Annotated in this window: 49 protein-coding genes and 1 pseudogene (1 of these 50 running past the window's edge); 11 read left to right on the top strand and 39 right to left on the bottom strand. The window is 62.9% G+C overall.

Going from position 1 to position 57671, the window contains the following annotated elements; translation table 11 throughout:
* The 21 genes from LPW29_RS06805 to prmB all read right to left on the bottom strand — a co-directional run.
* Nucleotides 1–300 carry the 5' portion of a L,D-transpeptidase gene (locus LPW29_RS06805; RefSeq protein ID WP_238627398.1) on the bottom strand. 252 nt of this gene lie to the left of the window's left edge, so the window shows 300 of its 552 coding nt (coding positions 1–300); its start codon is at nucleotides 298–300; its stop codon lies off the left edge, out of view.
* Nucleotides 301–412: 112 nt separating this feature from the next.
* Nucleotides 413–1921 carry an amidophosphoribosyltransferase gene (purF, locus tag LPW29_RS06800; protein ID WP_238627387.1) on the bottom strand — a complete coding sequence of 503 codons (1509 nt, stop codon included), beginning with the start codon at nucleotides 1919–1921 and terminating at the stop codon, nucleotides 413–415.
* Nucleotides 1922–1971: 50 nt separating this feature from the next.
* On the bottom strand, nucleotides 1972–2466 hold the full coding sequence (locus tag LPW29_RS06795) for a CvpA family protein (RefSeq protein ID WP_090254142.1): 495 nt from the start codon (nucleotides 2464–2466) through the stop codon (nucleotides 1972–1974).
* Nucleotides 2467–2549: 83 nt separating this feature from the next.
* Complete coding sequence (locus LPW29_RS06790) at nucleotides 2550–3134, bottom strand: SPOR domain-containing protein (RefSeq protein WP_238627386.1); 585 nt, start codon at nucleotides 3132–3134, stop codon at nucleotides 2550–2552.
* 91 nt (nucleotides 3135–3225) lie between these two features.
* Nucleotides 3226–3696 carry a Dps family protein gene (locus LPW29_RS06785; RefSeq protein WP_090254139.1) on the bottom strand — a complete coding sequence of 157 codons (471 nt, stop codon included), beginning with the start codon at nucleotides 3694–3696 and terminating at the stop codon, nucleotides 3226–3228.
* Nucleotides 3697–3778: 82 nt separating this feature from the next.
* Nucleotides 3779–5092 carry a bifunctional tetrahydrofolate synthase/dihydrofolate synthase gene (gene folC, locus LPW29_RS06780; RefSeq protein WP_090254138.1) on the bottom strand — a complete coding sequence of 438 codons (1314 nt, stop codon included), beginning with the start codon at nucleotides 5090–5092 and terminating at the stop codon, nucleotides 3779–3781.
* Nucleotides 5089–6075 carry an acetyl-CoA carboxylase, carboxyltransferase subunit beta gene (gene accD, locus LPW29_RS06775; protein WP_090254136.1) on the bottom strand — a complete coding sequence of 329 codons (987 nt, stop codon included), beginning with the start codon at nucleotides 6073–6075 and terminating at the stop codon, nucleotides 5089–5091. The genes folC and accD overlap by 4 nt, the downstream gene beginning before the upstream one ends.
* Nucleotides 6076–6148: 73 nt before the next feature.
* Nucleotides 6149–6964, bottom strand: a complete 816-nt coding sequence (gene trpA, locus LPW29_RS06770; protein ID WP_090254135.1) for a tryptophan synthase subunit alpha — start codon at nucleotides 6962–6964, stop codon at nucleotides 6149–6151.
* Nucleotides 6961–8181: a tryptophan synthase subunit beta gene (gene trpB / locus LPW29_RS06765; RefSeq protein WP_238627385.1), complete on the bottom strand. Its 1221-nt coding sequence runs from the start codon at nucleotides 8179–8181 to the stop codon at nucleotides 6961–6963. The genes trpA and trpB overlap by 4 nt, the downstream gene beginning before the upstream one ends.
* Complete coding sequence (locus LPW29_RS06760; protein WP_238627384.1) at nucleotides 8156–8800, bottom strand: phosphoribosylanthranilate isomerase; 645 nt, start codon at nucleotides 8798–8800, stop codon at nucleotides 8156–8158. The genes trpB and LPW29_RS06760 overlap by 26 nt, the downstream gene beginning before the upstream one ends.
* A 110-nt stretch (nucleotides 8801–8910) precedes the next feature.
* Nucleotides 8911–9705, bottom strand: coding sequence for a tRNA pseudouridine(38-40) synthase TruA (truA, locus tag LPW29_RS06755; protein ID WP_090254130.1), 795 nt, complete (start codon nucleotides 9703–9705; stop codon nucleotides 8911–8913).
* 41 nt (nucleotides 9706–9746) lie between these two features.
* Nucleotides 9747–10346: a hypothetical protein gene (locus LPW29_RS06750; protein ID WP_338018681.1), complete on the bottom strand. Its 600-nt coding sequence runs from the start codon at nucleotides 10344–10346 to the stop codon at nucleotides 9747–9749.
* Nucleotides 10347–10530: 184 nt separating this feature from the next.
* Nucleotides 10531–13419 carry a FimV/HubP family polar landmark protein gene (locus LPW29_RS06745; protein ID WP_238627383.1) on the bottom strand — a complete coding sequence of 963 codons (2889 nt, stop codon included), beginning with the start codon at nucleotides 13417–13419 and terminating at the stop codon, nucleotides 10531–10533.
* 132 nt (nucleotides 13420–13551) lie between these two features.
* Nucleotides 13552–14574 (bottom strand): aspartate-semialdehyde dehydrogenase, encoded by a 1023-nt coding sequence (locus LPW29_RS06740; RefSeq protein WP_090254124.1) that lies wholly within the window; start codon nucleotides 14572–14574, stop codon nucleotides 13552–13554.
* Between the two features lie 54 nt (nucleotides 14575–14628).
* Nucleotides 14629–15708 (bottom strand): 3-isopropylmalate dehydrogenase, encoded by a 1080-nt coding sequence (leuB, locus tag LPW29_RS06735; protein ID WP_238627382.1) that lies wholly within the window; start codon nucleotides 15706–15708, stop codon nucleotides 14629–14631.
* Between the two features lie 96 nt (nucleotides 15709–15804).
* Nucleotides 15805–16446: a 3-isopropylmalate dehydratase small subunit gene (gene leuD / locus LPW29_RS06730; protein ID WP_090254120.1), complete on the bottom strand. Its 642-nt coding sequence runs from the start codon at nucleotides 16444–16446 to the stop codon at nucleotides 15805–15807.
* Between the two features lie 13 nt (nucleotides 16447–16459).
* Nucleotides 16460–17866, bottom strand: coding sequence for a 3-isopropylmalate dehydratase large subunit (gene leuC, locus LPW29_RS06725; protein ID WP_238627381.1), 1407 nt, complete (start codon nucleotides 17864–17866; stop codon nucleotides 16460–16462).
* 80 nt (nucleotides 17867–17946) lie between these two features.
* On the bottom strand, nucleotides 17947–19128 hold the full coding sequence (locus LPW29_RS06720) for an MFS transporter (protein WP_090254114.1): 1182 nt from the start codon (nucleotides 19126–19128) through the stop codon (nucleotides 17947–17949).
* Between the two features lie 136 nt (nucleotides 19129–19264).
* Complete coding sequence (aroC, locus tag LPW29_RS06715) at nucleotides 19265–20329, bottom strand: chorismate synthase (RefSeq protein WP_238627380.1); 1065 nt, start codon at nucleotides 20327–20329, stop codon at nucleotides 19265–19267.
* A gap of 79 nt (nucleotides 20330–20408) precedes the next feature.
* On the bottom strand, nucleotides 20409–21797 hold the full coding sequence (gene hemN / locus LPW29_RS06710) for an oxygen-independent coproporphyrinogen III oxidase (protein WP_238627379.1): 1389 nt from the start codon (nucleotides 21795–21797) through the stop codon (nucleotides 20409–20411).
* A 161-nt stretch (nucleotides 21798–21958) separates the two neighbouring features.
* Nucleotides 21959–22858 (bottom strand): 50S ribosomal protein L3 N(5)-glutamine methyltransferase, encoded by a 900-nt coding sequence (gene prmB, locus LPW29_RS06705; protein WP_238627378.1) that lies wholly within the window; start codon nucleotides 22856–22858, stop codon nucleotides 21959–21961.
* Nucleotides 22859–22900: 42 nt separating this feature from the next.
* Between prmB and asd the strand changes: the two genes are divergently transcribed.
* Entirely contained in the window at nucleotides 22901–23794 is an 894-nt protein-coding gene (asd, locus tag LPW29_RS06700) for an archaetidylserine decarboxylase (RefSeq protein WP_238627377.1), read from the top strand.
* Here asd and epmA read toward each other — a convergent pair.
* Together epmA and efp are read right to left on the bottom strand one after the other, a co-directional pair.
* Nucleotides 23791–24741, bottom strand: a complete 951-nt coding sequence (gene epmA, locus LPW29_RS06695) for an EF-P lysine aminoacylase EpmA (RefSeq protein WP_090254106.1) — start codon at nucleotides 24739–24741, stop codon at nucleotides 23791–23793. The two genes, asd and epmA, sit on opposite strands and share 4 nt — an antisense overlap.
* Complete coding sequence (gene efp / locus LPW29_RS06690) at nucleotides 24738–25301, bottom strand: elongation factor P (RefSeq protein WP_025281169.1); 564 nt, start codon at nucleotides 25299–25301, stop codon at nucleotides 24738–24740. The genes epmA and efp overlap by 4 nt, the downstream gene beginning before the upstream one ends.
* Before the next feature lie 154 nt (nucleotides 25302–25455).
* Between efp and epmB the strand changes: the two genes are divergently transcribed.
* The 3 genes from epmB (at nucleotide 25456) to LPW29_RS06675 (ending at nucleotide 30593) form a co-directional block, all read left to right on the top strand.
* Nucleotides 25456–26463 (top strand): EF-P beta-lysylation protein EpmB, encoded by a 1008-nt coding sequence (gene epmB / locus LPW29_RS06685; protein ID WP_238627376.1) that lies wholly within the window; start codon nucleotides 25456–25458, stop codon nucleotides 26461–26463.
* Nucleotides 26464–26605: 142 nt separating this feature from the next.
* Entirely contained in the window at nucleotides 26606–28381 is a 1776-nt protein-coding gene (locus tag LPW29_RS06680; RefSeq protein WP_238627375.1) for a hypothetical protein, read from the top strand.
* A gap of 115 nt (nucleotides 28382–28496) precedes the next feature.
* The gene (locus LPW29_RS06675) at nucleotides 28497–30593 is read left to right on the top strand and encodes an EAL domain-containing response regulator (RefSeq protein ID WP_238627374.1); all 2097 of its coding nucleotides are present in this window, start codon (nucleotides 28497–28499) and stop codon (nucleotides 30591–30593) included.
* A 54-nt stretch (nucleotides 30594–30647) separates the two neighbouring features.
* Here LPW29_RS06675 and htpX read toward each other — a convergent pair whose 3' ends face one another.
* The 10 genes from htpX to LPW29_RS06620 form a co-directional block, all read right to left on the bottom strand.
* Complete coding sequence (gene htpX / locus LPW29_RS06670) at nucleotides 30648–31538, bottom strand: protease HtpX (RefSeq protein WP_090254100.1); 891 nt, start codon at nucleotides 31536–31538, stop codon at nucleotides 30648–30650.
* Between the two features lie 183 nt (nucleotides 31539–31721).
* Nucleotides 31722–33968 carry a DNA topoisomerase IV subunit A gene (gene parC, locus LPW29_RS06665; RefSeq protein ID WP_238627373.1) on the bottom strand — a complete coding sequence of 749 codons (2247 nt, stop codon included), beginning with the start codon at nucleotides 33966–33968 and terminating at the stop codon, nucleotides 31722–31724.
* Nucleotides 33969–33981: 13 nt separating this feature from the next.
* Nucleotides 33982–34215: a hypothetical protein gene (locus tag LPW29_RS06660; protein WP_143050467.1), complete on the bottom strand. Its 234-nt coding sequence runs from the start codon at nucleotides 34213–34215 to the stop codon at nucleotides 33982–33984.
* A 342-nt stretch (nucleotides 34216–34557) separates the two neighbouring features.
* Nucleotides 34558–36453 (bottom strand): DNA topoisomerase IV subunit B, encoded by a 1896-nt coding sequence (gene parE / locus LPW29_RS06655; RefSeq protein ID WP_238627372.1) that lies wholly within the window; start codon nucleotides 36451–36453, stop codon nucleotides 34558–34560.
* Between the two features lie 119 nt (nucleotides 36454–36572).
* Complete coding sequence (gene trxA, locus LPW29_RS06650; RefSeq protein WP_238627371.1) at nucleotides 36573–37436, bottom strand: thioredoxin; 864 nt, start codon at nucleotides 37434–37436, stop codon at nucleotides 36573–36575.
* A 115-nt stretch (nucleotides 37437–37551) separates the two neighbouring features.
* Entirely contained in the window at nucleotides 37552–38286 is a 735-nt protein-coding gene (locus LPW29_RS06645; protein ID WP_238627370.1) for a DsbC family protein, read from the bottom strand.
* A gap of 108 nt (nucleotides 38287–38394) precedes the next feature.
* A complete protein-coding gene (xerD, locus tag LPW29_RS06640) occupies nucleotides 38395–39291 on the bottom strand; it encodes a site-specific tyrosine recombinase XerD (protein WP_238627369.1) in 897 nt (298 codons plus the stop codon).
* Nucleotides 39288–40169 carry a slipin family protein gene (locus LPW29_RS06635; RefSeq protein ID WP_238627368.1) on the bottom strand — a complete coding sequence of 294 codons (882 nt, stop codon included), beginning with the start codon at nucleotides 40167–40169 and terminating at the stop codon, nucleotides 39288–39290. Before LPW29_RS06635 ends, xerD begins: the two co-directional genes overlap by 4 nt.
* Entirely contained in the window at nucleotides 40166–41647 is a 1482-nt protein-coding gene (locus LPW29_RS06630; protein ID WP_238627367.1) for an NfeD family protein, read from the bottom strand. Before LPW29_RS06630 ends, LPW29_RS06635 begins: the two co-directional genes overlap by 4 nt.
* Before the next feature lie 82 nt (nucleotides 41648–41729).
* Nucleotides 41730–42113 carry a PilZ domain-containing protein gene (locus tag LPW29_RS06620; protein WP_255705692.1) on the bottom strand — a complete coding sequence of 128 codons (384 nt, stop codon included), beginning with the start codon at nucleotides 42111–42113 and terminating at the stop codon, nucleotides 41730–41732.
* 150 nt (nucleotides 42114–42263) lie between these two features.
* Here LPW29_RS06620 and LPW29_RS06615 point away from each other — a divergent pair, with 150 nt between their 5' ends.
* Nucleotides 42264–42785, top strand: a complete 522-nt coding sequence (locus tag LPW29_RS06615) for an RDD family protein (protein ID WP_090254084.1) — start codon at nucleotides 42264–42266, stop codon at nucleotides 42783–42785.
* Here LPW29_RS06615 and lptG read toward each other — a convergent pair.
* Nucleotides 42782–43843, bottom strand: coding sequence for an LPS export ABC transporter permease LptG (gene lptG / locus LPW29_RS06610; protein ID WP_238627366.1), 1062 nt, complete (start codon nucleotides 43841–43843; stop codon nucleotides 42782–42784). The genes LPW29_RS06615 and lptG overlap by 4 nt on opposite strands.
* Nucleotides 43840–44949 carry an LPS export ABC transporter permease LptF gene (gene lptF, locus LPW29_RS06605; RefSeq protein WP_090254080.1) on the bottom strand — a complete coding sequence of 370 codons (1110 nt, stop codon included), beginning with the start codon at nucleotides 44947–44949 and terminating at the stop codon, nucleotides 43840–43842. The genes lptG and lptF overlap by 4 nt, the downstream gene beginning before the upstream one ends.
* 159 nt (nucleotides 44950–45108) lie before the next feature.
* Between lptF and LPW29_RS06600 the strand changes: the two genes are divergently transcribed.
* The 6 genes from LPW29_RS06600 to LPW29_RS06575 all read left to right on the top strand — a co-directional run bounded on the left by LPW29_RS06600 (nucleotide 45109) and on the right by LPW29_RS06575 (nucleotide 53606).
* Entirely contained in the window at nucleotides 45109–46602 is a 1494-nt protein-coding gene (locus LPW29_RS06600; protein ID WP_238627365.1) for a leucyl aminopeptidase, read from the top strand.
* A gap of 159 nt (nucleotides 46603–46761) precedes the next feature.
* Nucleotides 46762–47181 (top strand): DNA polymerase III subunit chi, encoded by a 420-nt coding sequence (locus LPW29_RS06595; RefSeq protein WP_238627364.1) that lies wholly within the window; start codon nucleotides 46762–46764, stop codon nucleotides 47179–47181.
* A gap of 63 nt (nucleotides 47182–47244) precedes the next feature.
* Nucleotides 47245–50007 carry a valine--tRNA ligase gene (locus tag LPW29_RS06590; RefSeq protein WP_238627363.1) on the top strand — a complete coding sequence of 921 codons (2763 nt, stop codon included), beginning with the start codon at nucleotides 47245–47247 and terminating at the stop codon, nucleotides 50005–50007.
* 269 nt (nucleotides 50008–50276) lie between these two features.
* Nucleotides 50277–50579 carry a N(2)-fixation sustaining protein CowN gene (gene cowN, locus LPW29_RS06585; RefSeq protein WP_090254072.1) on the top strand — a complete coding sequence of 101 codons (303 nt, stop codon included), beginning with the start codon at nucleotides 50277–50279 and terminating at the stop codon, nucleotides 50577–50579.
* A gap of 119 nt (nucleotides 50580–50698) precedes the next feature.
* The gene (locus tag LPW29_RS06580) at nucleotides 50699–51943 is read left to right on the top strand and encodes an EAL and HDOD domain-containing protein (protein WP_238627362.1); all 1245 of its coding nucleotides are present in this window, start codon (nucleotides 50699–50701) and stop codon (nucleotides 51941–51943) included.
* Nucleotides 51944–52145: 202 nt separating this feature from the next.
* Complete coding sequence (locus LPW29_RS06575; RefSeq protein ID WP_238627361.1) at nucleotides 52146–53606, top strand: OmpP1/FadL family transporter; 1461 nt, start codon at nucleotides 52146–52148, stop codon at nucleotides 53604–53606.
* Between the two features lie 31 nt (nucleotides 53607–53637).
* Here the strand turns inward: LPW29_RS06575 and hsdR are convergent.
* The 4 genes and pseudogenes from hsdR to LPW29_RS06550 form a co-directional block, all read right to left on the bottom strand.
* Nucleotides 53638–56066 (bottom strand): annotated as a pseudogene (hsdR, locus tag LPW29_RS15630) (EcoAI/FtnUII family type I restriction enzme subunit R).
* Nucleotides 56063–57067 (bottom strand): RhuM family protein, encoded by a 1005-nt coding sequence (rhuM, locus tag LPW29_RS06560; RefSeq protein WP_238627358.1) that lies wholly within the window; start codon nucleotides 57065–57067, stop codon nucleotides 56063–56065. The pseudogene hsdR and the gene rhuM overlap by 4 nt, the downstream one beginning before the upstream one ends.
* Entirely contained in the window at nucleotides 57064–57291 is a 228-nt protein-coding gene (locus LPW29_RS06555; protein WP_238627357.1) for a restriction endonuclease subunit S, read from the bottom strand. The genes rhuM and LPW29_RS06555 overlap by 4 nt, the downstream gene beginning before the upstream one ends.
* A 20-nt stretch (nucleotides 57292–57311) precedes the next feature.
* Nucleotides 57312–57530 (bottom strand): hypothetical protein, encoded by a 219-nt coding sequence (locus tag LPW29_RS06550; protein WP_238627356.1) that lies wholly within the window; start codon nucleotides 57528–57530, stop codon nucleotides 57312–57314.
* Between the last annotated feature and the right edge of the window lie 141 nt (nucleotides 57531–57671).

The following is a 57671-nucleotide window of genomic DNA, read 5'->3' as shown; positions in this document are numbered from 1 at the left end:
GGTGACAATCGGCGTGATCTGACCCGTGTTCTCGCGGGCCCGGAACACCGTGCCCCTGGGCGCGCCGTCGCCAAACTTGCTGTGGATCCGATGCACGCCCAGTGGGGTGCGCAGGCTGCCATCCTCATTGCCAATGCCAAAGCGGGAGGTGGAAATCGGATATTCCCGCTGAACCTCTCCCTGCCGGATCAGGTAGAGCCGCTGTTCATCAATGCGCACCACGGCGACCGGATCGGCCACGAAGAATTCGGGGAAATCCGACTGCAGTCGCTTGAGGACAGGTTGATACCACGGCGCCATCTCATGCTCCCTATCGAAGGTTTCCACATACCAGCCCGCGCCCGCCATCGGGCCAAAGGCAAGCAGACACAGAGCCAGGATGGCCATGATGCGGAGGCGATTCAACACGGCATCAGGCGTTGTTATACAGATCCAGGTTGGCGTATTCGCGTTCCTTTTTCTTCTTGGCCAGATCATTGCGACGCGCTTCCAGATGGGCCAGGTAATCACGACTGACCTGGGTGACATATTCCCCTGTGAACACCGAACAATCAAAATTTTCCAGACGCGGATTGCCCTTGCGCACGGCGCCCACCAGATCTTCCAGATCCTGATAGATCAGACGGTCGGCGGCCACCGCCTCACAGACCTCGTCCTCGCTGCGCCCATGAGCAATGAGTTCCTGTGCGGCCGGCATGTCGATGCCATACACGTTGGGATACCGTACCGGCGGCGCGGCGGAGGCAAAGTAGACCTTACGGGCCCCGGACTCCCGGGCCATCATGACGATCTCGCGGGAGGTGGTGCCACGCACGATGGAGTCATCCACCAGCAGCACATTCTTGCCCTTGAACTCCAGGCCGATGGCATTGAGTTTCTGGCGTACCGACTTACGTCGCTGGGTCTGACCCGGCATGATGAAGGTGCGGCCGATGTAGCGGTTCTTGATGAAGCCTTCCCGATACTTCACGTTCAGTTCATGGGCCATCTCGATGGCTACGGTGCGCCCGGTGTCCGGTATGGGGATGATCACATCGATGTCGTGGTCCGGCCATTCCCGCAGGATCTTCTTGCCCAGTCGCGTTCCCATGCGCATGCGTGCCCGATGCACGACCACATCGTCGATGACCGAGTCGGGGCGGGCAAAATACACATACTCGAAGATGCAGGGTGAAAGTGTGGCCTGCTCGGCGCAATGACGGGTGTGTACCGTACCATCCATCTCGATGTAGACCGCTTCCCCCGGATCCAGATCTCGCACCAGGTCAAAACCCAGGGTGTCCAGGGCCACGCTTTCCGAGGCCACCATGTATTCGGGTCCTTCCGGGGTTTCCCGCCGCCCGAATACGACCGGACGGATACCATGGGGATCCCTGAAGCCCAGCACCCCCCGACCTGCCACCATGGCCACCACGGCATAGGCCCCCTGGCAGCGACGATGCACGCCTCGCACGGCGTTGAAGATCTCATCCTGAGTCACCGCCAGGCCATCATGACGAATCAGCTCCTGGGCCAGCACGTTCAGCAGGATTTCGGAATCCGACTCGGTATTGATATGGCGTCGATCCTCAAGGAAGAGTTCGCGCTTGAGGTCACTGGCGTTGGTGAGGTTGCCGTTGTGCCCCAGGGTGATGCCGTACGGGGAGTTCACGTAAAATGGCTGGGCCTCGGCAGATGACGCGCTGCCGGCGGTGGGGTAACGCACATGACCAATCCCCATAGTGCCGGTCAGGTTGCGCATATGCTGCTCATGGAAGACATCCCTGACCAAGCCGTTGTCCTTGCGCAAATGCAGGTGGCCTTCCAGGTCACAGGTCACGATGCCGGCCGCATCCTGCCCCCGGTGCTGCAATACCAACAGGGCGTCGTACAGCGCCTGATTGACAGGGCTGCGACCGACGATTCCGACGATTCCGCACATGGGAAGGCCTCTTGAAGATTCAAAAAGAGCGGGGGAACCCGATCCGGGGGTCAATCCCCAAAGGAGAAGTTCTCTGCGATATCCTGGGGCAGGAAGTCACGCATCCACAGCGCGATACGTTCAAATTGGGGTAATAGCTGGCTTTCCTGCCACCAGGGTTCCTGGGGCACGACGGTCAGGCCCGCCATCAGCACCACCACGGCCACGATGGCCACGCCACGCGCCAGGCCGAAAACGGCGCCGATGCTTCGATCCGTGCCGGACAAACCGGTCTTTTTTACCAACTGGCCCGCCAGCATATTCACCACCCCACCCATGATCAGGGTGAGAATGAAGAGGATGGCAAAGGCGATCCCCACCAACAACGTCGGATCTTCGATTCCCAGGGGGAGGTATTCGGATAAAGGTGCCGAGTAGGTCAGCGACACCAGGAAAGCCAGCACCCAGGTGGCCACCGAAATGGCCTCCTTGATGAACCCCCGAAACAGGCTGATCACCGCCGAGATGGCGATGATGGCCACGATAACCAAATCGATCCAGATCATTGTCGTAATGATTGCAGAAGCATGACCGGGATTTTAACAAAGATCGACGGCACGAATGGCCCTTTGCCCGAAAAATAACCCGGTCACGGATGGGTGACAACGATGCCCGCCAGCGCCTGCTCCTGCTGGAGCCGCGTTTTGAGGCCCTGGGCAGCTCGCCGCTCCAGTTCCGGGCCCACCTTCACACGAAAGAGCGATCGCCCTTCCGCCTCAGTGCGTTCCACGAAGGCCGGGAATCCGGCCTGTCTGAGGCGCTCCGTCTCGGCCCGGGCGTTGGATTCCTGACTGAAACTGCCCACCTGCACCACCCAGCCACCGGACACTGGCGTGCTGCCAGGCTGGGGACGGGCTGACGGGCGGGATTCCGTCGTCGATGCCTCCGGCTGCGACGCGGCATTATCCGGCAAGGGACGTGCCTGAGGCTCACGCACCGAGTCGGGCGCCGGGGCCTGAAGCATCCTCGGCGTGGACACCTCGGGTGCCACGGTGCCAGCGCTGCGGGGCGCCGCGGCAGACGGGCGGTCAAACACCGGCTCCGGGGGTATGGCCCGTTTGGCATCCAGACGGGCCTCTCGTCCGGCGCCATCCAGCAGCATGGGCAGGAAGATCACAGCCAGGGCCACCAGCACGGTAGCGCCCAACAGGCGTTGTTTCAGGGGTGCTTCCACGGGTTGGCCATCATCTCACAAGCCCTGGGCCGGCACCCTGTCCTTCAGGCAAGGGAGCCGGCCCGTGGGCGCTGCCGCCAGAAACGGCGTGTTACTGGTTCAGGGCCCGCAACATCCAGGCGGTCTTTTCATGAACCCGCATGCGATCCGACACCAACGCGGCGGTGGATTCGTCGTCGGCCGCTTGCGCCACCTTGAGCACCTCACGGCAGCATTTGACCACCTTCTCGTGACTGTCGGTGAGGATGTCCACCATTTCCCGACCCGCAGGCACGTTCTCCACCTCTTCGATGGAACTCAGGGAGGCCAACTGCTTGTAGGTGCCTGGTGCCACCACATCCAGGGTGCGGATACGCTCGGCAATATCATCCACGGCGGTTGCCAGCTCTGTGTAGTGTTCCTCGAACATCAGATGCAGTTCGCGGAACTGCGGCCCCACCACGTTCCAGTGGAAGTTGTGGGTCTGCAGGTACAGGGTGTAGGAGTCAGCCAGCAGGCGCTTGAGGCCCTCGGCAATGCTGAGTCTGTCCTGTTCGTTGATACCGATATCGATCTTGCTCACTGCGTTGTGCTCCTTCGTTCTGCTTAATGGACGGACAAAATGGGTGAGTCGAGCACCCTCACACCCAAGAGGTATGGGCGATTCAGGCGCTCTTCAAGGTCGTATCGACCCAGGGGAACGGTGCCTGTAGCACTGCGGCCACGGTATGAAAGGACCCGAACACGATAATGCGGTCCGCCGGCCCCGCCTGCAACAGGGCAGCCTGACAGGCCTCCACAACGCTGGACGCGATATGCACCGGGGCCTCACCCTCCAGGTGGGCGGCCAACGCTTCAGGTGCCAAGGCCCGGGGCAGGTCCAGCGCCCCCAGATACCAGGCGTCCATCAGTGGCCTCAAGGGCTCCAGGATCCCCGGAACATCCTTGTCGGCCATGACCGCCATCACCGCCAGGGTGCGACCCTCCACAGGCGCATCCGCCAAGTGTGCCCCCAGGGTACAGGCACCCTGGGGATTGTGGGCCACATCCACCCATACTGCCGGCGCCTGCCGGAGGCACTGATACCGCCCCATCAGTTGCGCCTGGGCGATCCCCTCGCGCACCGCCTGCTCGGTCAGGGGGACCTGATCCTCCAGCAGCAAGGCGGCGGTGAGGGCCGTAGCTGCATTACCACGCTGAATCGAACCGGCCAGGCCCGGTGGCGGCAGCGACGGCAGCGTCATTCCCATACCGTGATAATCCCACACCCCATCGTCGCTCACGGGGCCCACGTGAAAGTCGCTCCCGGCCAGGGCCAGGGGGGTGTTCAGGTTCGCCGCATGCTCCAGCAGGCGAGACGGGGGGTTCATATCACCACAGACCGCCGGCTGTTCGCTACGAAAGATACCTGCCTTCTCAAAACCGATGGCTTCCCTGTCCTCCCCGAGCCAGCTTTGATGATCGATACCCACCGAGGTCACCACGGCCACATGGGCATCCAGGATATTCACCGCATCCAGGCGACCACCCAGCCCCACTTCCAGCAGGATCACATCCATGGCCTGGCGGCGGAAAAGCCACAGGGCAGCGAGGGTGCCAAACTCGAAGTAGCTCAGACTGATCGTATCCCGAGCCCGATCGACGGCAGCAAAGGCCTCGCACAGAAGCCCATCCTCCACGGGAACCCCTGCCAGACGGATGCGCTCGTTGTAGCGCAATAAATGGGGAGAGGTGTAAACGCCCACACGATAACCCGCCGCCCGGTAGATGGCCTCCAGGAACGCCACGGTGGATCCCTTACCATTGGTGCCCCCCACGGTGATCACCGGGGCGGAAGCAGGCCGCAGCCCCATCAGGTCCGCTACGCGCCCTACCCGGTCCAGCCCCAGATCAATGGGACGGATATGAAACCGCTCCTGCCAGTCCAGCCAGTCTGCCAGGCTATCAAAACGCGGCGGGGGTACGTCGGTTTCGCTCATGAACTGGCCGGCCCCTGTCCCGCCTTCTCCGGCTCCAGGGAGGCATCGCCCAGACCCTCGGGGGGTTGCTGAGCCGCCTGCTCTGAAACCGGTTCCTCGTCGAAGGCCTCGGCCTCGGGGAGCGGCTGGCCGGGCCGGTGTGTCAGCAGGCAAAGGAGCGATGACAGACGGTTACGCATCTCACGTCGGTCAATGATCATGTCGATGGCACCGTGTTCCAGCAGGAACTCGGAGCGCTGAAAGCCTTCCGGCAGGGTTTCGCGTACCGTCTGCTTGATCACCCGCGGACCGGCAAAACCGATCAGGGCTCCGGGTTCCGCGGCGTTGATGTCCCCAAGCATGGCCAGACTGGCGGACACACCCCCCATGGTGGGATCCGTCATCACCGAGACGTAGGGCAAACCTGCCGCGCGCAACCGCGCCAGGGCGGCACTGGTCTTGGACATCTGCATCAGCGAAAACAGGGCCTCCTGCATGCGCGCCCCGCCACTGGCCGAAAAACACACCATGGGAATGCCTTGCTCCACAGCGGTGTTCACACCGCGCACAAAGCGCTCGCCCACCACCGAGCCCATGGATCCCCCCATGAAATTGAAGTTGAAGGCCGCGGCCACCACGGGCACGTCCCGTACCGTACCCTGCATGACCACCAGGGCATCCTTCTCGCCCGTGGTCTTCTGGGCCGCCTGGAGACGATCCTTGTAGCGCTTGCTGTCACGGAAGCGCAGCATGTCCACGGGCTCGATCTGGGCACCGATTTCCTCGCGCTCGCCGGCGTCCAGGAAGGTCTCCAGGCGACGTCGCGCATTCATGCGCATGTGGAAGCCACACTTGGGGCAGACATCCAGGCTGCGCTCCACCTCAGGGCGGTACAAGGTCGCCGAACAGCCATCGCAGCGCAGCCAAAGGCCCTCGGGTACGGCACGCTTGTTGGTGGCCTCGGTGCGGATCCGGGAAGGGACGAGTTTTTCAAACCAGCTCATGGGCGTTGGTCATCCTGTTGGATCAATGATCGGCACGGTTGCGTGGCGACCGTGAAGACAATGGCGTGTTCCATCAGGCCTGCTGGGAGGCATCCATGGCCTGGCGCATCTCTCCCAGCAGGCTTGCCACGGCGGCACGACCCGCCGGCAGATCCTGGGTGTTGGCGGCCAGCAACTTGACCAGGGCACTGCCCACCACCACGGCGTCGGCCACACGGGCCACACAGGCAGCGGTGGAGGCATCACTGATACCAAAGCCCACGCCCACCGGCAGATCCGTGTGCTGGCGGATCAAAGAGAGCTTCTCCGCCACTGCGTCCACATCCAGGCTCGCAGCCCCGGTCACCCCCTTGAGGGATACATAGTAGACAAAACCGGAGGCCGCTCCGCAAATGGCTTTGATACGGGCCTCGTGACTGGTGGGCGCCAGCAGAAAGATGGGGTCGATGCCGTTCGCGGACAGGGTCTGCACCAGATCGCCGCCCTCCTCGGGGGGTAGATCCACGGTCAGCAGGCCATCCACGCCGGCCTCGGCCGCCTCTCGGGCAAAGGTCTCATAGCCCATGATTTCCACGGGATTGAGGTAGCCCATCAACACCACCGGCGTGGTGGTATTGTCACGGCGGAACTCACGCACCATGCCGAGCACGCCGCGCAGGCTCACATGGTGCTTCAAGGCCCGCTCGCAAGCCTGCTGGATCACCGGGCCGTCGGCCATGGGATCGGAGAACGGCACTCCCAGCTCGAGGATGTCGGCACCGGCCTCTACCAGCTCATGCATCAGCGGCACGGTGTTGGCAGGCTCCGGATCACCGGCAGTCACGTAAGGGATCAAGGCCTTGCGGCCCTGGGACCTGAGAGATTCGAAACGGGCGGCAATGCGGCTCACAGTTCGATGCCCTCCATGCGGGCCACGGTATTGATGTCCTTGTCACCACGACCGGACAGGTTGACGATGATCCCGCCATCGGCGCGAACCTGGGGCGCCAGCTTGATCACCTGAGCAATGGCATGGCTGGTTTCCAGGGCCGGGATGATGCCCTCGGTGCGCGTCAGGCGGTGGAAGGCAGACAAGGCCTCATCATCCGTGACGGAGACGTATTGCACCCGTCCGACATCCTTGAGCCAGGCATGCTCCGGACCTACACCGGGATAATCCAGACCGGCCGATACCGAATGGGTTTCGGTGATCTGACCGTCGACATCCTCCATCAGGTAGGTGCGATTGCCATGCAGCACGCCCGGTTTGCCAGCACACAGGGGGGCGGAGTGACGACCCGTCTCGATACCGTCTCCCGCCGCCTCGACCCCGTACATGGCCACATCGGTATCATTCAGGAAGGGGTGGAACAGACCGATGGCGTTGGAGCCACCCCCTACGCAGGCCACCAGGGCATCGGGCAGTTCGCCGGTGGCCTCGAGATACTGGGCCCGGGCCTCGCGACCAATCACCGACTGGAAATCCCTCACCATGGCCGGATAGGGGTGCGGACCGGCCACGGTGCCAATGATGTAGAAGGTATTGTCGACGTTGGTCACCCAGTCGCGCATGGCCTCGTTGAGGGCATCCTTGAGGGTGCGTGAACCGGAGGACACGGGCACCACCCTGGCCCCCAGCAGGCGCATGCGATACACGTTGGGCGACTGGCGCTGGATGTCATCAGCGCCCATGTAGACCACGCATTCCAGCCCCAGGCGCGCCGCCACGGTCGCCGTGGCCACACCGTGCTGTCCGGCACCCGTCTCGGCAATGATGCGGGTCTTGCCCATGCGCTTGGCCAGTAGTGCCTGGCCGATGGTGTTGTTCACCTTGTGGGCGCCGGTGTGGTTCAGGTCCTCGCGCTTGAGGTAGACCCGGGCGCCACCCAGTTCACGGGTGAGCCGTTCTGCCAGATACAGGGGGCTTGGGCGACCCACGTATTGAGCCAGATCGCGATCCAGTTCAGCCAGGAACTCCGGGTCCTTGAGATAACGTTGATAGGCCTCCCGGAGTTCTTCCAGGGGCTCCATCAGGGTCTCGGAGACAAACTGGCCACCATAGGGCCCAAAATGCCCACGGGCATCCGGGAAGGCGCGCCAGTCAGGCGTCTGTTGGGGTTTGCTCACGGTCGACACGTCGTACCTCGCTGATGAATCGGATCATGCGTCGGGCATCCTTCACGCCCGGTGACGACTCCACGCCACTGCTCACATCCACGGCCCAGGGACGGGTTTGTCTGACCGCCTCGGCCACGTTGTCCGGATGCAGCCCGCCGGCCAGCACCAATGACCGTTGGGTTCCCGTGGGCCATCGGCCCCAATCGAAAGCCTGCCCGGTGCCACCGGCCTGCCCCGCGCCATGACTGTCCAGCAAAAAACCCTGGGCTCCGACATAACGCCCCATGAAGGCATCCGGCGTCTCGGGCCCGGCCATGGGGACCGCCTTGAGATAGGTGCAGCCAAAGGACTCGCAATAATCCGGCGGTTCGCTGCCATGAAACTGCAGTACATCCAGGGGCACATGGGCCATCACCTGTCGCACCTGTTCGGCATCTGCATCCATGAACAATCCCACTCGCGTCACGAAGGGGGGAACGGCCCGCGCCACAGTCAATGCCCGCGCCGCATCGATGGCCCGAGGGCTGCGATCGTAAAAGACCAGACCGATGGCATCGCAGCCGGCCTGGGCCGCCGCCCGGGCATCCTCGGCGCAGGTAATGCCACAGATCTTGATACGGGTACGCATGACTGCCTGGGTTGCTGAACAGGACCCACAAGGTTACCAGAAATCCTGTCCCGGGATCAGCCGTGGCCACGGAGGGATCGCCTGGGACAGGCATATGACCATGACCGCGCTCAGGCGTACTCAGGGACGATGGCAGGCGGATGCAGGTCGAAGTGATCTTCGTAACCCACCTGCACCAGATAAAGACCATCCGGCGGGGCCGTGACGCTCGCCTGGGAGCGGTCGCGCGCCGCCAGCACCTCAGCGATCCAGTCGGGCGGATACTCTCCTCGACCGATGGCCATCAAGACCCCGGCGATATTGCGCACCATGTGGTGCAGGAAGGCATTGGCACGAATATCCATATGGATGAAATCGCCGCGCCGATGCACCGACACCTCCTGTACCGTGCGTATGGGTGTGCGGGCCTGGCATCCCTTCGCACGAAAACTGGAGAAATCCTGCTCACCCAGCAAGTGCGGCACGGCCTCAGCCATCAGGGCTGCATCCAGAGGTCTGTGAATCCACGTGACCCTTCGGCGCAGGATGGCGGGACGGGTCAGGCGATTGAGAAAGATGTAGCGATAACGACGCCACCGCGCCGAGAAACGGGCATGAAAGTCCGCAGGCATGGGCCGCACCCATTGAAAGCTCAGTTCCGGGGATAAATGGCTGTTACCCCCCAGCAGCCAGGCTCGCGGATCGCGCACCGCCCGGGTGTCGAAATGGATGATCTGCCCCGTGGCGTGTACACCTGCATCCGTGCGTCCGGCACAGGTGACGTGGATGGGCTCGTCCGCCACCCGGGAGAGGGCTTTTTCTACCTGGGCCTGCAGGGTGCGGGCCTCTCTTTGGGTCTGCCAGCCACGAAATCCAGAGCCATCATATTCGATGCCTATGGCCAGGCGCTGCAAGGTCTCAGTCATGGGTCACCGTGGTCAAGAAAAATCAGAGCCATCCGCTCGCATCAAGGTCCGGCGGCCAGCAAGACCAGGGGCAGGATCACCAGAGCCATGCCGAGCCAGTCCCGCCATCCTGGTGCCGCCATGGGGGTCAGATGAATGGGTTCCAGCGGCGCTTGATGCGCCTGGTTGAGCACTCCCTGGAAAAGACCGGCAGCACGCTCGCCCAAACCTTGCAATCGCGCACCCAGACTCCGTGGTGCCCCCTGAACACTGCCCCGTGCCTCCCGGGCCAGCAGTCCGACATGGGGCAGGGCCTCCAGGGTCAGCACCAACCGCACCGCAAATCGCTCTCGCGGAAACCCCAGGAGAGCCAGGGGCCGGGTGAGCCAGAGCAGACCCTTTACCAGCTCATCCCGCCGGGTCGTCTCCAGTAACCAGACCACCGCACCCACGGCCAGTACCAGGACCAAACTGCGCTGCAGCCCCAGCACCAGCCCCTCCCGGCTGGGCAATAGCTCTCCGGCCAGGGGAAGCAGTGGCGTCCCGGGAGTGAACCAGCCAAACACCAGAATGATGGATACAAAAAACCACTTGAGCCGCCCCACCATGGTCACGAAACGGTCAATTCCTTGCCCACCCAGGTACCAAAGACCAAGCGCCACCCAAACACATCCACCGGCCAGTACCGCCGGAACGGCTCGGGCGACGCAGAGGATGAACAGGATAACGCCGAGTATCTTGATGGCTGGATGCATGAATCACAATGAAAAACACCCGCCGGTTGTTCAGTGCCAACCGGCGGGTATTCTCCCAGGGGCTGAAAAGAGGTGCCGGATCGCCGGCGGCTTACTGAATCTGACGCATCAGCTCCTCTGCCTCGCGTCGCTGCCCTTCGTCGCCGTCACTGACCACTTCCTCCAGTGTGGCACGGGCCCCCTCAGCATCACCCATCTCGATGTAGGCTCGGGCCAGATCCAGCTTGGTGCTGATCTCGTCGCCCAGGCTGAAGTCTTCATCCTCGGCACTGCCCAGTTCATCCATGGTGCGAGCAGCATCATCCGCATCAAAGGTGTCATCCAGATCGAAATTCAGGTCGTCGGCATCCAGTTGCAGGGGCGAGTCCTGGTCATCCGTACCATCGGTCGTTGAATGCCCGACATCACCGTCCCGCGCCTGGGGTTCATCCAGCTCCGGGAAGGGCTCATCCATCTGCAGCGTGGCAGTATCATCCGCCACACCGGACGGCGGCCGCTTCGGCTCATCAGCCCCGGTATCCGCTCCCTGGTCCAACCCCGCCCCGGGCACACCTTCACCCAGGTCCTTGGCCCACTCCTCGTCCAGGAAGCCACTGTCGTCCAGGTCAAACTCCAGCGTGGCATCATCGGCATCCGAGCCCGAGGTGCGAGCAGGGACTTCAGGCGTGTCCGGGGTGGGCGAGGCCGTCCGTGACGGAGGCGGCACCCGAGTGGGCGCCTCGTCTGAAACCTCCTTGCTGGCACCGGTGGGCGCATCCCCCCCAATGTCCTCGGGAAGATCCAGATCCAGATCCCCGATACCGGAGACTTGCGTGTAATCCCCAGCGTCCTCCCCGTCTCCCAGACCCATATCGTCCAGGTCATCGCGAATCTCGAAGTCCACTTCGGAGAGCGACCCTTCCAGCTCCGCGGTATCCAGGTCGAAGTCACTGGTATCGGGGCGCTCGGGGGCGGCCTGGCCCGACGTGGCCACACCGCGGAACAAGGGATTGTCAGGGCTGATCTCCTGCCCCATGAGCACCACGCGATCCCATAGCTTGCTGGGACGTTCACCCAGGGACTGGCGCATGTCCGCCGCCACCCCCTCAAAGGCTTCCCGATTCTTGCCGGCGAAATAGGCCTCGGCCAGCTTGAAACGATAATCCAGGCGGTCCGGATCCTGTTTCACGGCATTCTCCAGCAGGTCTTCCGCCTGCTGGTAGAGCCCGTAGGCCAGATACACATCCGCCTCGGCCACCGTATCATCGTTTGAGACCTCATCCCGATGGCGTGGCCCTCCATCATCCACTGCTTCAGCGGTGGCGCCACCGGGAACGGTGAATTCCATGGTATCCGTCAGTTCAGCAGCATCCCCCATGGGCCTCTTCGGCGAAGGCAACTGGGTCTCCATGGTGTCCATCATTGCCGTGGACATATCCTCACCGGAGTCCGGCTCAACACCGAAGGCAGGACGCCCCTGACCGGCTTCATCCCGGGCCGTGCCAGTGGCGCCCGCCGCCGCAGCGCCACCCGCTGCCGCAGCAGCCAGCCCCTGACCCGATGCGCCCGCTTCGCCCTTGAGGGTGGCATCCGCCACCGGGGCAGCGGCCTCTTCGCCATCGTCCTGGTCACGCAAGCGACGAATCATCAACCAGAGCAGGGCGAGAATCAGCAAGAGGCCAAAGCCCGCCCCCATGAGCAGCGCCGGGTTATTCAACAACTGGGTCAGCGCGGTGGGCCGCGGTTCCGATTCAGCGGGTGCAGGGGGCGCCGGGGTGGCCTCGGGCGCTGGGCTCACATCCGGAACTGAATCCGACGGAGGCACCACCGACTCGGGAGCTGTTGGCAGGGGCTGGGTGGGCAAGGCCGGAGGCAGGTAGTCCGGCTCGCGACCCTCCATACGGGCCAGTTGATTCTGCAGGTTCGCCAACTGCTGATTGGTGAGGGTCAGCAGGCGGGTCTGCCTTTCCAGCAAGCCTTCCAGTTCCTCTACCCGGTTACGCAGCTCATCCGCCTCCTGGCGGCGGGACTCGGTGGTTTCCCGCAACAGGGCCAGTTCCTGCTGCAGGCGTTGGGCCTCATCATCGGTGGCGACATCGCCCACGATCTCCAGGCGGGCATCATCCCCCGCCGATGCGTCCGGCGCCGGTTCCGCGGAGGTTTCGGGAGTCGCCTCACCGGATGGCGACGCGGGCTCATCGGTGACAGCCACCTGGGGTTCAGGCTGTTCGGTGGCTCGCTCCCGGTATTCCCTCCATAGCCGGTTCTGGCGCATCACCTCCTGACGCGCTTCGCCAGGCGCCAGGCGAGTGATTTCATCACGCTCCGGCACGCGCAGCACCTGGCCGCTGCGCAGGTTATTGATATTGTTCTCCTCGAAGGCCTCGGGGTTGGCCCTGAGCAGGGCCAGCATCATCTGTTCGACGCTCACAGCTGTATTGGGACGCAGCCGCTCCCCCAGTTGCCACAGGGTGTCGCCCCGACTGACCCGATAAGTGGAGGGGCCGGTATCGCGGGGCGCTTCGGCGCGCGTCACGCCCGGTGGCGAAGTTTCGCGCCCGGGGGCCGGTGCCGAGGGGGCCGGGGTGGGCTGGCGCGTCTGTTCAAAGCGCGTGGGCGGATCCAGGAGGATAGTGTATTCGCGCACCAGGCGGCCGCTGGGCCAGCTGGCCTCAATAAGGAAGTTGAGGAAGGGTTCGCGGATGGGGTTGCGGGAGGTCACCCGGATGACATGGCGACCGTCACGGGTCGTCATCGGCTCGAAATCGAGTTCGGTCAGCCGGTGGTCACGGTCGATGCCCATGCGCGTGAACAGTGCGTCGGGGGCCAGTCGCACCACCAGATCGTCCACCTCGCCCGGCTCCACCGAGACCAGTTCGATCTCCGCCCGGAGGGGTTGGTTGAGCGCGGATCGGGGCTCGATTTCCCCCAGCCCCAGTCCCAGGCTCGCCCCCGGAACGATCAGGGCCCATACGGCGGTTCCCAAAGCCACTCTGCGCACAGCATCATCCCCTCTTTAACACGACCGGGGACCGTCCTGTTCATCCGGCCCGGCCGCCGTTCCCCCGGTTGAGCCTCCACGTGCAGCGGCCCGGGCGCTGCACCCGGTCCGCTGACTCAGGACAGGCTCGCGTTATAGGTAATCTTTTATCAAAACTTCGGCGATTTGGATACTGTTGAGGGCGGCACCCTTGCGCACGTTATCCGCAACCACCCACATATTCAGACCCCTGGGATGGGAGATATCCTCGCGGATGCGGCCCACAAAGACCGGATCCCGATTGGCCCCCTCGGTGACCGCGGTGGGGTAACCGCCATCGGCACGCTCGTCCAGCACTTCCACGCCCGGCGCGTTTGCCAGCAGTTCGCGCGCCTTCTCGGCACTGATCTTGTCCCGGGTCTCGATATGCACGGCCTCGGAATGACCGTAGAACACCGGCACACGCACGGTGGTGGGATTCACCTGAATCGAGTCGTCCTCGAAGATCTTGCGGGTCTCCCAGACCATCTTCATCTCTTCCTTGGTGTAGCCATTCTCCAGGAAGACATCGATGTGCGGCAGGCAATTGAAGGCGATCTGCTTGGGATACACCTGGCATTCCACCGGTTGGCCGTTGAGCAGGCGTGCCGACTGACCGGCCAGTTCCTCGATGGCCTCCTTGCCGGTGCCTGACACCGCCTGGTAAGTGGCCACGTTGATGCGCTCGATACCCACGGCGTCGTGCAGGGGCTTGAGCGCCACCAGCATCTGAATGGTGGAGCAATTGGGGTTGGCGATGATGCCCCGATGGGTGTGCTGGGCCACGGCATGAGGGTTCACCTCCGGCACCACCAGCGGAATATCGTCGTCATAGCGGAACTGAGAGGTGTTGTCGATCACCACACAGCCGGCCGCAGCCGCCTTGGGCGCATATTCCTTGGAGACGGAGGCGCCGGGCGAGAACAGACCGATCTGCACCTTGGAGAAATCGAACTCGGCCAGGTCCTGCACCACCAGTTGACGGTCACCGAAACTTACCCGGGAACCAGCAGAACGGCTGCTGGCCACCGCATACACCTGCCCGACGGGGAAATTCCGTTCGGCCAGGATGGACAGCATGGTCTCGCCAACGGCGCCAGTCGCGCCGACAACGGCCACATCATAGGTTTTGCTCATCTTTGTAAATCCTTGGATCAAATACTGATTGATGGGTGCGTGGGTGACAAGGGATCAGTCGGACAGGGCGGCCACCACCGCCTGCCCCATCGTCTGGGTGTCCACCTTGTCGCAACCTTGAGTCCAGATATCCGGCGTGCGCAGGCCATCATCCAGCACCCGACCCACAGCCGCCTCGACACGGGCTGCCTGGACCTCTTCACTGAGACTGTAGCGCAGCATCATGGCCACCGACAGCAGCGTAGCCAGCGGATTGGCCAGGCCCTGCCCGGCAATATCGGGAGCCGAGCCATGAATGGGCTCGTACAGACCCTTTCCATGGGCATCCAGGGAGGCGGAAGGCAGCATGCCGATGGAGCCGGTGAGCATGGCGGCCGCGTCGGAGAGGATGTCGCCGAACATGTTCTCGGTGACGATCACGTCGAACTGCTTGGGCGCGCGCACCAACTGCATGGCGGCATTGTCCACATACATGTGGGACAGCGCCACATCCGGGTAATCCTTGGCCACCCGCTCCACCACTTCGCGCCACAGTTGTGAGACCTCCAGCACATTGGCCTTGTCCACGGAACACAGGCGCCGATCCCGCTTCATGGCGATATCAAAGCCACTGCGGGCGATGCGTTCAATCTCCGGCTCGGAATAGATGATGGTGTTATAGCCTTGGCGCACGCCATCCTCGCGGGTATCGATGCCCCGAGGCTTGCCAAAATAGGCTCCACCGGTGAGTTCCCGCAGGATCATGATGTCCAGGCCACCGACAATCTCCGGCTTGAGGGCGGAGGCCGAAGCCAATTGCGGGTAGAGGATGGCCGGGCGCAGGTTGGAGAAGAGTTCCAGCTGTGCACGGATGGCCAACAGGCCGCGCTCAGGGCGCTTCTCCCAGGGCAGTTCGTCATAGCGAGGGCCACCCACGGCACCCAGCAGCAATCCATCGGCCTCACGGGCCAGCTTCAGGGTCTGTTCCGGCAGGGGCTCACCGGCAGCATCGTAGCCGGCGCCACCAATGGGGGCCTTTTCCAGCTCGGCATCCAGACCGAAGCGCTCGCGCAGGGCGTTGAGCAGGCGGGTCGCCTCGGTAACGATCTCGGGGCCGATGCCATCACCGGGCATGACAAGGATTTTATGGGTCATGGGATACTCGGAATTACAACAGGAGTTGATTGAACACTGGGCCAGCCGGAGCCGCCCTCCAGGGCAGGCGGCCCCTCGACGTGCGTGAATCGTTTATCAGGCCGGAAACAACCAGGGCGCCTCGGCACCGCGCTTTTGTTCGTAGGCCCGGATGTCATCGGCATGTTGCAGGGTGAGACCGATATCATCCAGCCCATTGAGCAGACAATGGCGCCGGAAGGGATCCACCTGAAAGGAGAAGCGCTCACCCGAAGGGGTCTCCACGGTCTGGGCCTCCAGGTCCACGGTCAACTGATAGCCGGGCTCGGCCAGCACCTCATTGAAGAGTTGATCGACGATGGCCTCGTCCAGCACCAGCGGCAGGAGTCCGTTCTTGAAACTGTTGCTGAAGAAGATATCCGCATAGCTCGGGGCGATCACGGCCCGAAAACCATAATCGGTCAAGGCCCACACCGCGTGCTCGCGGGAGGAACCGCAGCCGAAATTCTTGCGGGCCAGGAGCACCTGTGCGCCCTGATAGCGGGGATCGTTCAGCACGAAGTCCGGGTTCTGGCGACGCTGACTGTGATCCATCCCCGGCTCGCCCGGGTCGAGATAACGCCAGTCATCGAACAGCGTGGGACCAAAGCCCGTGCGCTTGACGGATTTCAGATACTGCTTGGGGATGATGGCGTCGGTGTCCACATTGGAGCGGTCCAGCGGCGCCACCTTGGCGGTCAGTCTTTGAAATTTTTCCATGGGGTCACCTCATTCAGTTCATGTCGCGGACATCGACGAAATGCCCGGCCACCGCAGCGGCGGCCGCCATGGCGGGGCTCACCAGGTGGGTGCGCCCACCCAGGCCCTGGCGACCCTCGAAATTGCGATTGGAGGTGGAGGCGCAACGTTCACCGGGCTCCAGGCGGTCGGCGTTCATGGCCAGACACATGGAGCAACCCGGGTCGCGCCATTCGAAGCCGGCCTCCAGGAACACCTTGTCCAGGCCTTCCTGTTCCGCCTGCTGCTTCACCAGGCCCGAGCCCGGCACCACCATGGCCAGTTTGACGTTCTCGGCCACCCGACGCCCCTTGACCACCTGGGCTGCAGCGCGGATGTCTTCCAGACGACCGTTGGTGCAGGAACCGATGAACACCTTGTCCACCTGGATATCGGTCACGGGCATGCCGGCCTGCAGGCCCATGTATTCCAGCGCCCGTTCCATGCCCCGGGTCTTGACTGCGTCGCCGGCCAGGGCCGGGTCGGGCACCCGACCGCCGATCGGGGCCACCATCTCCGGAGAGGTCCCCCAGCTCACCTGGGGCTGGATGCCGGCGGCATCGATGTGCACCACGTGGTCAAACTTCGCATCCGGATCGGATTTCAGCTCCCGCCAGGCAGCCACGGCCTGCTCCCAGTGTTCGCCACGGGGGGCATAGGGGCGATCCTTCACATAATCGATGGTGGTCTGGTCCACGGCCACCATGCCGGCCCGGGCTCCCGCCTCAATGGCCATGTTGCATACGGTCATGCGCCCCTCCATGGACAGATCACGAATGGCTTCGCCACCAAACTCGATGGCGCAACCCGTGCCACCGGCAGTACCGATCTCGCCGATGATGGCCAGCACGATGTCCTTGGCGGTGACACCGGGCCCCACCTTGCCGTCCACGGAGACCAGCATGTTCTTCATCTTCTTCTGCAGCAGACACTGGGTGGCCAGCACGTGCTCCACTTCCGAGGTGCCGATACCCACGGACAGGGCCCCGAAGGCCCCATGGGTAGAAGTATGGGAGTCACCGCAAACCACGGTCATGCCGGGCAATGTGGCGCCCTGCTCCGGACCAATCACATGCACGATGCCCTGACGCACGTCGCTCATGGGGAAGAAGGTGATGCCCAGGCTTGTGACGTTGTCCTGAAGCGTTTCCACCTGGATGCGGGAGACGGGATCGGCGATGCCCCGGTCCCGGTCCGTGGTGGGCACATTGTGATCCGGCACGGCCAGCACCGTATTGGTGCGCCAGGGCTGACGTCCAGCCAGACGCAGGCCTTCGAAGGCCTGGGGCGACGTCACCTCATGTACCAGATGCCGGTCGATGTAAAGCAGAGCCGTGTCATCGTCCTCGCGGCGTACCACGTGGGCATCCCAGAGTTTGTCGTAGAGTGTCTTTCCGGTCATGAATGAATACCTCGATTGCCTCTGGCAAGGGGACAGAGGCCGGGATTGAATAATCGCTGCCTTATCTTATCAGACCACGGCTAAAACCCGTTCGTCCGGGAGGTGGGGGATGATATCAGTGCAGACTGGCGCGAGCCGCTTCCCAGCAGGGCTGCCACAAACCCCGTGGTTGCCAGTCCCGAGGCCATCACATACACCCACAAGGGACCCAGGCCATCCCAGATGTAACCACTGGCCAGGGCTCCCATGGCGCCTCCCAGACCAAAGCTGAGGGAGGAATACAGGGCCTGACCCCGACCCTGCTGACGCCCGACGAAGAACTGGTGGATCAGTGAGATGGCTGCCGCGTGGTACAGGCCATAGCTGGCCGCGTGCATGCATTGAATGACCACCAGCAGCGGCAGGCTGTCCACGAAACCCGCCAACAGCCCCCAGCGCACCGCGGTAATCAGCAGAGCCAGAGCGAGCAGACGCCAGGCGCCAAAACGCGGCAGCCAGCGATGCATCATCAGGAATACACCCACCTCCGCCAGCACCCCAAGTGCCCAGAGATAACCGGCCACCGTGCGGGTGTAGCCATGCTCCTCCAGATACAGGGTAAAGAACGCATAATAGGGGCCGTGACTGGCCTGCATCATGAAACAGGCCACCAAAAGCAGGATCACCGCCGGGATCTTCAGGGTGGTCCACAGGGTTTCCGGCTCGGGCCCGGAATGGTCTACCCCCCCATCTCGCACCCGCAGGGTGCTGAGCCACAGGGCGCCCAGCAGTGTCAGAACGATCCAGGGCAACCAGGACACACCCACAGTCTCGAATACCGCCCCCAGGCTGCCTACGGAGAGCACGAAGCCGATGGAACCCCAGAGCCGGATGCGGCTGTAGGCGTGGGTGCTCTTGCCCAGGTGATTCATGGTGGTGGCTTCGAACTGGGGCAGCGCGGCGTTCCAGAAGAAGCTGAACAGGGCCATGGTGACCGCCACCCACCAGTAGCCGGAGTGAAACAGCAAACCGGCAAAGCAGATCATGGCCATACCGGCAGCAATGCGCACCACCAGCGTGCGTTTGCCGGTGTGGTCCGCCAGCCAGCCCCAGACATTGGGGGCGATGATCTTGGTGGCCAGGATGATGGCCATGAGTTCGCCGATCTGCCCAGCGCCAAAGCCCTGCTCCTTCAGGTACAGGCCCCAGTAGGGCATGAAGGCGCCGATGCTGGCGAAATAGAAAAAATAGAAGCTGGAGAGTTTCCAGTACGAAGCAGGCATGGTGTTTCCGGAATCAAGGCGGTTGGGGCGAGGGCGGCGAACAGGGCGTCGTGCCCGCCGCTCCCCTCATCCCCGGCCCTTCTCCCCTGAGGGGAGAAGGGAGGTCGCTGTTGATCAGAGGGGGCAACTGGAACCCCTAACGCCCCCCCACCTGCCCCCGATGCCGCAGCGCATGATCCATCAGCACGATAGCCAGCATGGCCTCGGCGATGGGGGTGGCGCGGATGCCCACGCAGGGATCGTGGCGCCCGGTGGTGATCACCTCCACTGGCTCGCCATGCACATCCAGGGATCGTCCCGGCAAGCGGATGCTCGAGGTGGGCTTCAAGGCCATGCTCACGCGGATGTCCTGACCCGAGGAGATCCCGCCCAGCACACCGCCGGCATGGTTGGAGACAAATCCTTCCGAGGTCATCTCATCCCGGTGTTCGGTGCCTTTTTGCTCCACACAGGCAAAACCATCACCCACCTCCACCGCCTTGACCGCATTGATGCCCATCATGGCATGGGCAATGTCCGCGTCCAGACGGTCGAACACGGGCTCGCCCCAACCGGCTGGCAGCCCCGAGGCCTCCACGTTGATGCGGGCACCGATGGAATCCCCCTCCTTGCGAAGGGCATCCATATAGGCCTCCAGCTCCGGCACCTTGGCGGCATCGGGACAGAAGAAGGGGTTGGTGTCCACCACGGACCAGTCCACGGTCTCGATACGGATCGGCCCCAGCTGCGCCAGATAACCCCGCACCTGCACCCCGAAGTGCTCACGCAGATACTTCTTGGCAATGCCACCGGCGGCCACCCGCATGGCGGTCTCCCGGGCCGAACTGCGACCCCCGCCCCGGTAATCCCGCAGGCCATATTTCTTGAAGTAGGTGTAATCCGCATGACCGGGCCGGAAGCGCTCGGCGATCTCCGAATAGTCCTTGGAGCGCTGGTCTGCGTTCTCGATCAAAAGCCCAATCGGCGTCCCGGTGGTCACACCCTCAAAGATGCCGGAGAGGATCTTCACCTGATCCGGCTCCCTGCGCTGGGTGGTATGCCGGGAAGTCCCCGGACGACGCCGATCCAGGTCCCCCTGCAGATCGGCCTCGCTCAATGACAAACCGGGCGGACAGCCATCGACGACACAACCGATGGCAGGGCCGTGGCTCTCGCCAAAGCTGGTCACAGTAAACAGCTTGCCTATGGTGTTTCCGGACATGGATGCTCGGGCCCCGTGGGATGGACCCTCCCCCGCCAGGCGGGAGAGGGTTTGGGGTAAGGGCAGAGGGGCGGCGGGATCAGATCACGCGGGAGAAGCGCTGTTCCGTGGCCTCACGCAGATAACGGTCAAAGGTCATGCAGATGTTACGGATCAGCAGACGACCGGCGGGCTGCACGGTGATGGCGCTGCCGGAGATCTTGATCAGACCATCATCTTCCATGCCCTTGAGCTCCTTGAGTTCACGGGCGAAGTAATCCCTGAACTTGATGCCGTGCACCTTTTCCACGTCCTCGAAGGCCAGTTCGAAGTGGCAGATCAGACGGGTGATCACATCGCGGCGCAGCACATCGTCGGCGTCCAGCTCCACCCCGCGGAAGACGGCCAGCCTGCCCTCATCGATGCACTGGAAGTACTTTTCCAGGTCATGATGGTTCTGGCTGTAGCTGTTACCCACCACGCCCACACTGGTGGAACCCAGGCCCACCAGGTCACAGTTGGAGTGGGTGGAATACCCCTGGAAGTTACGGTAGAGGGTGTGGTCCCGCTGGGCCACCGCCAGTTCATCGTCAGGCTTGGCGAAGTGGTCCATACCGATGTACACGTAACCGGCCTCCGTGAGTTGCTGGATGGTCTGCTGCAGCATGGCCAGCTTCTCCCCGGGACTGGGCAGAGCTTCCTCATCGATGCGGCGCTGGGGCTTGAAGCGATCCGGCAGATGGGCATAGTTGAACACCGAGATCCGGGCCGGATCCACCTTGATGATCTTGTCGATGGTATCGCCGAAGGTCTTGCGATCCTGATGGGGCAGGCCGTAGATCAGGTCCACGCTGGTGGAACGGAAGCCCAGGCTTCTGGCCTCTTCCAGCACGCCCAGCACCAGCGACTCGCTCTGCACGCGGTTCACGGACTTTTGCACTCGCTCGTCAAAGTCCTGCACACCCAGACTGATGCGGTTGAAGCCCAGCTTGCGCAGCAGGCCCAGGGTGCTGTCGTCCACTTCCCGCGGGTCGATCTCGATGGAGTACTCGCCGGTGTCGTCATCCAGCAAACCAAAGTGCTCGGCCGTCTTGCCCATGAGTTCGGTCATCTCGTCGTGGGAGATGAAGGTGGGCGTGCCACCACCCCAGTGCAGCTGGGTCACCGGCCGGGACTTGTCGAACAGCGCCCCCTGCATGGCCATTTCCTTGTACAGACGATCCAGATAGGGCTTGGCCTTGGTGCGATCCTTGGTGACCACCTTGTTGCAGGCGCAGTAGAAGCACACCGTATCGCAGAAGGGGATGTGGAAGTACAGCGACAGCGGTCGCCCGCTGGCATTGGTTTCCTTGGCCATCTCCGCGTAGCGCTCCGCCCCGAAGCCTTCGTGGAACTGTACCGCCGTGGGATAGGACGTGTAGCGGGGACCCGCCGTGTTATAACGGTTGATCAGGTCCAGATCGAAATCGATGGTCTGCGACAAGCTCATGGCGGCTAGGTACCCGGGGATAGAGTGTTGATCATGTATTGTAACCGTTCATCATAAACATGCCGAACTCGATTGGCACGCCCAACCGGTCATTTGCGTGACTTGTGCCATGTGGGAGCCATGCGGGATCCACTGGTGCACCCCGCCGGACAGGCCTCACCTCAGAGCGACTGCACCTGCTCGGCAGTGAGCAGGAAGACCCCCTGCCCCCCGTGCTCGAACTCCAGCCAGGTGAACGGCACATCCGGCAGGCGGGCCTCCAGGGCCGGGGCGCTATTCCCCACCTCCACCACCAGGATGCCACCGGCATTCAGGTGCCGACCGGCGTCTTTCAGGATACGCAGCGTGGCTTCCAGGCCATCGGGACCGGACGAAAGTCCCAGTTCCGGTTCATGGCGAAATTCCGGGGTCAGCGCCGCCATGTCAGCAGCGTCCACATAGGGCGGATTACTCACGATGATGTCGTAACACCGCGACCCAAGCCCCGCCATCAGGTCCGACTCCAGGGCCTCCACGCGATCCTCGAGCCCATGCAGCCGGATATTCTCCCGGGCCACGGCCAGGGCATCCGGGGACACATCACTCAGATCCACCCGGGCATCCGGGAACACATGGGCGCAGGCGATGCCAATGCAGCCGCTGCCGGTGCACAGGTCCAGCACCCGCCCCACCCGGCCGGGGTCGACCCAGGGCGCAAACCCCTGACCGATCAGCTCTGCCAGGGGCGAACGCGGTACCAGCACCCGCTCGTCCACCTTGAATTCCATCCCCATGAAAAAGGCCCGGCCGGTGAGGTAGGCAGCCGGCTTGCGGGTCTCCACCCGCTGGTGCAACAGAGCTGCCACCTGGCGACGTTCCTCCCGGGTAAGGCGACAATCCAGCCAGGCACCCGAGAGGTCATGGGGGAGATGCAGGGCGTGGAAGACCAGCCAGGCGGCCTCGTCCAGGGCATTGTCGGTGCCATGACCGAAGGTGAGACCGGCGGCCGTGAACCGGCTCATGCCGAAGCGGATGTAATCACGCACCGTGACCAGGTCGTCGGTGTCAAAGGAGATGTCCATGAGATTCATGCGGGTGATGGAGGGCTGTGGGATAATACTCCCATGAGCGATCAAGAGGCCAACTGGCAGGACTGGCTCAAAGCCCTGCCCCTGTATCTGCTGCCCCACCACGCCCTCTCGCGGGGGGTGTACCGATTATCACGCTGGGAGACCCGCCTGAAGGACCCGGTGGCACGCTGGTTCATTCGTCAATACGGGCTCAACATGGCCGAGGCCCTGGATCCGGAGCCCGCCCACTACGCCAGTTTCAATGCCCTGTTCACCCGGGCCCTGCATCCTGACGCCCGCCCCCTGGACACGCATCCGGATGCCCTGCTCAGCCCTGCGGATAGCCGTGTCAGCCAGTTTGGCCGCCTGCGCGACGGGCGCATGATCCAGGCCAAGGGACATGACTATTCGGCTCAGGAACTCCTGGGAGGCTGCCCGGAGCGAGCGGCGCCGTTCATGAATGGGAATTTCATCACCCAGTACCTGTCCCCCAGCGACTATCACCGGGTACACATGCCCTGGGATGGCGTGCTTCGGGAAACCGTCTACGTGCCCGGCCGGCTGTTCTCGGTGGCCCCCTTCACCACCCGCACCATTCCGCGGCTGTTCGCCCGCAACGAGCGCCTGGTCTGCCTCTTCGACACCGACATGGGCCCCTTGGCCATGGTGCTGGTGGGGGCCATCAATGTGGCCTCCATCGAGACTGTCTGGTCCGGTGAGGTCACGCCCCGCCTACCACGGAAGCTGGAAGTGAAGGACCACCGATCCGAAACGGTGAGTCTGTCCCGGGGCGATGAGATGGGCCGTTTCAACCTGGGCTCAACTGTCATCCTGCTGCTGCCGGAGGGCGCCGTCGAGTGGTCTGATGAACTGACCGGTGGACGCAAGCTGAAGATGGGTGAGGCCCTGGGCTGGATGAAGCCAGTGGGCATGCAGTCGAATCCCTAGGCCCGCTCCCAGTCGAAGGCGAGCACATCGCGGAGAGTCTCCACGCCAAACAGACACATCGCCAGACGATCCACCCCCAGGGCCACACCGGCACAGTCCGGCAAACCGGCCTCCAGGGCCTCGATCAGCCGCTCATCCAGCGGCACCGGTGACAGGCCCTGCTGCGCCCGACGATCCCGATCCGCCTGGAAACGGCGACGCTGCTCCGCCGCATCCCCCAGTTCGTGAAAGCCGTTGGCCAGCTCCATGGCCCCCCAATACACCTCAAAACGCTCGGCCAAGGGGGGCTCTCCGGGGCGCACCCGCGCCAGGGCCGCCTGACTGGCCGGATAGTCGTGAACAAGGGTCAGGGTGTTCGCCGGAAAGGCCTCACAGACCACCATGGACATCAGCAGATCCAGCCAGCCATCCCGATCCAGGCTGCCCTGCACATCCAGCCCCAGGGACCGGGCGCGGCGGGATAATTCCATCTCCCCCGCCTGGAACGGATCCACGCCAGCGTGGCGGAGCATGGCCTCGCGGTAGGTCAGCACCTGCGCGGGGGCCGCGAGCCGGTCGCCGGCCACCTGGCGGATCAGGGCTTCCACCTCGGCCATCAGCGCATGATGGTCAAAGCCTACCCGGTACCACTCCAGCAGGGTGAATTCCGGGTTGTGACGGCGCCCTGCCTCCTCCCCCCGGAACACACGGGCGATCTGGTAGATATCCCCGCTTCCCGCCGCCAGCAGCCGTTTCATGGGAAATTCGGGAGAGCTATGGAGCCAGCGCCGGCCGCCCCCCATAGGTACCGAGAGGCTCTGGATGGCAGGGTCGGTGGCGCCGGCGGTGGACAGGTACGGGGTTTCCACCTCCAGCACCCCACGGCAGGCGAAGAAGGCGCGGATGTCTGCCAGCAGACGTGCCCGTTGGCGTAACCGCTCCAGCGCGGCAGCCGGCGCCCAGGTCATGCCCGCGACACGTACTCGCCGCTACGGGTATCCACGCGGATCACATCGCCCTCGTTGACGAACAAAGGCACCTTGACCACCGCGCCGGTCTCCAGGGTGGCCGGCTTGGTGCCGCCGGTGGCGGTATCGCCGCGGATGCCCGGGTCGCACTGGGTAATGGTGAGTTCCACGAAGTTGGGCGGTGCCACCGACAACGGGGAATTGTTCCACAGGGTCACCACACAGGTGTCCTGTTCCTTGAGCCACTTCATGGCATCCGCCACGGCGGTCTCCCCAGCAGCGTACTGCTCGAAGTTATCGGGCACCATGAAATGCCAGAACTCGCCATCGTTATAGAGGTACTGCATCTCCGTGTCCATGACGTCGGCGGCTTCCACCGACTCGCCGGACTTGAAGGTCTTGTCCAGTACCCGGCCGGTCTTGAGATTGCGGATCTTTACGCGGCTGAAGGCCTGCCCCTTGCCAGGCTTGACGAACTCGTTCTCCACGATGGTACAGGGGTCGCCGTCCATCAGGATCTTGAGCCCGCTCTTGAATTCATTGGTGCTGTAGGTTGCCATACTCGAAGCTCTCCGGGTCGAGCCCCTCGGGCTCGCATTGGGGTAAGGGAAAACCGTGGATGCCGGACGCATCCGGGGCGAAACTGGCACCGGGCCCGGGAAACGCGGCAAAATGGCCGACTGTCCCGTGTCCGCCCCCTGGGTAAAGCCGCCAATGATAACGCGATTGACTGCCGACCGTCAGGCTTGCGCCTGGCAGACGGCACTGGCCCAAGCCATCACCGATCCCGAGGTTTTGATCCGACGCCTGGACCTGGATGCAGGATTGCTGCCCACGGCCCGGATGACGGCGCAGCAGTTTCGCCTGAAGGTGCCGGAGAGCTACGTGGCCCGCATGCAGTCGGGCAACCCGAACGACCCCCTGCTGCGCCAGGTATTGCCCATGGGAAACGAGCTTCAGCAAGCGCCCGGGTTCGTGAAAGACCCGGTGGGGGACCTTGATGCCATGGCCGCCCCGGGCGTCATCCAGAAATACGCGGGCCGGGCCTTGCTGATCGCCACCGGGGCCTGCGCCATTCACTGCCGTTACTGCTTTCGCCGCCATTACCCCTATGGGCAGGCCTCGGCCGGGCGCAACCACTGGCCACACACACTGGCCTGGCTGCGCGCGCGGCCGGACATCCATGAGGTCATTCTCAGCGGCGGCGACCCGCTGATGCTGACCGACGGGGAACTGGCGGCCATGGCAAGGGATCTTGCCCGAATCAACCACCTGCGCACCCTGCGGCTGCACACCCGGCTACCGGTGATCCTTCCCGAACGCATTGGCGCGGATCTCATTCAATGGATTGCTGATACCCGTCTGCGAGTGGTGATGGTGATCCACGCCAACCACGCCCAGGAACTCGACCCGTCCACCCGTAACGCCTTCGCGGCCCTGGCTCAGGCCGGTGTGCGAATTTTCAATCAGGCCGTTCTCTTGCGTGGCGTCAATGACAACGTCGCTGCCCTGCGTGATCTTGGCGAGGCCCTGTTCGACTCGGGCGTGCAGCCTTATTACCTGCACCTGCTGGACCCGGTGTGCGGGGCCACGCATTTCGCGGTGGAAGATGTCGTTGCCGTTGAACTCATGCAGGCATTGGCGGCCGATCAGCCCGGCTATCTGCTGCCCCGGCTGGTCCGGGAAATCCCTGGGGCCGCCGGCAAGTCCCCGGTGATCTGATCCCACTCATATCCCCCCATACGAACCCTACCCCACACACTTATTTGTAAATATTCTCGACGTGCGCTATAAAATAAGTGAACTACGTCACACTTTTTAATGTCTCTGTATGCACTCAAGAGACACGCTGGAGCACGCCGCCATGCTGGTCGGGACCCCATCAATGCACCTGGACACCGAGCCATTCCCCACGCAGCCACGCAAGGTCAAGCGCTGGCTCAAGAGCCTGCCCCTGGCCAACATCGGCGAAACCACCCGACTGTTTTACCAGGGCCTGACGGCATTCAACCGGTCGCAGGTCTCCCCCTACGACCGCCTGGAAATCCTCGAACTGCTGCGCCCGACCCGTAAACTGATCGGTGATCAGCTGGCCCGACACTTCATCAGTCGCGCCCTGCCGCTACCCGCCCGCAGCCAGCGCATTGCGAACATCAACACCGACCTTCTTCACGAGGTCGCCACCGGCTACCTCAAGGTGGTACAGGCGGGCAGTTCCGGCACGAATGCTCTGGCCCCGCGCCACCTGGCCCTGGCCATTCATCGGGCCATGCGCGCCCTGGCGGAAAGCCACTTTCACGCCGGGCGTCTGTACCAACCCACGCCCGAGGGGTTGTGGGAACAGGCCCACTGGCTCTACCACCTGGCTGAACAAAAACAACTCGCCACACAGGAGATCAAGGACCTCCACCTGAACGTTCAGCGGCGTTGCACGGTGGCGCAAACCTACAAACAGATGAGCCTCTACAGCCTGGCGGAACCGCTCACCCTGCATCAGGGGGATGCCGACGCGGTGGCCCGCTATCTGGAGAAAGCCGCTGATGCCTGTGCCATCACCACATCCCCGGTGGCGGACAATGCCGGCTACCTCTACGTGGTGGCCCCAGGCGCTGATGAGCCACCGACCCATATTCATCAGTCCGAGGCCAGCCGGCATGAAACCGTGCGTTACCTCAACCTGCTCCCGTTGATCCGTCAGATACGGGAAGGGATGCGCAGCAACAGTCAGGATACCCTCGGCCCGCTCCACACAGACACCGCATCCCGCGTCCTTCAGGCGTGGACCAACAGCGCCCGACGTCGCTTCAGCCGAATGTCACGCGATGGCCACATTGACGTCCTGCTGGGCATCAATGCCATCCACTCTGTGATCCACGAGGCCGTGAACCCTGAACTCCGTCCACTCGGGCAGGAGCAAGAGCGGGACATGGCCTTTGAGGAACTGTCCCTGGAAAGAATGTCTGACGACCAGGGCGAGGGCATTACCGTGCGCTACCTGGCAGACCTGCCCCAGGATGTGAGTTCCAGCGTCTGGGACGCCATTGCCAAGGGCAATCTGGTGACTGACCGCACCACGGCAGACCATTCAGCGCCGCCGCCCACCCAGGAGAACACCCCCACACCCAGTCCCTGGGAGATCCTCGACGCCAGCGCCGGTGGCTTCCGGCTGGGCTGGCGGGGCAACATAAGCGTGCGCGTGCAGGTGGGTGAGCTCATCGCCCTGCGGGACTCCGCCTCGGGACGCGGACAGTGGCGCCCGGGCATGGTCCGCTGGATACGCAATCACAGCGATTCCAGCCTGGAAGTGGGCGTCAAGATGCTGGCCCCCAAGGCCATACCAGTGGAGATCAGCCCGGTACGGCATGGTCGCCCCCTGGGGCGCCCTGTCCCGGGCCTGCTGCTGCCGCGGGTCAAGGTACTGGAACAGCGTGCCACCCTGATCTGCCGGGCTGGCCTGTTCGAGACGAACGAACGGGCGGCCGTCACCCTGGCAGGCCGCACCCGTGAGATCATCCTCTCTGCCATCGAAACCCAGTCCAGTCTGTTCACTCAATTCCAATTCCACCCGGCACCGTCCAGAGGGGACGCCGACCACGAAACGACAGACCGGGAAGAGGCACTCTGGCCAGACATCCTCTAGCGTATCCAGCCCGCTCGTTGGTGACCGCTCCGGCATTGTCTGTATAATCGCCGGACAGCATGGGGGATCGGCGTAACCGTCGATCATGTTTCCCGCCCGAGCAGGCCCGGATCGCATGGAAAATATCATCCGCCTTCTGATCATCGATGATGATCTCAACGACGCCGAGATGATGGTCAGCACCCTCAAGTCCGCCGGATTTGCGGTCAGACCGGAACGCGCGGAAGACGAGGAAGAACTCCACGAAAAACTCCGCAGCCACACCCCGGACGTGATCATCTGCACCCTGAACCACCCCAGCCTGACCCTGGAGAAGGTGGTGGAGGCCAACAAGAGCATGGGTCGCCATGCCCCCATCGTGGCCGTGGCCACGTCCCCGGATGTGGACGTGGTGGACTGCATGGAAATGGGCGCCCACGATATGGTGCAGAAAAACCGCCTGGACCACCTGCGTTACGTGGTCACACGAGCCGCCGAGTTCCAGCGGCAATGGCGCCGCCTGAAGACCTACGAATCTGGTCTCAGGGACACGGAAAGACGCTGCAAGACCCTCCTGGACAGCTCCCGTGACGCCATTGCCTACGTCCATGAGGGCATGCACACCTACGCCAACACCTCTTACCTGGAGTTGTTCGGCTACTCTCACCTGGACGACATCGAGGGTATTCCCCTCATGGACATGGTCTCTCGGGAAAACCAGCAGGCACTCAAGGACTTCCTGCGCGCCTATGAGCGCAACCGGGGGCAGGACCAGGATACCTCCGACCCCAAGCCCCTGGATCTGCAGATCCGCACCGCAGGCGGTGAATCCCTGGCTGTGCAGATGGAATTCAGCCCCGCCACCATCGAGGGCGAGCCCTGCACCCAGATCCTCATCCGTAACCGCACCAGCAACACCCGGGAGCTGGAAAAGCAGCTCAACTACCTGGCCCAGCGAGACCTCATTACCGGCCTGTACAATCGCCAGTATTTCATGGAGCGCTTGCAGGATGCCTTTAGCAAGGCCACCCAGGGCAACGGCAACGCCTCACTGATCGAACTTCGTATCGACCGCTTTTCCAGCATCCGCGATACGGTGGGGGTGGCCGGCGGTGATCTGGTGCTGGGAGATATCGGCAAGCTGCTGGAGGAAGTCTGTGCGGAGGATGATATCGTTGCGCGCTTCGACGGCGAGGCCTTCGCCATTCTTACCCGGCAATGGGAAAGCGAGACGCTGGAGCGCTTCACCCATGGCATCCTGGAAACCATCGCCAATCACATCTGCGATGTGGAGGGCCGCTCCCTGACCTGCACCGCCTCCATGGGTGTGGCCCAGATAGATGAAAATGCCCCCGATATGAATGAGTTGCTCTCCCGTGCCCAAAAGGCCTGTCAGCAGGCCGCCCGGGAAGGTAACGGCCACCACGTGGTCATCTATCGCCCCAAGGAACGGGAGATGACCCAAAAGCAACTGGACGAGACCTGGACCGCCCGCATCAGCGAGGCGATCCGGGACAACCGCCTCCATCTTCTGTATCAGCCCGTGGTGAGTCTGCACGGCGAGAGCGGCGAGCGTTACGAGGTGTTCATGCGGCTGCTGGATGAGAATGGTGAAGCCATCAGCCCTGCCCATTTCATGCCCAGCGCCGAGCGCACTGACATGGCCAAGGCCCTGGACCGCTGGGTGATCAACCATGCAGTACAGCGCTTGGCGGCACAACGCAAGGACGGCCACGAGACCCTCTTTTTCATCAAGATCACCGCCGGCTCACTTCACGATCCGGGCATGCTGCCCTGGATCATGGAGCGCCTCAAGGAATACCGCATTCCCGCAGAATGCGTGGTGTTTGAGCTCAAGGAGAATACGGTGGTGGCCTATCTGAAACAGGCCAAGGAATTTGCCAAAGCGCTCAAGAGTGTCCACTGCCAACTGGCTCTGGAAGACTTCGGCAACGGCCTGAATCCCTTCCAGGTGCTTAACCACTTCCCGGCGGACTACCTCAAGGTGGATGCCTCATTCACCAGGAATCTGCACAGCAGCGAAGAAAACCAGAAGGCCATGCGCCAGATCACGGACACGGCCCACTCACAGAACCGCCTGATCCTCGCCCAGCAGGTGGAAGACGCCAACAGCCTGTCCATCCTGTGGGGGTTGGGGATCAATTACATCCAGGGCAACTTCCTGCAGCCGCCCTCTGAAAACCTGGAATACGACTTCTCGACCATGGGTTAAAGCCCCCTCCCCGCTAAGGAGAGGGGGTTGGAGTGAGGGGCGAACGCGCCGATCTCAGCGCCCGGACTTCAGCGCCATGATCCGCTCTTCCAGGGGCGGATGCGTCATGAACAGGCGTTTGAGGCCCTGGGTCACACCACCGCCCCGAATACCGAACGCCTGCATCTGATCCGGCATCTGCGACGGCTGACCCTGGGCGGCACGCAGACGTTCCAGGGCCGAGATCATCTTGTCCCGACTGGAAAGACTGGCACCACCGGTGTCGGCGCGGAACTCCCGTTGGCGGGAGAACCACATCACGATGATGGAGGCCAGGATGGCCAGGACGATCTCCGCAACGATGGTGGCAATCCAGAAGGCAGGCCCGTGGCCCTCTTCGTTCTTGAACACCACCCGATCCACGAAATGTCCGATCACCCGAGCCAGGAAGATCACGAAGGTGTTCACCACCCCCTGGATCAGGGCCAGCGTCACCATGTCACCATTGGCCACGTGACTCACTTCGTGACCCAAAACGGCTTCCACCTCATCCTGTCCCATGTTCTGCATCAGGCCTGTGCTCACCGCAACGAGCGCGTTATTCTTGCTCATGCCGGTGGCAAAGGCGTTGGGGTCGGGGGAGTCGAAAACACCCACCTCGGGCATGCCGATCCCGGCCTGCTTGGCCTGACGACGCACGGTATCCACCAGCCACTGTTCGGTAGGGTTGCCGGGCTGTTCAATCACCTTGACACCCATGGTCTTCTTGGCCATCCATTTGGAGATGGCCAGGGAGATGAACGAGCCACCGAAACCAAACACCAGCGCGAAGATCAGCAGGGCATTCAGATTCAGGCCAGTGCCTGACTCATCCAGGATCTGTTCCACGCCCAGAATCCGCAGGGTGATACTGAGCACCACGATAATGGCCAGGTTAGTGGCCAGGAAAAGGGCGATACGCTTCATGTTCTCTCCGTCAATGAGAAGATTGCCGATTCTAACCGGCTTATTAGATGGGGTTTCCAGTTAAAAATTCAAGCGCGCCCCACAAGCAGGAAAAGAGGAAAAGGGGACAGCCCCCTTTTTCTCAGCTACCAGGCGGGAAAAGGGTCAAAGAGGAAAGAGAAAAAGGGGTCTGTCCCCTTTTCCTCAATTAGGCCTGAGGATGTCCACTTTCTGGAAGCCTCGGGGCAGCTTGGTGCCGCGTCGGCCGCGTTCTCCCAGGTATTCCCGCCATTCATCCGGCTTGAGGGTCTTGAACTTCTTGCCGGCCACCACGGTGAGGCTGTCACCGGCGTCCAATAGGGTCAGGTCTGCCAGGAACTCCTCACCGGCCTTGAGGCGGGCAGCGGGGACGTTGATGATCTTGTTGCCCTTGCCCCGGGGCATGCAGGGCAGCTCCGAGAGGGGGAGAAGCAACAGATAACCGTCGGTGGTGGCCGCCGCCAGATACTGGTGCTGAGGGTCGCGCACCCGCATGGGGTGACGCACGCTGGCCCCCTGGGGCACGGTGATCACCGCCTTGCCAGCGCGATTACGGGAGATCATATCCTCCAGGCGGCAGATGAAGCCGTAGCCGTGATCGGTGGACATCAGATACAGGTCCTCTCCTGCCCCCATCATCACCCCCACGAAGCGCGCCCCATCGGGTGGCGACAGCCGCCCCGAGATCGGCTCACCCTGCCCTCGAGCTGATGGCAGGGTATGCGCGGCCAGGGCGTAGGTGCGCCCCGTGGAATCCAGGAATACGGCCTGCTGGTTGCTTCGCCCCTGTGTATCGGATTGATAGGCATCGCCAGACTTGTAATTCAGCCCCTGGGCATCCACCTCATGCCCCTTGGCGGCGCGCACCCATCCCATCTTCGATAGCACCACCGTGAGGGGTTCGGCGGGGACCAGAGCAGACTCATCCAGGGCCTGGGCCGCAGCACGCTGAACGATGGGCGAGCGGCGATCATCGCCGAATTTCTCTGCATCCGCTTCGATCTCGTCACGCACCAGACCACGCAGCCTGGCATCGGCACCCAGTACCGACTGCAGATGATCCCGCTCCTGCTCCAGCTCATCCTGCTCGCCGCGGATCTTCATCTCCTCCAGGCGGGCCAGGTGGCGCAGCTTGAGTTCCAGGATGGCCTCAGCCTGGATGTCCGTGAGACCAAAGCGCTCCATGAGCACAGGCTTGGGCGCGTCATGCTCACGGATGATACGGATCACCTCATCGATATTCAGGTAGGCGATCAGCAGGCCTTCCAGGACGTGCAGACGCTTGAGCACCTTGTCCAGACGCCACTGCAGGCGACGGCGCACCGTCTCGGCCCTGAATTCCAGCCACTCGGCCAGCAGCACCGGCAGACTTTTCACCTGGGGCCGGCCATCCAGACCAATCAGGTTCAGATTGACCCGGTAACTGCGCTCCAGGTCGGTGGTGGCGAACAGGTGGGCCATCAGGCCCTCCAGATCCACACGGTTGGAGCGGGGTGTGATCACCAGACGGGTGGGATGCTCATGGTCCGACTCGTCCCGCAGGTCTTCCACCATGGGCAGTTTCTTGGCATTCATCTGCCCTGCGATCTGCTCAAGCACCTTGGCCCCGGACACCTGGAATGGCAGTGCCGTGACGATGATGTCACCATTCTCCCGCTCAAAGCGGGCACGCATGCGCAGGCTGCCATGACCGGTGCGATACAGGGCCATGAGTTCCTGGCGTGGTGTAATGATCTCTGCCTCGGTGGGGAAATCCGGACCCTGAATGTGCTCGCAGATCTGCTCCAGCCCGGCATCCGGGTTTTCCAGCAGGCAGATGCAGGCACGCGCCACCTCACGAAGATTGTGGGGTGGGATGTCGGTGGCCATCCCCACGGCAATTCCCGAGCCGCCATTCAACAGGACGTTGGGCAATCGGGCCGGCAGCACCTTGGGTTCTTCCATGGTGCCATCGAAGTTGGGTACCCAATCCGCCGTGCCCTGCCCCAGCTCCGAGAGGAGCAACTGGGCGTAGGGGGACAGGCGCGCCTCAGTGTAGCGCATGGCGGCAAAGGACTTGGGATCATCCGGGGAGCCCCAGTTGCCCTGCCCGTCCACAAACGGATAACGGGATGAGAAAGGCTGCGCCAGCAGCACCATGGCCTCATAACAGGCGGAATCCCCATGGGGATGGTACTTGCCGAGCACATCGCCCACGGTACGGGCGGACTTCTTGTGTTTGGACAGAGCCGACAGGCCCAGCTCACTCATGGCATAGATCAGCCGCCGCTGCACGGGCTTGAGGCCATCGCCCACGTGGGGCAGTGCACGATCCAGGATGACGTACATGGAATAGTCCAGGTACGCCTTTTCCGTAAAGGTGCGCAGCGGCTGCTGTTCAACGCCGTCCAGGTTCAGTTCGAGATGGCTCATGGATCAGCGGAACTCAGTCATCGGTTTTGGCATCCCGCATGTAGATCCAGCCCATGGGCGCCATCATCAGATACCCGCCAACAATCATGACCACAGCGTAGCCGGGAAAACGCCACTCAGGCGGATAGAAGCTGCCCACGCCGCCGGAGGCCAGCTCCAGAATACCGGTCATGGCGATGATGATGCCCGCGAAGCTGAGCAGGATCAGCCCCAGGCGCGTTCCGAATCCAACCATTGGTTTTGCCACGTGTATACCTGTCGATTCCTGAAGTTAAGCCCCTCTCCTCGTTCGAGGAAAGGGGGTTGGAATGAGGGAAAAACCCCGGCACAGTGCCCGCCGTGCCCCTCATCCCCGCCCTTCTCCCCGCGGGGGAGAAGGGAGTTTAACCCCTCATCTCCGAACACATTCTCACCTCAGGTAAGAAGGGAGTTCAGCCCCTCATCTCCGAACACATTCTCACCGCAGGTAAGAAGAGAGTTCAGCCCCTCATCTCCGAACACATTCTCACCGCAGGTAAGAAGGGAGTTCAGCCCCTCTCCCCTCCGGGGAGAGGGGTTGGGGTGAGGGGAGAGGGGCTTCTGGCCCCGCTCAATCCACTTCTGCCAGATGTCCCTTGGACTCCAGCCAGCCTCGGCGGTCGGAGGCGCGCTTCTTGGCCAGCAGCATGTCCAGCAGGGCGAGGGTGTCATCGCCGGCCTCAAGCGTCAGTTGGACCAGCCGGCGGGTATCCGGGGCCATGGTGGTCTCGCGCAGCTGCAACGGGTTCATCTCGCCCAACCCCTTGAACCGCGTCACTGCCACCTTGCCCTTCTTCTTCTCGGCCGCAATGCGCTGCAGGATGCCCTGTTTCTCGTCCTCGTCCAGGGCGTAGAAGATCTCCTTGCCCACATCCACCCGGAACAGCGGCGGCATGGCCACGTACACCCGCCCCTGCTCCACCAACGGCCGGAAATGCCGCACGAACAGGGCACACAACAGTGTCGCAATGTGCAGGCCATCGGAGTCCGCGTCCGCCAGGATGCAGATCTTGCCGTAACGCAGATCCTTGAGATCTTCGGCGCCTGGATTCACGCCAATGGCCACGGTGATGTCGTGGATCTCCTGGGAGGCAAGTATCTGGTCCGGATCCACCTCCCAGGCATTCAGGATCTTGCCCCGTAGGGGCATGATGGCCTGGAACTCCCGGTCCCGGGCCTGCTTGGCGGAGCCACCGGCGGAATCCCCTTCCACCAGGAACAGCTCGGTGCGACCCAGATCCTGGGCGGCGCAGTCGGCCAGTTTGCCTGGCAGGGTGGGCCCCTGGGTGACCTTCTTGCGGACCACCTTCTTGCCGGCCCGCATGCGCTTCTGGGCGCTGTTGATGGCCAGCTCGGCGATGCGCTCCCCGGCTCCCGGGTGTTGATTCAGCCAGAGGCTGAAGCTGTCCTTGACCACGCCGGAGATAAACGGAGCCGCCTCGCGGGACGACAAACGTTCCTTGGTCTGGCCGGCAAACTGGGGCTCAAGCATCTTGAAGGAGAGGATATAGGCCACATTCTCCCAGACGTCTTCCGGGGCCAGTTTCACGCCCCGGGGCACCAGGTTGCGGAATTCGCAGAATTCGCGCACTGCCTCGGTCAGGCCGGTGCGCAGACCATTCACATGGGTGCCCCCCTGGGCCGTGGGGATGAGATTGACATAGCTCTCGGCCACGCCCTCGCCCCCCTCAGGCAACCACACCACCGCCCAGTCCACCGCATCGGTCTCGCCGCTGACGCTCCCCATGAAGGGCTCATCGGGCACTTGCTCGGCGCCGTCCAGGGATTCCACCAGGTAATCCCGCAGGCCCGCCTCGTAGCACCAGTCGCAGCGCTCGCCGGTGATCTCGTCGAAGAAGGACACCGCAAGCCCAGGGCACAACACGGCCTTGGCCCGCAGGATGTGCTTGAGACGGGGCACGGAAAACCGGGGGGTATCAAAATACTGGCCGTTGGGCCAGAAGCGCAGGCAGGTGCCGGTATTGCGCTTGCCCACCTCGCCCACCACCTTCAGGTCGTTGACCTTGTGGCCGTCGGCAAAGCGCATGTGGTGTTCCTTGCCGTCACGCCGGATGGTGACTTCCAGCCTTTCCGACAGGGCATTCACCACCGACACGCCCACACCATGCAGACCACCCGAGAAGCGGTAGCTCTTATTGGAAAACTTGCCGCCGGCATGCAGCGTGCCCAGGATCACCTCCACCCCAGGGCGTTTTTCCTTGGGATGCAGGTCCACGGGCATGCCGCGACCGTTATCGGTGACCGATACGGAACCATCCGCGTGCAGGATCACGTCCATGCGATTGGCGTGACCCGCGATGGCCTCGTCCACGGAGTTGTCGATCACCTCCTGGGCCATGTGGTTGGGCCGGGAGGTATCGGTGTACATCCCGGGGCGCTTGCGCACCGGGTCGAGTCCGGAGAGGACTTCGATATCGGATGAGGTATAGGAAGATGAGGCGCTCATGCGCGTGCAATCGTCGTCTGCCAGGGCGCGGGTACTGTATGGGACATCATCGTGGGTGGCAAGTCCGGCACCCGGCCGCCTCCCCTGACCCGGGATGGAAACAGTGGTTCAAGCCCGGCTCAGAACATCAGCGCCATCATCTTGCGACGATAGTCATTCACCAGCGGATGCCGGGCTCCCAGCAACTCGAACGCCGCCAGCAGCCCCTTGTGGCCCGCATCCTCGCCATACTGGCGATGTTTTTTCATGAGTTGCATGAGCATGGCCAGACCCGGCTCGTATTCGCCTTCCAGAAGCCTCGCGGCCCCCACCCGGTGCAGTGCCTCCGGGTCGTCCGGGTGCTCGTCCAGGCGGGCCTCCAGGGCGGGGAGCTCTGCCAGATCGCCGCGCGCCCGGGCCAGCCGAAGCTCAGCGTCCACGCGCCGACCCGCATCCTCCTGGTGAAGATGCACGGGCACCGTTTTCATCACGGCCTCTGCCTCATCCACGCGGCCCAGCATCAGCAGGGCACGCGCCTGATCGATCTTGAGCGCCTCATCCTCCGGGTTGGCCTCGCGTGCAATCTCCAGTTGGGCCAGGGCGGCGTTGGCATCCCCCGCTTTCAGCGCTTCCCGTGCAGCCCCACGTGCCTCGGAACCCGGCCCGGGCAGGTGCTTCTCCAGCAACTGACGGATCGTGGACTCCGGCTGTACCCCCATGAACTGATCCACCGGTTCGCCATCTCGGAAGACCAATACGGTTGGGAGGCTGCGCACGCCATATTGAAGGGCCAGTTCCTGCTGCTGGTCGCTGTTCACCTTGGCGAGCACAAACCCACCGGCATATTCCTCGACCAGCTTGGCCAGGATGGGCATGAGCATCTGGCAGGGCTGACACCAATCCGCCCAGAAATCCACCAGTACCGGGCGCTGTTGCGAACCCTCGATGACGACGTCGTGAAAGTTGTCCTGGGTGACATCAATGATGGTCGGGGAAGTGCTCATGAGTGGACCTTGTACTGAACTTGTCTTGTACCAAATGGGTGTACCCCCAGCGGAGGGCCAGCGGATGCCTTTTTATTCTCGGGGCAAATATTCAGGTTTCAAGTCATCGGCGGGATCAACGACCATCGGACACATGCTGGATCAGCTGAACAATCTCACCCGCCGGACGGTAACCGGGAATCATGTCGCCACTCTCCAACACAATGGCCGGCGTGCCATTCACGCCCATCATCTGCCCCGCCCGCAGGTGTTCACGCACCGGCGTTTCACACGCATCCCGGTTGATGGAGTCACCGGACTTGGCCTGATCCATCGCCTGAGCGCGATCATCGGCACACCAGATGGACACCATCTTCTCGTAGGTCTCGGAGCCTTCACCAGCGCGGGGGAACATCAGGTAACGCACGGTCACACCCTGCTCATTCAGATCGGCCACCTCATCGTGCAAACGTCGGCAGTAGGGGCAGTCCACATCGGTGAAGACAGTGATGGCATGACGGGCCTCACCCTCGGCCGGAAAAACCACCATGCTGTCTTCGCTCAGGTCTTTCAGGATTTCCTGACGCCCCTGGGAACGGGCCGATGCGGTGAGATTCTGGCGTGTGTCCAGTTCCACCATCTCCCCCTCCAGCACGTAACGGCCATCCCCGCTCATATAGAAGATCTGCGCACCAAAGCGCACTTCGTACAGGTTCTCGATGGGGGTTTCACTCACGTTGCTGACCTGGGCGTTAGGCGCCAGGGTTTCGATGCGCTCGCGCAACTCGCGGGGAACATCGGCGTCGGCATGGGAAAGGCCCGGCAGGGCCAGCAGGACGATCATGACAAGGACAATGCGGTAGCTGGGCATGGTTCAACTCTTGGAATGTAGTAGGCCGCGGTCGCGGTGTCACCGGACTGAAACGCGGGTCATATTACTAGGGGCGCTGATCAAAAGACCATCCCGGAAGGCTTGGGTTCAGCCCCGGGGATGATGCGTCGCATGCAACGTCTTGAGCCGCTCCCGGGCCACGTGGGTGTAGATCTGCGTGGTGGAGAGGCTGGAATGCCCCAGCAGCATCTGTACGACCCGCAGATCGGCACCATGGTTGAGCAGGTGTGTGGCAAAGGCGTGTCGCAGGGTGTGAGGCGACAGAGGCTTGTGAATGCCCGCTGTCTGGGCATGACGGCGGATCATGTACCAGAAGGCCTGGCGAGTCATCCCCGCCCCACGGCGAGTCACGAACAGGGCCTCGGACTGTCCATGCCCCTGCATCAACCCCGGGCGGGATTCGGCCAGGTAACGCTCCAGCCAGTCCAGGGCCTCCTCCCCCAGGGGCACCAGGCGCTCCTTGCCCCCCTTGCCCTGGGTGCGTACCACACCATGGTTCAGACTCACCTGCCCGAGCCGCAAGCCCACCAACTCCGAGACACGCAGCCCCGTGGCATACAGCAGTTCCAGCATGGCCCGGTCACGCAGGCCCGTGGTGTCCTCCGTGTCCGGCGCCGCCAGGAGGGCATCCACTTCTGCCTCCGTGAGGCTATCCGGCAGGGGGCGACCCAGTCGCGGTGCGTCGATACGTACCGTGGGATCCTCACGGATCTGCCCGACTTGCAGCAAGTACCCATAGAAACGCCGCAGGGTGGAGAGCAGACGCGCCATGCTTCGGGGCCGAGCCCCCTGCTCGAGGCGCTGCGCCAGGTAAGCCAGCAACAGATACCGGTCCGCCCCAGCCAGATCCCCCCCCTGCCCGTCCAACCAGCGCTCCAGACCGGACAGGTCCGAACGATAGGCGGCCAGGGTATGCTCGCTCAGGCCATGCTCCATCCACATCGCGTCGAGAAACCGGTCGATCACCGGCAACGCCTGGGTCATTTATCATCCTTGGGGCGGCGCGGCAGCGTCGTGTCCTCCGCCGGTCCTTCATCGGCAGCAACGGTGGTCTGGGCAGCCTCTTCCAACGTCTTGGCCGGCCGGGAAGACTTGCCGGCGCCCCCCTGGGGGCTGGAATCATCGCTCCCCATGAAGGCCTTGAGCATGTCGAAGGGGAACGGGAAGACGATGGTGGAGGCATTATCCGTGGCCATGTCGCTCATGGTTTGCAGATAGCGCAATTGCAGCGCCTGAGGGTTGCCCGACATGATGTCAGCTGCCTCGGTGAGCTTGACCGCCGCCTGCAATTCACCCTGGGCGTGGATGACCTTGGCTCGCCGTTCACGTTCTGCCTCGGCCTGGCGGGCAATGGCGCGAATCATGCTCTCGTTGAGATCCACGTGCTTGATCTCCACATTGGCCACCTTGATGCCCCAGCTATCAGTCTGCTGGTCCAGGATGGTCTGAATATCGTCATTGAGCTTGTCCCGCTCCGAGAGCATCTCATCCAGGTCGTGCTTTCCCAACACCGAACGCAGGGTGGTCTGGGCCAGCTGACTGGTGGCGTTATTGAAGTCCTCCACCTGGATGATCGCCTTTTCCGGATCCACCACCCGGAAATAAAGCACCGCGTTGACCCGTACCGTCACGTTGTCCTGGGAGATGACGTCCTGGCTGGGCACATCCAGGGTGATCACGCGCAGATCCACGCGAACCATCTGTTGAATCCCGGGGATGACGATGATCAGGCCGGGGCCCTTCACCGCCTGGAAGCGCCCCAGAAAGAAGATCACGCCACGTTCATACTCAGGCAGGATCCGTATCGACAGGATCAGCAGGCCCAGAATCAGGGCCAGTGGGGCCAGAAGGGCTGTTATCATGTTGCAACTCCTGTTGAAGTTTCTTGATCAGAAACGGGCTCGACGGTCAGCGTCAGGCCGTTCATGCCGGTCACGCGGACCGCATCGCCCTTGGTGATGGGCACCTGAGACTGGGCCAACCAGGATTCGCTGTGCAGCCAGACCCGACCGGATCCCTTGGTGAAATCCTTCAAGGCCTCTCCCCGGGCCCCGATCAACTCCTCTCGACCAGTGGTCACCTGCCTGCCGCGCAATTTCATCAGTTTGCTGAGCACCCAGATGAAGAACACTGCGGACACCAGGGCCGTGCCACCAATCAGGGGGATGGAGATATGCAGGTTGGTCCCGTCCACCAGGATGATGGAGCCGACCACGAAAGCGGCGACACCTCCGATACCCAGTATTCCGAAGCTGGGCAGAAAAGCCTCGGCAATCATGAAGCCAATCCCCAGAACGATCAGCGCCAGACCCGCATAGTTGATGGGCAGAACCTGAAAGGCATACAGGGCCAGGACCAGACTGATGGCCCCCACCACCCCCGGGAAAATGCTGCCTGGATTGGCCAGTTCGAAGATGATGCCGTAAATGCCCACCAGCATGAGGATGTAGGCAATGTTCGGGTTGGTGATCACCGACAACAGGCGGGTTCGCCAGTCGGGTTCGATTTCCACCAGTTCCAGGTTTTCGGTATTGAGTTCCCGCTCACCCACGTCCATCTTCACCGTGCGACCATGAATCTGCCCCAGCAGGTCCCGAATATCCTCCGCCACCACATCGATCACGTTCTTTTCCAGGGCATCGGTGGCGGTCAGGTTCACGGCCTCGCGCACCGCCGCCTCGGCCCAGTCGGCGTTGCGCCCGCGCAACTCGGCCAAACCCCGGATGTAGGCCACGGCATCCTCCAGCACCTTGCGTTCCATGGCGGTCGCGCCGCGGCGGGGCTCCGAAGGATCGGCCTCCCCCTCACCGGTGGTTTCCGCATCGCCATCGGCGGCCTCATTGGCGCCGTTGCCATCCCCGTTATCGGATTCGCCCTGATCTTCATCGGGCATGCCGGGCGGACCTCCCATCTGCACCGGCGTGGCTGAACCCAGGTTGGTGGCCGGAGTCATGGCCGCCACATGGCTGGCATACAAAAGGTAAGTTCCGGCACTGGCGGCACGGGCCCCCGAGGGCGTGACATAGGTGGCCACGGGCACCGGGGAAGAAAGGATGGCCTTGATCATGTCCCGCATGGAGGTATCGAGCCCCCCCGGGGTGTCCATGCGGACCACCACGAGTTCGGCATTCATCTCCCGGGCTGATTGCAGTCCGCGTGCGAAGTAATCGCTGGTCGCTGGGCCGATGGCACCCTCCACGTCCAGCACCACACCCACCCCCCGTTCATCGTTGTTGCCGTTCTCCTGGGCGTGACTGAACAGGGCCCATCCGGCACCCACGAGCAGCAGCAGGCACCAGATCAGGAGTCGGCGGGCAAAGGGCGTTGCGAGTCGTTTCATGGGACCGGCCTAGCCTTCAAGCGTTGGGGCCAACAGGCATCAGAAGATTCTGACCATGGGAACCGGCGCAAGGTTTCCTTCCCTACGACCCGCTGTCCATCAGGGCGGCCAGATCACGGCTGAGCAATGCCTCATCGCCCAGGTTCAACTCCACCAGGCGACGCAGATGCTGGGCACTTTCCAGATCCATCTGGGTGACCCGCAGCCCCAGGTCATGGCCATCCATGCGCACCACCTGCACCATCACCAGAATGTTGTTCTCCGAATCCAGCGGCACGCGCAGATAACCATAGTCGCCCATCCTGCGGGGTGGCAGCAGGGAGGGGGTTCGCACCAGCACACCCTGCAGCGACAGATCCACCAGTTCCACGCGGATTTCATCGGGGCTGTCGAAGGTGAGAAAGGCCACACCCTCGAAGGTCACCCGGTGAAAATGCCGCCTGCCGTATTGCTCTTCCTCTGCCATGGTTTGCCTCACCATCGTGGCCATTACGCTGATCCTGTCAGCATTCGTTTACCGAGTATAGGATTGTGCGCTGCGTTTGTAAGGGCCGGTTCTCCTTACCGGGGGGATCAGTATAATGGCCGCTCCTCACGCTTTACCCAGGCCCCCCCCATGACCGAAACCGCGAAACCCTCCTCGCACAAACCTGTTGGACTGCTGCGCCGCATGGCCTGCTGGATGTATGACGGCCTGCTGGCGCTGTCGGCGCTGATGCTCACCACCCTGTTGGTGACCGTGGTCACCGGCCTGACCGTGGATCATCCCCTGTATCCCGCCTACGTGCTGCTCATCCTCGGGGTGGCGTTTTTTTATTTCGGCTGGTTCTGGACTCACAGCGGCATCACCCTGGCCATGCAGACCTGGCGCGTGCGCCTGGTGAATTTTCAGGGCCAGCCAGCCACCTGGGTGCAGGCCTTGCGCCGCTTTGTACTGGCCATGAGTCAGTGGATTTTCCTGCTGGGAGGCCTGCACGCCTGGCGTCAGGGCTGGTGGCCCGTGGCCCTGGTGGTGGCGCTGATCGTGGTGGCCGGCCTGATCTGGACCCTGCGCCACCCGCAAAAATTCATGCTCCACGACCGTTGGTCGGGCACACGCCTGATCCGACTGCCTGACCACAAGGCCGGACAGGTCTAGCGCACCCGCCGGATGGCCCACAGGGCAATCAACAAAAAGACGGCCATGGGCAACGCCGCCGCCAGCAGCGGCGGCATGCCGTACACCAACCCCATGTGATTCAGCATCCGATTCAGCAGGTGGAACCCCACGCCGATCAGGATGCCGATGAACAGGCGCTGCCCCGCCCCACCGGTGCGCAGCGAACCAAAGATGAAGGGAACGGCCAGCAGCAGCATCACCAGGCTGGACAGGGGCGTGGTGAAGCGTGTCCAGAAGGCCAGTTCATAGGGCGCCGATTCCAGGTTGTTATCACGCAGATAGCCGATATAGCGCGCCAGGGTCCAGGCGGACATCTGCCGCGGCTCCACCACAATCACGTCGAACAGTTCCGGGGCCAGCAAACGGTCCCACTGTTCAGTATCGGCACGTTCCACCTCCACACCCGCCACCGAGACATGACTGCGCACCACGTCCTCCATATGCCATTGTCCGTCCTGGTAGTGGGCACTGGCGATGCGGATGGACTCGGTCATGCGCATCGCGTCATCAAACCGATAAACCCGCAGATCGTGCAGCCGCAACCCCGGCATGATCACCCGCACGTTCAGGTAGTCATTCCCATCCCGGGCCCACAGTCCGATACCGCCCACCTGAATCTGGTCAGAATGGGAGAAGGTGCGCATGTTCTGGGCCTGACGCTCGCTGGCCGGGGCCACCACCTCGCCCAATAGCACTGCCGCCAGCATCAGGACCACACCCGCCTGCAGCGCTGCGGTGATGATGCGGGAAACTGACACCCCCGCCGCGCGCATGGCCGTGAGCTCGCTGTTCTCGGCCACCGTACCCAGGCTGAGCAAGGCACCGATGAGCACCGAGGTGGGGAACAACTCGTAGAGTCGGCGCGGTACCGTCAACCCCGTGTACAGCAGGGCCTGAATCCAGCCGTAGGCCCCCTCCCCGACATCGTCGATCTCGGCAATGAAGGCAAAACCCACATCCAGGGCGGTGAGCACCAGCAGCGCCAGCAGCGTACCGCCGATCACCTGCCGGGCAATGTAGAGGCGCAGGATGTTCATGCCAGTTTCGCCCGTCGCCAGCCGCGGAGCATCCAGTAGGTGCCGTACTGTCGCCACAGCAGCACCAACGCAACGGCCAGCAGGCTCAGGTGTACCCACCACATGCCCAGCCAGGCCGGGGTCTGACCGTCAGCAAACCAGTCCTTGGACATCATCTGCATCTGCGCATAGACAACGTAGATCCCCACCCCGGCAGCCAGCTTGGCGAACCGCCCCTGACGCGGCGAGGTGTAAGACAGCGGCAGGGCCAGAACGGCCAGCAGCAACATGGACAACGGCGCGGCCAAGCGCCATTGCAGTTCTGCCCGGTGCTCCAGGCGGTCGGATCCCCACAGCTGGGCAGTGGGCACATTATCCGTTCGATTGCGCACCGTCACGGCCCTGGGATCGGGCATGCGCACCCCATGAGTGGCGAATTGAATGATGCGAAAATCCGCATCTCCCGGGCTGCCTTCGTAGCGATGACCGTCGCGCAGCACCAGAAAGCGCTGACCACTGCCGGGGTCGATCTGCTGCTCGGCGCGGCGGGCGACCACCACCTCGGTGTCCTCACCCTGGCGCCGCTGAATGAAGACGTTATGCATCACCTCACGGTCATCGGAGAACGATTCCACGAAGAACACCGTGCCCCCCACACTACCGGCCTGCAGAAAGCGTCCGGGCGTGATTCCCATGAGATCCGAACGCTGCGCCGTCTCGGCGCGAATCTCATCCACCTGCAAGGTGGTCCAGGGGCCCACATACAGCGAGAGCGCTGCCAGCAGCACGCTCAGCGGCAGGGTAATCGACATCACGGTACCGAACAGCCGCCCATAGCCCACGCCGCAGGCCTTCAGCGCGGCCATCTCACTGTCCTTGTACAATCGTCCCAGGGTCAGCATCACCGCCAGGAACAGGGATACCGGCAGCAGCAGGATCAGGGCCCGGAACGAGCCCAGGACGAGAATCATCGGCAGCACATCCGCGGGGATGCGCCCCTCGGCCACTTCACCCAGCAGACGGGCCAGCATGCCGCCCAGGATGATCAGCAGCAACACCAGGATCACCGCCATCTGCGTGAACAGCATCTCGCGGATCAGGTAACGGTCCAATACCTTCAACGGCATCTCGAGTCACCCCGGTGCGGGGCGCGTTAACGGTGGAGGAGGATCCCCTATACTACTAGCCCCGGCACCGGGTAGGCCAACAACGCGCTGACCTGCCCAGTGACCCACAGCCCGGATTGCTGCATCATCGGGCTTTCTCAGTCTCTCTCGAGGAATGGCATGGAATTCTCAGTCGCAAGCAGTCAACCCCAGTCACAACACAGCCCCTGCATCGTTGCAGGGGTCTTCGAGCGCCGCAAGCTCTCCAACGCCGCCAAGGCCCTGGACCAGGCCACTGACGGCGCCATCAGCGCCCTGCTCAAGCGTGGCGACATGGATGGAGAACTGGGCCAGACTCTGTGGCTGCACCACGTGCCCGGAGAGCTTGCCGAGCGGATACTGCTGGTGGGCTGTGGCAAGGAGCGGGACCTGAGCGAGGCCGCCTTCCGCAAGCTGACCTCCCACATGATCGCCACCCTCAAGCAAAGCGGCGCCGCCACTGCCCACAATTATCTCACCGATCTGCCGGTCAAGGGCCGTGACCTGCCCTGGAAGATCTTCCAGAGCGTGCTGGTGGTGGAAGACTCCCTCTACCGCTTCGACGAGCTCAAGAGCAACAAGAAGAAGAACAAGACGGCCCTCAAGCAGATGGTGCTCAACGTGGAGGCGGAAGATGAACTGGACACCGCCGGGAAGATCCTGAAACGGGCCTGTGCCACCGCCAGCGGCATGCAACTGACTCGGGACCTGGGTAACCGCCCGGGTAATGTGTGCACCCCCGTGTATCTGGCAGACCAGGCCAAGGCCCTCAAAAAGGCCCACAAGGATCTGAAGGTGGACATCCTGGACGAAGAGGCCATGGAGAAGGAAGGCATGGGTGCCCTGCTGTCCGTCTCCCGGGGCTCCGAACAACCAGCCCGCCTGATCGTCATGGACTACCGCGGGGGCAAGAAGAACGACAAGCCGCTGGTCCTGGTGGGCAAGGGCATCACCTTCGACACCGGCGGCATCTCCATCAAGCCTGGCGAGGCCATGGATGAGATGAAATACGACATGGGCGGGGCCGCAGCCGTCATGGGCGCCATGAAGGCCTGCGCCGAGCTCAAGCTGCCCATGAACGTGATCGGCGTGATCGCCGCCGCCGAGAACATGCCCGATGGCCGCGCCACCAAGCCCGGCGACATCATCACCACCATGTCCGGCCAGACCGTGGAAGTCCTCAACACGGACGCCGAGGGCCGCCTGGTGCTCTGCGATGCCCTGACCTACGTGGAGCGTTTCGACCCCGAGGCGGTGGTGGACATGGCCACCCTCACCGGCGCCTGCATCATCGCCCTGGGCCACCAAGCCACCGCCGTACTGGGCAACAGCGCCTCCCTGACCAACGACCTGCTCACCGCCAGCCGCCAGACCCTGGACCGGGCCTGGGAACTGCCCCTCTGGGATGAATACCAGGAGCAACTCAACAGCAATTTCGCCGACATGGCCAACATCGGTGGCCGCCCGGCAGGCACCATCACCGCCGCCTGCTTCCTGTCTCGGTTCACCAAGAAATACAAGTGGGCCCACCTGGATATCGCCGGAGTGGCCTGGAAGAGCGGCAAGGAGAAGGGGGCGACGGGCCGACCCGTGCCTCTGGTGATGCAGTTCCTGTTCAACCGGGTGAAGGAATGAATACGGCCCTCACCCCAACCCCTCTCCCGCAAGCGGGAGAGGGGCTAAAGCCTCCTTTCCCTCACCAAAGAGAAGCTTGAAGACCCCTTCTCCCCTGAGGGGAGAAGGGCTGGGGATGAGGGGAGCGGCGGGCACCCAATCCAAAAAACTCACCACACCATGACAAGAGTCGACTTCTACCTCCTCAAAGGCACCCACGCCCAGCAGCGCCTCACCACCGTCTGCCGCCTGGTGCACAAGGCCTTCGGCCTTGGGCATCGGGTGCATATCCATACCTGCTCGCAACACGAGGCCCGGGCGCTGGACGACCTGCTGTGGACCTTCAAGGACGATGCCTTCATCCCCCACGGCATCAACCCTGACGATGCGCGAGTGCCCGTGAGCATCGGCCCCAATGCCCCGGAGGCTGCCCAGGTGCTGGTAAACCTGGCGCCCGAGGTGCCCGGGCAGTTCGAGCGCTTCGAGCGCGTGGCCGAGGTGGTCAATGAAGACCCCGCCATCCGCGACAGCGGTCGGGCACGGTTCCGCCACTACCGGGAGCAGGGTTGCGACCTGCATCACCACCCCTTGGGCAGGTGACCGACACCCCCAAAAAAGATTAATATAATCCGTCACTTTCGCCCCGCATCCGATACAGGCCCCATGGAAAAGACCTACGACCCCCGCGCCATCGAACAAACCGTCTACCAGGAATGGGAAACCCATGGCTGGTTCGCCGCCAGTGGCGAGGGGGACCCGTACTGCATCATGCTGCCGCCCCCCAACGTGACCGGCACCCTGCACATGGGGCATGCCTTCCAGGACACCCTGATGGACACCCTCATCCGCTATCACCGGATGTGCGGCGACAACACCCTGTGGCAAGGGGGCACCGACCACGCCGGCATCGCCACCCAGATGGTGGTGGAACGCCAACTGGCCCGGGAGGGGCAGTCCCGTCACGACCTGGGCCGCGACGCCTTTCTGGACAAGGTGTGGCAATGGCGTGAGCACTCCGGACATCAAATCCAGCAGCAGATGCGCCGCCTGGGCACCTCCATCGACTGGAGCCGGGAACGCTTCACCATGGACGATGGCCTGTCCGAGGCCGTGGCCGAGGTCTTCGTGCAACTGTTCGATGAGGGCCTCATCTACCGGGGCAAGCGCCTGGTGAACTGGGACCCGGTGCTGCACACCGCCGTGTCCGACCTGGAAGTGCTCTCCGAGGAAGAACAGGGCAAGCTCTGGCACATGCGCTACCCCCTGGCCGACGGCTCCGGCCATCTGGTGGTGGCCACCACCCGACCCGAGACCATGCTGGGCGACACCGCCGTGGCGGTGAACCCGGAGGACGAGCGCTACCGGCACCTGATCGGCAAGGAAGTGGAACTGCCGCTCACCGGCCGGCGCATCCCGGTGATCGCCGATGACTACGTGGACCCGGAATTCGGCTCCGGCTGCGTGAAGATCACCCCCGCCCACGACTTCAATGACTACGCCGTGGGCACCCGGCACGACCTGCCCATGATCAACATCTTCACCATCGATGCCAAGATCAACGACGGGGCCCCCGAGGCCTACCGGGGACTGGACCGCTTCGAGGCCCGCGAGCGGGTGATTCAGGACCTGGAAGCCCAGGGCCTGATGGAGCGCATCGACGATCACAAGCTCATGGTGCCCCGGGGCGATCGCAGCGGCGCCGTCATCGAACCCTTCCTCACCGACCAGTGGTACGTGAAGGCGGGCCCGCTGGCCGAGCCGGCCATCCGGGCGGTGGAAGAGGGCCGCATCCGGTTCGTGCCGGAGAACTGGAACAAGACCTACTTCGAGTGGATGCGCAACATCGAGGACTGGTGCATCTCCCGGCAGATCTGGTGGGGCCATCGCATCCCCGCCTGGTACGACGACGCCGGCAACATCTACGTGGCCCGCAGCGAGGAAGAGGCCCGCGGCAAGTACAGCCTGGGCTCGGACGTGAACCTCACCCGCGATCCCGACGTGCTGGACACCTGGTTCAGCTCCGCCCTGTGGCCCTTCTCCACCCTGGGCTGGCCCGAAAAGACCCCGGAGCTCAAGACCTTCTACCCCACCTCGGTGCTGGTGACCGGTTTTGACATCATCTTCTTCTGGGTGGCCCGCATGATCATGATGGGCCTCAAGTTCATGGACGATGTCCCCTTCAAGGAGGTGTATGTCACCGGCCTGATCCGGGATGCCGAAGGCCAGAAAATGTCCAAGTCCAAGGGCAATGTGCTCGACCCCATCGACCTCATCGACGGCATCACCCTGGATGACCTGCTGGCCAAGCGCACCCAGGGTCTGATGCAGCCGCAGATGGAAAAGCGCATCGCCAAGGCCACAAAGAAGCAATTCCCCGATGGCATCCCCGCCTTTGGCACCGATGCCCTGCGCTTCACCCTGGCGGCCCTGGCCTCCAGCGGCCGTGACATCAAGTTCGACCTGGGCCGCATCGAGGGCTACCGCAACTTCTGCAACAAGCTGTGGAACGCGGCCCGCTACGTGCTCATGAACACCGAGGGGCAGGACACCGGCGTGAACGGCGGTGAGGTGGAACTCTCCCTGGCCGACCGCTGGATCACCTCCCGACTCCAGGTCACCATTACCGAGGTCCACCGCCACCTGGCGGAATACCGTTTCGACCTGGCCGCCCGCGCCCTGTACGAATTCACCTGGCATGACTACTGCGACTGGTATCTGGAGCTGTGCAAGCCGGTACTCACCGGCGAGGACAGCAGCGAGGCCGCCCGCCGCGGCACCCGCCAGACCCTGGTGCGGGTGCTGGAGACCCTGCTGCGACTGATGCACCCCATCATGCCCTTCATCACCGAGGCCATCTGGCGCCAGGTGGCCCCGCTGGCCGGTCGCGAGGGTGCCACCATCATGCACCAGCCCTATCCCCAGGTGGACGAGGCCGCCCGGGACGCCCAGGCGGACAAGGAAATCGAGTGGGTGAAGAACTTCATCCTGGGCATGCGCCGCATCCGCGCCGAGATGGACATCAGCCCCGGCAAGCCCCTGCCCGTGCTGCTGCACAACTGGCAACCGGAGGATCAAACCCGCTTCCAGTCCAGCCGCGCCTTCATCGAATTCCTGGGCAAGCCCGAGTCCGTGCAATGGCTGCACGGCGAGGAGCCCCCGGAGTCCGCCATGGCCCTGGTGGGCGAGATGCACCTGCTCATCCCCCTGGCCGGCCTGATCGACAAGGAGGCGGAGATCGCCCGGCTGGAAAAGGAAGTGGCCAAGGTGCAGAAGAACCTCACCCAATGCCGGGGCCGACTGGAAAACCCAAGCTTCGTGGACCGCGCCCCCGCCGATGTGGTGGAGAAGGAACGCACCCGGGTGGCCGAGATGGGCGCCAGCCTGCGGGAACTGGAAGGGCAGCTGGAGAAGATCCGGCGGTTGTGAGGCTTGTCGGAGGCATCGTGCCCACCGCTTCCCCCTCATCCCCAACCCTTCTCCCCTGAGGGGAGAAGGGAGTTTTGACTCCTCCCTCTGGCGGGAGAGGGGTTGGGGTGAGGGCCCGAGCACCCCTCTTGTCACTTTCCCTACAATGCCGAGTCTCGCCCTCCACCGCATCGCCTGATTTTACAAAAAAACAAGCACTTGAAAACCAAACCCTCCTGGCCCGCTCCTTGCTAGACATTCAGCACAACACCCAATCAAGGAGCCCCTTCGTGACCCACCCCAACCTTCACCCCGACGCCGCCAACGCCCGCTACATCAGCTTCAAGGACCTGGACTGCGACGGCAACGCCCGCCTGGTCATGAGCCTGATCGAGGAGTTCACTGCCGACCCCGAACAAAAGTCCCCCTTCTGGGACTACTTCCTGGGCAAGCGCAATCCCAAATCGGGCCCCAAGCCCGACGACCTGTTCCTGATCCACGCCAACATCAACCAGATCCGCGAACTCTTCGAGGAGTGTGGCGACGACGACGCCCAGGCCCTACTCACCTGGGTGGAGGAAGCCTGCTGCTGAAACCGACTTTTCAGCAAAACTCAGGCCCGCACAACAGATACTAACGCTACCGTTTCGGTGCTAGACTGACTGGTCTCCTTCCCCGCCCACGCCTTCAAGGACCTGGTTCTCAGGAAGCGATGTCACCCCTCAGCACCCATGAAAAGGCCCGTACCATCCAGGTGGGGCGTCAGGCCATATTCGATCGCGATCTCAACGTGTTCGCTTACGAACTCCTCTACAGGGATGCTCAGGGGGACTGTCGCATCACTGACGTGGATCACGCCTCATCCATGACGCTGCTGAATGCCTTCATGGAGATGGGCCTGGATCGCGTGGCAGGCCCACACAAGGCCTTCATCAACCTCACACGGCATTTTTTCGTGAACATGCCACCGGTCCCCTTCGACCGCGAGCGGGTGGTGCTGGAGATCCTGGAAGATGTGGAGGTGGATGACGCCCTGCTGGCTGGCGTGGCCAACATGCGCGAACAGGGTTTCAAACTGGCGCTGGATGATTACGCCTTCCAGCCGCCGCTCAAACCCCTGCTGTCGAAAGTGCATTACATCAAGGTAGAGATCAATTCCGACACCCTCCCCGTATTGGCCAGGGAATTACCCGGCCTGCGCGCTGGCGGCGCCCGCCTGCTGGCCGAGAAAGTGGAAACCCGGGAGCAGTTCGAACAACTCAAGGAAATGGGCTTCGACTACTTTCAGGGCTACTTTTTCGCCCGACCGGTCATGATTCAGTCCCGCCGAGTGGAGGAAAACGCCTCCATGGTCATGCAACTCATTGCCCGTTTGAATGACCCCAACGTCCCCATCAACGAAGTGGTCAGCCTGGTCTCTCGCGACCCGGCACTCAGCTACAAGGTGCTGCGCTATGTGAACTCCAGCGCCGTCGGGCTGCGCACCCGCGTGCAGTCAATACAACATGCAGTGGTCTTGATGGGCCTGCAACGCATCAGGGCCTGGGCAACCCTGTTCGCGATGTCCGGACTGGATAGCCGCCCCAGCGAAATCATCAACCTGGGCCTGCTTCGCGCCAATCTGTGTGAGCGCCTGTGCCGACTCATCGGTCAGGGGACGCCGGAAACCGCCTATACCGTGGGTTTACTGTCGATCCTGGATGCGATGATTGGTCTACCCTTTCCGGATTTCATGGATGAACTCCCCCTGGCCGACGAGATCAAGAAGGCCATCACCGAACAGAGCGGCCTTTATGGCCAACTCCTGAAGGATGCCGTCGCCCTCGAAAACAACCAATTGCCTCATGCGGTATGCGCAGAGCTTGATCCAAACGACACCGTCGAAGCCTTCGCCGCCAGCTCCGACGCCGCCTTCCAAACCCTGGCACTGATGGACACCTCCCCCAGCCACTCGTGATACCTCACGTTCTGGAGTGGCCCACCACGCAGGGAGGGCTGCGTGGTATTTCGCCGTCGGTCATCCATCCCGATCATGCGGGTATCGATATCTTTTGGGATACAGACTTCCTCAGTCTGATAGTTTGACTCCACCAATACGATAAAAAGCCCCGTCAAGGCCTTTGATCGGCCCCTGGGGCACACCACCAAGGGAGTCCGACATGACCATGCCATTCAAGGGTGCAACGATCGCCCTGTTCGTCTCTGGCGCCGTGGGCGCATCCGCTACCGCCCAGGCCACCAACGCCATGAACATGGACGCCTACGGGGCCATTGCCGGCGGCATGGGCGGGGCTGGCCTGGCCCACGAGACAGGTAACTCCGCCGTGATGAACAACCCGGCCACCCTGGGCATGCGCCGTGGCGAGGTGAACACCGTAGGCTTGGGCTACGCCCTGCTGGCCCCGCGAGTGACCGCCGAGCACCCCCAGGCGGGCAAGGACAAGAGCCGCGCCCGCACCTTTCACATGCCGTCCGTATCCTACATCCGCACCCAGGATCGCTTCAGCTTCGGCGCCGCCGTGATGGCCCAGGGCGGCATGGGCACCGACTACCGCACCGGGTCATCCCTGTTCTCCGGCGGAACATCCATGATGGGGGAGATGGTGCCCCTATCGGGCGAGCCCATCAAATCGGAGCTGAGCATGGGCCGCGTCATGTTCCCCCTGGCCTTCCGGGTGAGCGACCGTGTGGCAGTGGCGGCCCAGCTGGATTATGTCTGGGCGGCGCTGGACCTGCAGATGGATTTCGATGGCCAGACCTTCGGCATGTTGGCGCAACCAGGCGGCACACCCAACCTGGGCTCGGCCAGCGGCAGCATGATCACGGAACGCTTTCAGCCAGCAGTCCAGGCAGGGAACATCCAGGATGTGAGCTACGCCCGGTTCGATTTCAATCGAGATAACCGCTTTCGGGGTGAGGCTAATGGAACGGGACTGGCAGGCAAGCTGGGCATCGTGGTCAAGGCCACCGATCGCGTCACCCTGGGCGCCAGCTACCACACCCGCACCCGGCTGGACGACCTGTCCAGCAGCAGCGCCAGACTGAGCCTCGGGGTGCTCCCCCAAGACAGCACGGACTTCCAGACCCAGACCGTCTCGGGCCGCATCCAGGTCAATGACTTCCAGTGGCCGGAAAGCTATCACCTGGGCGTCGCCTTCCAGGCCACCGACCGCCTGCTGTTGGCAGGGGATATCCGCCATGTACTCTGGTCGGACGTGATGAAGAGCCTGGACATGACCTTCACCGCCGACAACACCCCCGAGAACGGCGACTTCGCCGGGGCGCAACTGGACACCTCCCTGACCCAGCGCTGGAAGGATCAGACCGTGATCGCCCTGGGCGCCGCCTACCGGGTGAACGAGCGCTGGACTGTGCGCGGCGGCACCAACTACGCCAGCAATCCCATCCCCGACGAGACCGTCAACCCGCTGTTCCCCGCCATCGTGCAGCACCACCTGACCGGCGGCTTCAGCTACCGGTTCTCACCCCAAAGCGCCCTGCACGCCTCCCTCACCTACGCCCCCAAGGTCACCGTCACCCAGACTGGCCCAGCCTTTGGAGGCACGCGGATCTCCCACAGCCAGACGGTGTATCGGGTGAACTATGGGTATCGGTTCTGAGGGGCTTGAGCAGTTCCAGCGGGGGGCGGCCTCAATACAAATACTGCTGAAAATCCACAAAGACTTCCCGAATATTGCCCACGGGTCCCAACTCCTGCACGGCATCGCCGACGCTGTGGTACTTCAACTCGATCAACTGCGGCAGCTTGGCCGTGTCCAGCTCGCTGACGCCCTGGGCCACATAGTGATCAAGGACGAATCTCAGGAACTCCCGCTGTCTGTAGTCGTGGCCATGGAAGATGCGCTCCTTGTGGGCATCCACGCGCTCGGCCCGGCTCACCGGCGCCATGTTGAAGGCGATGTAGGCCAGCACATCGTAGAGATCACTGTGCTCGGCCTCGATCAGCTTGCCGACGTCGGCCAGCTGTTGCCTGCCGTAGCCCTTCTCCTCCAGCCCCTCCAGGAGCTTCCTGCGGGTATCCGGGCGGCCCCACAGGCGGCGTAATTCGTCCTCGTCCTTGAACAATTCGGGCAGATCGCCGAACAGGCGCTGTATGAACTCGGCTGCTGAAATGGGCTTGCCGTCCGGACCCCAGAAGCTCGTGGCAGTCATGTGCTGGAGGGTGCGTTCCTTGCCATCGGCCAGCCGGATCTTCACCTTGCGGCGTTTCTCGCAAAGGCAGGGCCTCTCGCCGCAGACCTGGCAAGGTTCCGGCGGTTCCTTCTCGCACACACAAGGCTGCTCGCCACACACCGTGCAAGGCTGGGGCGGCGGCCTGGTGCAACTGCACGGGTTGTGACCGCATTGTTCGCAGGGCTCGGGGGGCAACGGCTCCCCATCCCACTCCGGATCACTGAAGTGCTCGTAGGCCTTCACAAAATCGTGGATCGTGAAATAGTCCTTGCCATCGAACAGCCGCGTGCCCCGGCCGATGATCTGCTTGAACTCGATCATGCTGTTCACCGGCCGCATCAGCACGATGTGGCGGACATTCCTGGCGTCCACGCCGGTGGAGAGCTTCTGCGAGGTGGTGAGGAGGGTCGGGATGGTCTTTTCGTTGTCCTGGAACTGCTTCAAGAAGCGTTCCCCTTCCTTGCCGTCGTTCGCTGTGACGCGCTCGCAATAATGGGGATCGGTGCTGGTCTTGAGATGGTTGATCAGGTCGCGGACCGCCAGGGCATGTTCCTGGGTGGCGCAAAACACCAGCGTCTTCTCCCGCGGGTCGATCTGGTCCATGAACAGCTTCACCCGATACCGTTCACGTTCCGCAATCTCGATGACGCGGTTGAAGTCATCTTCCCTGTAGCGCCGACCTGACTCGACCTCGCCCTCGATGACCTGGTCATCGGGCGCATAGACATAGTCATCCAGCGTCGTGGCGATCTGCCGGACCTTGAAGGGCGTCAGGAAGCCATCGTTGATGCCTTCCTTCAGGGAGTAGATGTAGACCGGCTCGCCGAAGTAGGCGTAGGTATCGGTGTTGTGCGTGCGCTTGGGGGTGGCGGTCAGCCCGAGAGCTGCACGGCGGGCTCGAAGTACTCCAGGATGCCCCGCCAGTGGCTCTCATCGTTGGCGCCGCCCCGGTGGCATTCATCGATGATGATGAAATCGAAGAAATCTGCCGGAAATTGCTCATAATTGGCCCCGAAGTTGGGTGCCGGATGGCCCGCTGCATCGCGCCCGGTCATGAACGTCTGGAAGATCGTGAAGAAGACGTTCCCGTTCTTGGGCACACGACCCTGCTTGCGGATGATCTCCGGATCGATACGAACCAGGGCGTCCTCGGGAAAGGCAGAAAAATCGTTGAAGGCCTGATTGGCCAGGATGTTCCGATCCGCCAGAAACAGGATGCGCGGCTGCCGACCAGGCGTGCCCGTGGCGCGTGCCGTCAGACTCCAGCGGGCATGAAAGAGCTTCCAGGCAATCTGGAAGGCGATGGCGGTCTTGCCGGTACCGGTGGCCAGGGTCAGAAGGATGCGATCTCGACCCGCCGCAACGGCCTCCAGCGCCTGGTTGATGGCGTTGTGCTGGTAATAGCGCGCCTGCCAGAACCCACCCTTGTCCTCGAAGGGGACCGCGCCGAAGCGTTCCCGCCAGGTGTCTTGAACACCGGCACCCAAGCCGAAGGTCTCCACCCACAGCCCATCGGGAGAGGGCCGGGCATCCACCGGCCCCTCCGTGCCCGCACGCATGTCCACCCGGTAGATGCCGTCGCCGTTGGTGGCGTAGGCAAATCGAGTCTGCAAGCGCTCGGCATAGCGCTTGGCCTGGGCCAGCCCCTCGGTCACCGGCAAGCTGAGTTTCTTGGCCTCGATCACCGCAAGCTTCTGGCCGCGATAGATCAGCACATAGTCGGCGATGTCCTGCCTGGCCCGTTTGCCGCCGCCCTGTAGCCGACCGAGGGTGATCACCTCACGCCGCACCCGGCTGGCCTCCATCACACCCCAGCCTGCCTCCTTCAGGGCCGGGTCGATGAGTTCCGCGCGGGTTTCGGCTTCGTTGAGGCCGGCTTCCTTCACTCTCGGGCTCCAGCCAGCATGTTCATGATCAGGCGGATCATCGTCTCTTTGTTGGCGGCATCGGACTCGGCCACCAGCAGGGTCAGGGCCGCAAGGCCCACATCGTTGATCACCGGCTCACCCGCCACATTCAGCAAGCGGCCATTGCGGTGGAGGAAGTCCACAAACAGATAGGCCGCGCTGCGCTTGTTGCCATCGGAAAACGGGTGGTTCTTGATCACGAAATACAGCAGATGCGCGGCCTTGGCCTCCAGGCTGGGGTAGGCTGGCTCACCAAACACGCTCTGATCCAGGTTGCCCAGCAGCGAGTCCAGACCGTCGCCCCGGTCCCGGGCGAACAGATCGGTGGCTTCGCCGCGGGCCATGAGCTCGGATTTCAGACTGTCCAGCGCGGCCCGCGCCTGTTCCAGTGTGGGCAGGCTTCCACCCGGCTGGGCACGTGGCTCGGTCAGCAGGCCCTCGTCGTAGCGCTGCAGCAGCAGAAAGGTCTGGGCGTAGCGGCTGACGATATCCACCAGGCCACGACCGCTGCCCGCGTCCAGTGCCGGGCTTTGCGCGGCCTTGCGCACCAGCGCCAGGGCCGCCTCCAGTTCGCGGGCGTTTTCCTCGAAGCGCTGGCGGCTCAGGGTCCAGCCCTGGGTGAGGTGTTCGCGCAGGGTGCGGGTGGCCCACTGGCGGAACATTACGGCGCGGCGTGAGTTCACCCGGTAGCCAACAGAGATGATGGCGTCGAGATTGTAGTGCTCAATCTGCCTGACGACCTGGCGCTTTCCCTCGGCTCGAACTGTTTCCAAAATGGAAACAGTTGCCTCCCGTTCCAGTTCGCCATCCTGATAGATGTTCTTCAGATGCTTGGATACCGCCGCCTTCTGCACATCGAAGATCACCGTCATCTGCTCTTGGGTCAGCCAGACGGTCTCGCGGTCTGCGTCCAGCCGTACCTCAACGGCCTTGTCGGCGTCCTCGAAGATGATGATGGGGGCTTGGGTTTCGGCGATCATGCCACTTCCTCCTTGTTGTGGATTGCATTGGATACTTCCTTGCCTGCGGTGAGTTCGCCGGAGAAGGCTTTTTGAAGGAGGGATTGTTTCAATTCAGCCAATGAATCCAGCTTCTGCTTGAAGTTGAGTTCGAGCTCCAGCGTTGTCGACTCTAAATTCTCGAGGCGAGCAACAATATCACGCTGTTTTTCCATCGAAACCAAAGGGATGCGAATCTTCTTCAACTAAAGTTTCCGAGATCCCGTCACGCTGCGAGTTCCAGTAGCCGCGCGATCAGGGTATTTTGTGGGGGTTTGGGCGAATCCGAGCAACGGATACCAAAACCCTCATTGCTGAGGTCACGTGCCAGGGCTCGGCGCAGGTCGGCGAACGCATATTCGGACCGTTCCTGGGTAGCGTAACGGCGTGGTGGCGCCTTTTCCAGGTGCTGGCCGTACACCCAGGTGAGCGTGGTGGCCATCATGCAAAAATGCAGGTGGTTGGTGACCGCCTCGGGCGTGCGAGTCTGGGTCTGGGCGCTGCCGATCTCCTGTTTAATCTCGCGAAATCCGGACTCGATACCCCATCACCAAGACCGCCATAGAAGTATTTTTGACAACCCCAA

This window comes from Ectothiorhodospira sp. 9100 (assembly GCF_022227565.1).
In the GTDB taxonomy this organism is placed as follows: domain Bacteria; phylum Pseudomonadota; class Gammaproteobacteria; order Ectothiorhodospirales; family Ectothiorhodospiraceae; genus Ectothiorhodospira; species Ectothiorhodospira marina.
The sequence above is the reverse complement of the archived record's forward strand: the minus strand, read 5'-3'. Positions and strand labels throughout refer to the sequence as shown.

What these genes read in the sequence shown, in the direction of transcription:
- purF (WP_238627387.1), bottom strand. Translation starts at nt 1,921, where the DNA reads ATGTGCGGAATCGTCGGAATCGTCGGTCGCAGCCCTGTCAATCAGGCG.
- LPW29_RS06795 (WP_090254142.1), bottom strand. Translation starts at nt 2,466, where the DNA reads ATGATCTGGATCGATTTGGTTATCGTGGCCATCATCGCCATCTCGGCG.
- folC (WP_090254138.1), bottom strand. Translation starts at nt 5,092, where the DNA reads ATGAGCGAAACCGACGTACCCCCGCCGCGTTTTGATAGCCTGGCAGAC.
- accD (WP_090254136.1), bottom strand. Translation starts at nt 6,075, where the DNA reads ATGAGCTGGTTTGAAAAACTCGTCCCTTCCCGGATCCGCACCGAGGCC.
- LPW29_RS06760 (WP_238627384.1), bottom strand. Translation starts at nt 8,800, where the DNA reads ATGCGTACCCGTATCAAGATCTGTGGCATTACCTGCGCCGAGGATGCC.
- truA (WP_090254130.1), bottom strand. Translation starts at nt 9,705, where the DNA reads ATGACTGAGACCTTGCAGCGCCTGGCCATAGGCATCGAATATGATGGC.
- LPW29_RS06740 (WP_090254124.1), bottom strand. Translation starts at nt 14,574, where the DNA reads ATGAGCAAAACCTATGATGTGGCCGTTGTCGGCGCGACTGGCGCCGTT.
- leuB (WP_238627382.1), bottom strand. Translation starts at nt 15,708, where the DNA reads ATGACCCATAAAATCCTTGTCATGCCCGGTGATGGCATCGGCCCCGAG.
- leuD (WP_090254120.1), bottom strand. Translation starts at nt 16,446, where the DNA reads ATGGAAAAATTTCAAAGACTGACCGCCAAGGTGGCGCCGCTGGACCGC.
- leuC (WP_238627381.1), bottom strand. Translation starts at nt 17,866, where the DNA reads ATGACCGGAAAGACACTCTACGACAAACTCTGGGATGCCCACGTGGTA.
- LPW29_RS06720 (WP_090254114.1), bottom strand. Translation starts at nt 19,128, where the DNA reads ATGCCTGCTTCGTACTGGAAACTCTCCAGCTTCTATTTTTTCTATTTC.
- aroC (WP_238627380.1), bottom strand. Translation starts at nt 20,329, where the DNA reads ATGTCCGGAAACACCATAGGCAAGCTGTTTACTGTGACCAGCTTTGGC.
- hemN (WP_238627379.1), bottom strand. Translation starts at nt 21,797, where the DNA reads ATGAGCTTGTCGCAGACCATCGATTTCGATCTGGACCTGATCAACCGT.
- prmB (WP_238627378.1), bottom strand. Translation starts at nt 22,858, where the DNA reads ATGGACATCTCCTTTGACACCGACGACCTGGTCACGGTGCGTGATTAC.
- asd (WP_238627377.1), top strand. Translation starts at nt 22,901, where the DNA reads ATGAGCGATCAAGAGGCCAACTGGCAGGACTGGCTCAAAGCCCTGCCC.
- epmA (WP_090254106.1), bottom strand. Translation starts at nt 24,741, where the DNA reads ATGACCTGGGCGCCGGCTGCCGCGCTGGAGCGGTTACGCCAACGGGCA.
- efp (WP_025281169.1), bottom strand. Translation starts at nt 25,301, where the DNA reads ATGGCAACCTACAGCACCAATGAATTCAAGAGCGGGCTCAAGATCCTG.
- epmB (WP_238627376.1), top strand. Translation starts at nt 25,456, where the DNA reads ATGATAACGCGATTGACTGCCGACCGTCAGGCTTGCGCCTGGCAGACG.
- LPW29_RS06680 (WP_238627375.1), top strand. Translation starts at nt 26,606, where the DNA reads ATGCTGGTCGGGACCCCATCAATGCACCTGGACACCGAGCCATTCCCC.
- LPW29_RS06675 (WP_238627374.1), top strand. Translation starts at nt 28,497, where the DNA reads ATGGAAAATATCATCCGCCTTCTGATCATCGATGATGATCTCAACGAC.
- htpX (WP_090254100.1), bottom strand. Translation starts at nt 31,538, where the DNA reads ATGAAGCGTATCGCCCTTTTCCTGGCCACTAACCTGGCCATTATCGTG.
- parC (WP_238627373.1), bottom strand. Translation starts at nt 33,968, where the DNA reads ATGAGCCATCTCGAACTGAACCTGGACGGCGTTGAACAGCAGCCGCTG.
- parE (WP_238627372.1), bottom strand. Translation starts at nt 36,453, where the DNA reads ATGAGCGCCTCATCTTCCTATACCTCATCCGATATCGAAGTCCTCTCC.
- trxA (WP_238627371.1), bottom strand. Translation starts at nt 37,436, where the DNA reads ATGAGCACTTCCCCGACCATCATTGATGTCACCCAGGACAACTTTCAC.
- LPW29_RS06645 (WP_238627370.1), bottom strand. Translation starts at nt 38,286, where the DNA reads ATGCCCAGCTACCGCATTGTCCTTGTCATGATCGTCCTGCTGGCCCTG.
- xerD (WP_238627369.1), bottom strand. Translation starts at nt 39,291, where the DNA reads ATGACCCAGGCGTTGCCGGTGATCGACCGGTTTCTCGACGCGATGTGG.
- LPW29_RS06635 (WP_238627368.1), bottom strand. Translation starts at nt 40,169, where the DNA reads ATGATAACAGCCCTTCTGGCCCCACTGGCCCTGATTCTGGGCCTGCTG.
- LPW29_RS06630 (WP_238627367.1), bottom strand. Translation starts at nt 41,647, where the DNA reads ATGAAACGACTCGCAACGCCCTTTGCCCGCCGACTCCTGATCTGGTGC.
- LPW29_RS06620 (WP_255705692.1), bottom strand. Translation starts at nt 42,113, where the DNA reads ATGGCAGAGGAAGAGCAATACGGCAGGCGGCATTTTCACCGGGTGACC.
- LPW29_RS06615 (WP_090254084.1), top strand. Translation starts at nt 42,264, where the DNA reads ATGACCGAAACCGCGAAACCCTCCTCGCACAAACCTGTTGGACTGCTG.
- lptG (WP_238627366.1), bottom strand. Translation starts at nt 43,843, where the DNA reads ATGAACATCCTGCGCCTCTACATTGCCCGGCAGGTGATCGGCGGTACG.
- lptF (WP_090254080.1), bottom strand. Translation starts at nt 44,949, where the DNA reads ATGCCGTTGAAGGTATTGGACCGTTACCTGATCCGCGAGATGCTGTTC.
- LPW29_RS06600 (WP_238627365.1), top strand. Translation starts at nt 45,109, where the DNA reads ATGGAATTCTCAGTCGCAAGCAGTCAACCCCAGTCACAACACAGCCCC.
- LPW29_RS06595 (WP_238627364.1), top strand. Translation starts at nt 46,762, where the DNA reads ATGACAAGAGTCGACTTCTACCTCCTCAAAGGCACCCACGCCCAGCAG.
- LPW29_RS06590 (WP_238627363.1), top strand. Translation starts at nt 47,245, where the DNA reads ATGGAAAAGACCTACGACCCCCGCGCCATCGAACAAACCGTCTACCAG.
- LPW29_RS06580 (WP_238627362.1), top strand. Translation starts at nt 50,699, where the DNA reads ATGTCACCCCTCAGCACCCATGAAAAGGCCCGTACCATCCAGGTGGGG.
- LPW29_RS06575 (WP_238627361.1), top strand. Translation starts at nt 52,146, where the DNA reads ATGACCATGCCATTCAAGGGTGCAACGATCGCCCTGTTCGTCTCTGGC.
- rhuM (WP_238627358.1), bottom strand. Translation starts at nt 57,067, where the DNA reads ATGATCGCCGAAACCCAAGCCCCCATCATCATCTTCGAGGACGCCGAC.
- LPW29_RS06550 (WP_238627356.1), bottom strand. Translation starts at nt 57,530, where the DNA reads ATGATGGCCACCACGCTCACCTGGGTGTACGGCCAGCACCTGGAAAAG.